Source organism: Luteibacter sp. NPDC104163 (genome assembly GCF_055584245.1).
In genome coordinates this window covers 8,888-63,183 of the sequence record NZ_JBVJMK010000002.1, presented here as the reverse complement: position 1 = coordinate 63,183, position 54,296 = coordinate 8,888, and the positions used below count along the sequence as shown (strand labels likewise).

55 protein-coding genes and 9 tRNA genes (1 of these 64 cut by a window edge) are annotated in these 54,296 nt (G+C 64.5%); 15 read left to right on the top strand and 49 right to left on the bottom strand.

Translation table 11 applies throughout. The features are described from left to right. The 3 genes from ACZ6YI_RS03395 to ACZ6YI_RS03385 form a co-directional block, all read right to left on the bottom strand. Positions 1–286, bottom strand: the beginning of a protein-coding gene (locus tag ACZ6YI_RS03395) for an AbiU2 domain-containing protein (protein WP_465777431.1). It extends 344 nt beyond the left edge of the window; the window shows 286 of its 630 coding nt (coding positions 1–286); it begins with the start codon at positions 284–286; its stop codon lies off the left edge, out of view. Positions 287–491: 205 nt separating this feature from the next. Continuing rightward, positions 492–1,418, bottom strand: coding sequence for an RES family NAD+ phosphorylase (locus tag ACZ6YI_RS03390; protein WP_465777430.1), 927 nt, complete (start codon positions 1,416–1,418; stop codon positions 492–494). 2 nt (positions 1,419–1,420) lie between these two features. Then, positions 1,421–1,813: an ankyrin repeat domain-containing protein gene (locus ACZ6YI_RS03385; protein WP_465777429.1), complete on the bottom strand. Its 393-nt coding sequence runs from the start codon at positions 1,811–1,813 to the stop codon at positions 1,421–1,423. A 298-nt stretch (positions 1,814–2,111) separates the two neighbouring features. On the opposite strand from ACZ6YI_RS03385, the gene ACZ6YI_RS03380 reads away from it, so the two are divergent. Next, positions 2,112–2,288 (top strand): CsbD family protein, encoded by a 177-nt coding sequence (locus ACZ6YI_RS03380; protein ID WP_465777428.1) that lies wholly within the window; start codon positions 2,112–2,114, stop codon positions 2,286–2,288. Positions 2,289–2,399: 111 nt separating this feature from the next. On the opposite strand, the gene ACZ6YI_RS03375 is transcribed toward ACZ6YI_RS03380, so the two are convergent. Further along, on the bottom strand, positions 2,400–2,591 hold the full coding sequence (locus ACZ6YI_RS03375; protein WP_465777427.1) for a hypothetical protein: 192 nt from the start codon (positions 2,589–2,591) through the stop codon (positions 2,400–2,402). Between the two features lie 191 nt (positions 2,592–2,782). On the opposite strand from ACZ6YI_RS03375, the gene ACZ6YI_RS03370 reads away from it, so the two are divergent. Further along, a complete protein-coding gene (locus ACZ6YI_RS03370; RefSeq protein WP_465777426.1) occupies positions 2,783–2,971 on the top strand; it encodes a DUF3606 domain-containing protein in 189 nt (62 codons plus the stop codon). Between the two features lie 80 nt (positions 2,972–3,051). On the opposite strand, the gene ACZ6YI_RS03365 is transcribed toward ACZ6YI_RS03370, so the two are convergent. From ACZ6YI_RS03365 to ACZ6YI_RS03345, 5 genes are all read right to left on the bottom strand, one after another. Then, positions 3,052–3,228 carry a hypothetical protein gene (locus ACZ6YI_RS03365; RefSeq protein ID WP_465777425.1) on the bottom strand — a complete coding sequence of 59 codons (177 nt, stop codon included), beginning with the start codon at positions 3,226–3,228 and terminating at the stop codon, positions 3,052–3,054. Positions 3,229–3,354: 126 nt separating this feature from the next. Further along, a complete protein-coding gene (locus ACZ6YI_RS03360; RefSeq protein ID WP_465777424.1) occupies positions 3,355–4,263 on the bottom strand; it encodes a plasmid partitioning protein RepB C-terminal domain-containing protein in 909 nt (302 codons plus the stop codon). Next, complete coding sequence (locus tag ACZ6YI_RS03355; protein ID WP_465777423.1) at positions 4,260–5,156, bottom strand: plasmid partitioning protein RepB C-terminal domain-containing protein; 897 nt, start codon at positions 5,154–5,156, stop codon at positions 4,260–4,262. Before ACZ6YI_RS03355 ends, ACZ6YI_RS03360 begins: the two co-directional genes overlap by 4 nt. Next, entirely contained in the window at positions 5,153–6,706 is a 1,554-nt protein-coding gene (locus ACZ6YI_RS03350) for a recombinase family protein (protein WP_465777422.1), read from the bottom strand. The genes ACZ6YI_RS03355 and ACZ6YI_RS03350 overlap by 4 nt, the downstream gene beginning before the upstream one ends. Before the next feature lie 205 nt (positions 6,707–6,911). Beyond that, positions 6,912–7,106, bottom strand: a complete 195-nt coding sequence (locus ACZ6YI_RS03345) for a hypothetical protein (RefSeq protein ID WP_465777421.1) — start codon at positions 7,104–7,106, stop codon at positions 6,912–6,914. 555 nt (positions 7,107–7,661) lie between these two features. Here ACZ6YI_RS03345 and ACZ6YI_RS03340 point away from each other — a divergent pair. Then, positions 7,662–9,179, top strand: coding sequence for a site-specific integrase (locus ACZ6YI_RS03340; RefSeq protein WP_465777420.1), 1,518 nt, complete (start codon positions 7,662–7,664; stop codon positions 9,177–9,179). 25 nt (positions 9,180–9,204) lie between these two features. Here ACZ6YI_RS03340 and ACZ6YI_RS03335 read toward each other — a convergent pair whose 3' ends face one another. Both ACZ6YI_RS03335 and ACZ6YI_RS03330 read right to left on the bottom strand, forming a co-directional pair. Then, complete coding sequence (locus ACZ6YI_RS03335) at positions 9,205–9,951, bottom strand: hypothetical protein (protein ID WP_465777419.1); 747 nt, start codon at positions 9,949–9,951, stop codon at positions 9,205–9,207. 45 nt (positions 9,952–9,996) lie between these two features. Beyond that, the gene (locus ACZ6YI_RS03330; protein WP_465777418.1) at positions 9,997–10,311 is read right to left on the bottom strand and encodes a helix-turn-helix domain-containing protein; all 315 of its coding nucleotides are present in this window, start codon (positions 10,309–10,311) and stop codon (positions 9,997–9,999) included. Between the two features lie 167 nt (positions 10,312–10,478). Between ACZ6YI_RS03330 and ACZ6YI_RS03325 the strand changes: the two genes are divergently transcribed. Further along, positions 10,479–10,820, top strand: a complete 342-nt coding sequence (locus ACZ6YI_RS03325) for a hypothetical protein (protein WP_465777417.1) — start codon at positions 10,479–10,481, stop codon at positions 10,818–10,820. Positions 10,821–10,845: 25 nt separating this feature from the next. Continuing rightward, entirely contained in the window at positions 10,846–11,799 is a 954-nt protein-coding gene (locus ACZ6YI_RS03320; protein ID WP_465777416.1) for a hypothetical protein, read from the top strand. A 5-nt stretch (positions 11,800–11,804) separates the two neighbouring features. Here ACZ6YI_RS03320 and ACZ6YI_RS03315 read toward each other — a convergent pair whose 3' ends face one another. The 4 genes from ACZ6YI_RS03315 to ACZ6YI_RS03300 all read right to left on the bottom strand — a co-directional run bounded on the left by ACZ6YI_RS03315 (position 11,805) and on the right by ACZ6YI_RS03300 (position 16,170). After that, positions 11,805–13,439, bottom strand: coding sequence for a MobA/MobL family protein (locus tag ACZ6YI_RS03315; protein ID WP_465777415.1), 1,635 nt, complete (start codon positions 13,437–13,439; stop codon positions 11,805–11,807). A gap of 479 nt (positions 13,440–13,918) precedes the next feature. After that, entirely contained in the window at positions 13,919–14,515 is a 597-nt protein-coding gene (locus ACZ6YI_RS03310) for a hypothetical protein (protein WP_465777414.1), read from the bottom strand. A gap of 52 nt (positions 14,516–14,567) precedes the next feature. Next, positions 14,568–15,995, bottom strand: coding sequence for a DUF6538 domain-containing protein (locus tag ACZ6YI_RS03305; protein ID WP_465777413.1), 1,428 nt, complete (start codon positions 15,993–15,995; stop codon positions 14,568–14,570). A gap of 85 nt (positions 15,996–16,080) precedes the next feature. Then, positions 16,081–16,170: transfer RNA gene (locus ACZ6YI_RS03300), tRNA-Ser, on the bottom strand. Between the two features lie 145 nt (positions 16,171–16,315). Here ACZ6YI_RS03300 and ACZ6YI_RS03295 point away from each other — a divergent pair. Next, entirely contained in the window at positions 16,316–17,023 is a 708-nt protein-coding gene (locus tag ACZ6YI_RS03295; protein ID WP_465777412.1) for a PP2C family protein-serine/threonine phosphatase, read from the top strand. An 82-nt stretch (positions 17,024–17,105) separates the two neighbouring features. Here the strand turns inward: ACZ6YI_RS03295 and dnaQ are convergent, their stop codons facing one another. From dnaQ to ACZ6YI_RS03280, 3 genes are read right to left on the bottom strand one after another with little or no spacing between them, the layout of a single operon-like run. Continuing rightward, positions 17,106–17,831, bottom strand: a complete 726-nt coding sequence (gene dnaQ, locus ACZ6YI_RS03290; protein WP_465777411.1) for a DNA polymerase III subunit epsilon — start codon at positions 17,829–17,831, stop codon at positions 17,106–17,108. Further along, on the bottom strand, positions 17,828–18,283 hold the full coding sequence (gene rnhA, locus ACZ6YI_RS03285) for a ribonuclease HI (protein ID WP_440328854.1): 456 nt from the start codon (positions 18,281–18,283) through the stop codon (positions 17,828–17,830). Before rnhA ends, dnaQ begins: the two co-directional genes overlap by 4 nt. Positions 18,284–18,291: 8 nt before the next feature. Continuing rightward, the gene (locus tag ACZ6YI_RS03280; protein ID WP_465777410.1) at positions 18,292–18,984 is read right to left on the bottom strand and encodes a methyltransferase domain-containing protein; all 693 of its coding nucleotides are present in this window, start codon (positions 18,982–18,984) and stop codon (positions 18,292–18,294) included. Positions 18,985–19,152: 168 nt separating this feature from the next. Between ACZ6YI_RS03280 and gloB the strand changes: the two genes are divergently transcribed. Together gloB and ACZ6YI_RS03270 are read left to right on the top strand one after the other, a co-directional pair. Next, a complete protein-coding gene (gloB, locus tag ACZ6YI_RS03275) occupies positions 19,153–19,920 on the top strand; it encodes a hydroxyacylglutathione hydrolase (RefSeq protein ID WP_465777409.1) in 768 nt (255 codons plus the stop codon). Beyond that, a complete protein-coding gene (locus ACZ6YI_RS03270) occupies positions 19,917–21,179 on the top strand; it encodes a transglycosylase SLT domain-containing protein (RefSeq protein ID WP_465777408.1) in 1,263 nt (420 codons plus the stop codon). The genes gloB and ACZ6YI_RS03270 overlap by 4 nt, the downstream gene beginning before the upstream one ends. Before the next feature lie 39 nt (positions 21,180–21,218). On the opposite strand, the gene fabV is transcribed toward ACZ6YI_RS03270, so the two are convergent. The 10 genes from fabV to soxR all read right to left on the bottom strand — a co-directional run bounded on the left by fabV (position 21,219) and on the right by soxR (position 32,011). Continuing rightward, entirely contained in the window at positions 21,219–22,448 is a 1,230-nt protein-coding gene (gene fabV / locus ACZ6YI_RS03265; RefSeq protein ID WP_465777407.1) for an enoyl-ACP reductase FabV, read from the bottom strand. Between the two features lie 126 nt (positions 22,449–22,574). Next, positions 22,575–24,485: a SurA N-terminal domain-containing protein gene (locus ACZ6YI_RS03260; RefSeq protein ID WP_465777406.1), complete on the bottom strand. Its 1,911-nt coding sequence runs from the start codon at positions 24,483–24,485 to the stop codon at positions 22,575–22,577. Positions 24,486–24,571: 86 nt separating this feature from the next. Then, a tRNA-Asp gene (locus tag ACZ6YI_RS03255) sits at positions 24,572–24,648 on the bottom strand. Positions 24,649–24,657: 9 nt separating this feature from the next. Continuing rightward, positions 24,658–24,732 (bottom strand) — tRNA-Val (locus ACZ6YI_RS03250). A gap of 15 nt (positions 24,733–24,747) precedes the next feature. Then, positions 24,748–25,020 (bottom strand): HU family DNA-binding protein, encoded by a 273-nt coding sequence (locus ACZ6YI_RS03245; protein ID WP_247327622.1) that lies wholly within the window; start codon positions 25,018–25,020, stop codon positions 24,748–24,750. 333 nt (positions 25,021–25,353) lie between these two features. Continuing rightward, complete coding sequence (lon, locus tag ACZ6YI_RS03240) at positions 25,354–27,861, bottom strand: endopeptidase La (protein WP_465777405.1); 2,508 nt, start codon at positions 27,859–27,861, stop codon at positions 25,354–25,356. A gap of 171 nt (positions 27,862–28,032) precedes the next feature. After that, entirely contained in the window at positions 28,033–29,322 is a 1,290-nt protein-coding gene (gene clpX, locus ACZ6YI_RS03235; RefSeq protein WP_247427989.1) for an ATP-dependent Clp protease ATP-binding subunit ClpX, read from the bottom strand. A gap of 103 nt (positions 29,323–29,425) precedes the next feature. Continuing rightward, entirely contained in the window at positions 29,426–30,052 is a 627-nt protein-coding gene (clpP, locus tag ACZ6YI_RS03230; RefSeq protein ID WP_425492858.1) for an ATP-dependent Clp endopeptidase proteolytic subunit ClpP, read from the bottom strand. A 55-nt stretch (positions 30,053–30,107) separates the two neighbouring features. Next, entirely contained in the window at positions 30,108–31,400 is a 1,293-nt protein-coding gene (tig, locus tag ACZ6YI_RS03225; RefSeq protein ID WP_465777404.1) for a trigger factor, read from the bottom strand. A 176-nt stretch (positions 31,401–31,576) separates the two neighbouring features. After that, positions 31,577–32,011, bottom strand: coding sequence for a redox-sensitive transcriptional activator SoxR (gene soxR, locus ACZ6YI_RS03220; protein WP_465777403.1), 435 nt, complete (start codon positions 32,009–32,011; stop codon positions 31,577–31,579). 103 nt (positions 32,012–32,114) lie between these two features. On the opposite strand from soxR, the gene ACZ6YI_RS03215 reads away from it, so the two are divergent. Further along, positions 32,115–33,491, top strand: a complete 1,377-nt coding sequence (locus ACZ6YI_RS03215) for an MFS transporter (protein WP_465777402.1) — start codon at positions 32,115–32,117, stop codon at positions 33,489–33,491. Positions 33,492–33,623: 132 nt separating this feature from the next. Continuing rightward, positions 33,624–33,863, top strand: coding sequence for a hypothetical protein (locus ACZ6YI_RS03210; RefSeq protein ID WP_465777401.1), 240 nt, complete (start codon positions 33,624–33,626; stop codon positions 33,861–33,863). Positions 33,864–33,947: 84 nt separating this feature from the next. Here the strand turns inward: ACZ6YI_RS03210 and ACZ6YI_RS03205 are convergent. From ACZ6YI_RS03205 to rlmE, 9 genes are all read right to left on the bottom strand, one after another. After that, positions 33,948–34,032: transfer RNA gene (locus tag ACZ6YI_RS03205), tRNA-Leu, on the bottom strand. An 87-nt stretch (positions 34,033–34,119) separates the two neighbouring features. After that, complete coding sequence (locus ACZ6YI_RS03200; protein WP_465777400.1) at positions 34,120–35,769, bottom strand: phosphoethanolamine transferase; 1,650 nt, start codon at positions 35,767–35,769, stop codon at positions 34,120–34,122. A gap of 105 nt (positions 35,770–35,874) precedes the next feature. Beyond that, positions 35,875–35,950: transfer RNA gene (locus ACZ6YI_RS03195), tRNA-Lys, on the bottom strand. Positions 35,951–35,977: 27 nt separating this feature from the next. Continuing rightward, positions 35,978–36,054: transfer RNA gene (locus ACZ6YI_RS03190), tRNA-His, on the bottom strand. A gap of 13 nt (positions 36,055–36,067) precedes the next feature. Beyond that, positions 36,068–36,144, bottom strand: a tRNA-Arg gene (locus ACZ6YI_RS03185). Between the two features lie 24 nt (positions 36,145–36,168). Further along, a tRNA-Pro gene (locus tag ACZ6YI_RS03180) sits at positions 36,169–36,245 on the bottom strand. A gap of 139 nt (positions 36,246–36,384) precedes the next feature. Beyond that, a tRNA-Arg gene (locus ACZ6YI_RS03175) sits at positions 36,385–36,461 on the bottom strand. 219 nt (positions 36,462–36,680) lie between these two features. Then, the gene (gene ftsH / locus ACZ6YI_RS03170) at positions 36,681–38,612 is read right to left on the bottom strand and encodes an ATP-dependent zinc metalloprotease FtsH (protein ID WP_465777399.1); all 1,932 of its coding nucleotides are present in this window, start codon (positions 38,610–38,612) and stop codon (positions 36,681–36,683) included. Then, positions 38,609–39,259, bottom strand: a complete 651-nt coding sequence (gene rlmE, locus ACZ6YI_RS03165; RefSeq protein WP_440328136.1) for a 23S rRNA (uridine(2552)-2'-O)-methyltransferase RlmE — start codon at positions 39,257–39,259, stop codon at positions 38,609–38,611. The genes ftsH and rlmE overlap by 4 nt, the downstream gene beginning before the upstream one ends. An 88-nt stretch (positions 39,260–39,347) precedes the next feature. On the opposite strand from rlmE, the gene ACZ6YI_RS03160 reads away from it, so the two are divergent. The 3 genes from ACZ6YI_RS03160 to panE are packed head-to-tail and all read left to right on the top strand — an operon-like array spanning position 39,348 to position 40,973. Next, positions 39,348–39,644 (top strand): YhbY family RNA-binding protein, encoded by a 297-nt coding sequence (locus ACZ6YI_RS03160; RefSeq protein WP_440328137.1) that lies wholly within the window; start codon positions 39,348–39,350, stop codon positions 39,642–39,644. A 6-nt stretch (positions 39,645–39,650) separates the two neighbouring features. After that, complete coding sequence (locus tag ACZ6YI_RS03155; RefSeq protein WP_465777398.1) at positions 39,651–40,031, top strand: Mth938-like domain-containing protein; 381 nt, start codon at positions 39,651–39,653, stop codon at positions 40,029–40,031. A 6-nt stretch (positions 40,032–40,037) separates the two neighbouring features. Beyond that, positions 40,038–40,973, top strand: coding sequence for a 2-dehydropantoate 2-reductase (panE, locus tag ACZ6YI_RS03150; RefSeq protein ID WP_465777397.1), 936 nt, complete (start codon positions 40,038–40,040; stop codon positions 40,971–40,973). A gap of 15 nt (positions 40,974–40,988) precedes the next feature. Here the strand turns inward: panE and ACZ6YI_RS03145 are convergent, their stop codons facing one another. From ACZ6YI_RS03145 to surE, 4 genes are read right to left on the bottom strand one after another with little or no spacing between them, the layout of a single operon-like run. Beyond that, a complete protein-coding gene (locus tag ACZ6YI_RS03145) occupies positions 40,989–42,032 on the bottom strand; it encodes a peptidoglycan DD-metalloendopeptidase family protein (RefSeq protein WP_465777396.1) in 1,044 nt (347 codons plus the stop codon). After that, positions 42,029–42,637: a YqaA family protein gene (locus ACZ6YI_RS03140; protein WP_440326244.1), complete on the bottom strand. Its 609-nt coding sequence runs from the start codon at positions 42,635–42,637 to the stop codon at positions 42,029–42,031. The genes ACZ6YI_RS03145 and ACZ6YI_RS03140 overlap by 4 nt, the downstream gene beginning before the upstream one ends. Positions 42,638–42,666: 29 nt before the next feature. Continuing rightward, complete coding sequence (locus tag ACZ6YI_RS03135) at positions 42,667–43,302, bottom strand: protein-L-isoaspartate(D-aspartate) O-methyltransferase (RefSeq protein WP_465777395.1); 636 nt, start codon at positions 43,300–43,302, stop codon at positions 42,667–42,669. A 49-nt stretch (positions 43,303–43,351) separates the two neighbouring features. Further along, entirely contained in the window at positions 43,352–44,134 is a 783-nt protein-coding gene (gene surE, locus ACZ6YI_RS03130; protein ID WP_440326243.1) for a 5'/3'-nucleotidase SurE, read from the bottom strand. A 116-nt stretch (positions 44,135–44,250) separates the two neighbouring features. Between surE and ACZ6YI_RS03125 the strand changes: the two genes are divergently transcribed. Beyond that, positions 44,251–44,793, top strand: coding sequence for a Smr/MutS family protein (locus tag ACZ6YI_RS03125; RefSeq protein WP_465777394.1), 543 nt, complete (start codon positions 44,251–44,253; stop codon positions 44,791–44,793). Positions 44,794–44,881: 88 nt separating this feature from the next. On the opposite strand, the gene truD is transcribed toward ACZ6YI_RS03125, so the two are convergent. The 8 genes from truD to ACZ6YI_RS03085 all read right to left on the bottom strand — a co-directional run bounded on the left by truD (position 44,882) and on the right by ACZ6YI_RS03085 (position 52,316). After that, the gene (gene truD, locus ACZ6YI_RS03120; RefSeq protein WP_465777393.1) at positions 44,882–45,898 is read right to left on the bottom strand and encodes a tRNA pseudouridine(13) synthase TruD; all 1,017 of its coding nucleotides are present in this window, start codon (positions 45,896–45,898) and stop codon (positions 44,882–44,884) included. A gap of 12 nt (positions 45,899–45,910) precedes the next feature. Next, positions 45,911–47,338 (bottom strand): magnesium transporter, encoded by a 1,428-nt coding sequence (gene mgtE / locus ACZ6YI_RS03115; protein ID WP_465777392.1) that lies wholly within the window; start codon positions 47,336–47,338, stop codon positions 45,911–45,913. Then, positions 47,335–47,811, bottom strand: a complete 477-nt coding sequence (gene ispF / locus ACZ6YI_RS03110) for a 2-C-methyl-D-erythritol 2,4-cyclodiphosphate synthase (RefSeq protein ID WP_465777391.1) — start codon at positions 47,809–47,811, stop codon at positions 47,335–47,337. The genes mgtE and ispF overlap by 4 nt, the downstream gene beginning before the upstream one ends. Next, a complete protein-coding gene (gene ispD / locus ACZ6YI_RS03105) occupies positions 47,808–48,497 on the bottom strand; it encodes a 2-C-methyl-D-erythritol 4-phosphate cytidylyltransferase (RefSeq protein ID WP_465777390.1) in 690 nt (229 codons plus the stop codon). The genes ispF and ispD overlap by 4 nt, the downstream gene beginning before the upstream one ends. Next, positions 48,497–48,841 carry a cell division protein FtsB gene (gene ftsB / locus ACZ6YI_RS03100; RefSeq protein WP_465777389.1) on the bottom strand — a complete coding sequence of 115 codons (345 nt, stop codon included), beginning with the start codon at positions 48,839–48,841 and terminating at the stop codon, positions 48,497–48,499. Before ftsB ends, ispD begins: the two co-directional genes overlap by 1 nt. 10 nt (positions 48,842–48,851) lie before the next feature. Then, the gene (gene eno / locus ACZ6YI_RS03095) at positions 48,852–50,150 is read right to left on the bottom strand and encodes a phosphopyruvate hydratase (protein WP_465777388.1); all 1,299 of its coding nucleotides are present in this window, start codon (positions 50,148–50,150) and stop codon (positions 48,852–48,854) included. A gap of 10 nt (positions 50,151–50,160) precedes the next feature. Further along, positions 50,161–50,553: a hypothetical protein gene (locus ACZ6YI_RS03090; protein ID WP_440328392.1), complete on the bottom strand. Its 393-nt coding sequence runs from the start codon at positions 50,551–50,553 to the stop codon at positions 50,161–50,163. 83 nt (positions 50,554–50,636) lie between these two features. Next, entirely contained in the window at positions 50,637–52,316 is a 1,680-nt protein-coding gene (locus tag ACZ6YI_RS03085) for a CTP synthase (RefSeq protein WP_465777387.1), read from the bottom strand. Positions 52,317–52,400: 84 nt separating this feature from the next. Here ACZ6YI_RS03085 and ACZ6YI_RS03080 point away from each other — a divergent pair, with 84 nt between their 5' ends. Continuing rightward, the gene (locus tag ACZ6YI_RS03080) at positions 52,401–54,200 is read left to right on the top strand and encodes a M24 family metallopeptidase (RefSeq protein ID WP_465777386.1); all 1,800 of its coding nucleotides are present in this window, start codon (positions 52,401–52,403) and stop codon (positions 54,198–54,200) included. Positions 54,201–54,296 lie beyond the last annotated feature (96 nt).

Genomic DNA, 54,296 nt, shown 5'->3' with positions numbered 1-54,296 from the left:
GAGAGTGGATGGTGAGGTTCCTGTTGCTTCCGCTTTTGGCCGGGTCCGTCATCCGGGCAATCCCGAGCAGGACCCCATCCCATAGCTGGTCCTGGACAATCTGGAAAAACAGCCCTGCTGCACGGTTCAGGAGATGGACCGTGTCTTCGTTCGTGCCAAAGAGTTGCCGGTACTGGAGCCACACCACTTGCAGTTCAACCAGCTTGTTGTCGAGGACTGCCATAACCTCGCCAAGGTCCTCGCCCATGACTTCGGCAAACCTGTCCGGCCCGTCTGCGTGCTGCATGTTCAACTCCTCGCGGTTTGGGTACGTGTACTGAAGGACTGTCGGCCGTGCAGGCCCGGCACCACCAGAGGCATCCGGAAATCAGGCAGCGGTATAGGGCGCCGTTTCGGGAATACTCTGCGTAACGGACACCAGAGAGGGGAAGCGCAGCTCTACGCGAACCAGTGAAGACGGCGGGCGTTATCAAGAGGCCCCGAGGAAGGGATTATCCGTCAGACGCCGGCTTTCGCCTGCCAAGCATGTCGAGGAGCGCATTCGGGTCGTCCGGATTTCCAGAAGCTGCCTCGAACTCTTCCTTGCTCATGTTGTAAACACCCATGTGCCAGAAACGCTCCTCTGCTTTCCATACGAAATTGCCATCGTCATCGAGCCGCTCTGCTGACTGTGTAAAAACATGGTCGAAAAAGCCGAACTGCCGCTTCTTTCCGATTTCAACAACAAGGCAACACACGTTGTGGAAGGACTCGTCTGAGGCGTCAGCGTCGACCGCAACATTGAATCCTCCCAGGTCCTGCACGCTCGGAAAAACAATACCCTTTGCGTGGTTCCGGGCACGAATCGTGGCACCAAGGGCTCGGCTGAACATGTATCCGTTGCTTGACGCGTCAGGGTCGGCCAGAACGGTGGAGAAAAACCGGTCGATGTATATCTGTCGCTGCGCCTCATGGACAGGCATGTTGTTGAGGCCCCGCGCGATGGTCAGGTCCGGGTCTGCGCCAACGAAATGCATGTACCCGCTCTTTTCGACATTGGCATATTCCCCGATGACAGCAAGGAAAATTGGGGCTTCGTTCAATATCCGGAATCCAGCGAGCTGTACACGCTGGCCGACCTCTGGACGGACCTCCGCCAATGCCGTCTCTTTTCGGTTTGAAATGTAAAAACACGGGACGCCTTGGTCGTTCAGTCGCCCGCGCTTGGCATACGCCACAGGCGGATAGTCGAGCTCACCGACGTTTTTGTATGGGTCGGTTTCGATGATGCGGGCACGCCAGAAGATGCTACCCCGACCCAATTCAATCGACAGCACCGCGTAGTACTGAAATAACGGCTCGATGACGTGACAGAACTCGGCCTCGGTCGAAGATTCGCGCGCGCGGTTAAAGATACGGTCGCAGTCGTCCAAGTTCATGGTCAATGTCCCGATGTCGTGCCAGCATTGTGAGAGCTACCCAGATGGTCGGCAATGGATGTGCGGCGCAGGCGCTCGACAACCACCGCCGCCAGTTCCTGCCACATCCAGCCCTCCCACTTCGACGTGTCGGACACGGGCGCCAGCAGCCTGACCACCCTGACATGCCGGTGCTTGGCCGCACGCCACAGGGCCTCACTGTTCCGGGCGTTGGGGTCACTGACGGGCAAAAGCAGTTCGACACAGCGCCAGTGGCCTCGGTGAGCCGCGTGTAGGAGCGCAGTGGAGTGATGCGCGGCCGGGTCGACCTCCGGATGGTCGATGAGGGAAGCCACGGTCAGGTGGTCGCCGTCCCAGGCTGCATCCGCCAGGGCTCGTTGCAATTGGTGGTTCATGGTGTGGGCCTCCCTGCCCTTCGATGCTCGGCAAAGTGCCTGGCGATATCCCTGTCTATCGCAACCGGCCACGCCGTCAAGGGCCCGTATCGCGTTTCGTGGCAAGGTCTGGCGACGCTAATTTAGCGACGCAAAATCCCTGAAACGCGGTCCGGCTATCAAGCCGCCCCCGGTCCACTACCGGGCGCCTGACAATGGTTACCGGAACCATTGGGTGAAGCAGGCCTCCACACCCGCTGCACGACCTCCCCCACGGCCGCCGCGCACAGTCCGCGCACCAACCACCGAGGGCTGCACCATGGACAAGAACCGCACCGAAGGCACCAAGCACGAAGTCAAGGGCGCCGTGAAGGAAGTCGCCGGCAAGGTCACCGGCAATTCCGCCAAGGAAGCCGCCGGCAACATCGAAAAGAACGCCGGCAAGGTCCAGAAGGAAGTCGGCAAGGCCGCCGACGACGCCCGCAAGGGCAAGTAAGGTTACCCCCGCCACCGAAGGCACGGGCGCCTCCGGGCGCCCTTTCTTTTTTATCAAGGGGGAAGATGGGAGGTAACGGCTGTTTGCGCCGGAACTCAAAGCGCCACTGGGTTAGCCAAGACCGGCAACGATGCCATCGGCGATAACCCGGATGCTGGCCCATGCCTTCTGCTGCGTGGCATGGCCCTCGGGGTCCACACCGGTGGCAACCTCGCGGCCGGCCGCGTCGACCACCTCGAACCTGCCCCGAAAGCGGCCGTCAGTGGCGGCCTCAATGGTGAAACTGCAGGAATGTGCGGGCATCATACAATTGTACACACACGCTTGGTCACGGGCGTGAAGGACATAGCCGCTGGCCGCCGCGCAAACACCCGACGCTGTGGCGCGCCCGGTGCGTGGTTCACCTCAATCACGGCCTCATTGAGCCATTTTCCATGCTGTCTTGATGGGACGGCCGGCAGATTTCCGCTCATCCAGAAGACCGGACGAGCCCTGTGACGAACCACCTCAACCGCATGACCCGCATCAATCCGGAGGACCCGTATGATCTCGCCCTATGGGCGCTGGTCCTCGACGTCTCCCCTGCCACCGTGCAGGCCGCCGTCCACCAGGTCGGCACCGATGCGGTCGCAGTCCAGGCCTTGCTTACCGGCCGACCGCCGGATCCAGGCGACGGCGACTAGGCCCAATCGCTCCAGGACTTCCTACTGCGGGAGACGCCCTGCGGGAGACGCCAGCGTCCTTGCGGGCGCCTGGTGTTTGGTCAGCGGTCCAGACCCTTGTCAGGGTCCTGCCGGCCCACCTGGTCCGGGTCGCCCTCTTCCGGGCCGCCACCCGAGCCCGGGGGGACCTGACCGGGGTCGCGGTCGGGCTGATTGGGCTGGCCACCACCACGCTGGCCGGGGTCCTTGCCCGGGTCCACAACACCTGTCTCGCTCATTCTGGCTTCATCGCTCATGGTCGTTCTCCGCCGGTTGGGACTCCATGGGACGCCGACCGTCGTGATGCGGGCGGGAGGTCAGGGTTAGCAGGGGGTGAGCACCACCATCAGTCGGGGACCGACAGCCTACGGTTTTGCCACGTCCTCAATCTCGGCGACCTTTTGGAACTCCTGGAGGTATTCCGGGCGGTTTCTCGCCAGCCACTTGACCACGGCGGTCGACCCCAGGAGCTGGCTCAGATGTCCCCGAAGCAGCGTGAGGTCGACCACATCCCGGCCATACGTGTCCGACACCGTGCTGGTCTTCATCTGGAGTGCCGACAGTTCGCGCTCGACCCGGGCAAGGGAGGCCGCCGTCTCGTTTCGGCGCCGTCCCCGCTCGGCCTTCGGGGCGAGCTGCTCTTCGGGTGTCGCGGCAAGGAGGGCCCGGGCGAAGGGCACCGTGAAGTTTTGGCTGGCCTGCATGAGCTCAACGGCCTCAATCTGGCGGACAGGCTTGAGGAGTTTGAGGACGCCGACGGTCGCCGCCGGACAATGGGCGTCAGCCAGAAGGTCGGCGGCCTCCTCGCAAATTCCGTCCAGCAAACGGGCACGCTTGCGGATGGTTCCGGGCGTGCGGGCAAGGGCCACCGCCAGCCGCTCGATGGGCACGCCCGATTCAATGGCCCGCAGCACCATCTTGTGGTCCTGGACGGCGGAGATGCGGTTGACCAGGGTGTTGAAGGTGTAGGTGTCGTCCGCTGCCGTCAGCAGACACTCGACCCGCGTGGCCCCGAGCTCCCGGAGGGCCTCGATTCGCACGTGGCCATCGACAAGGTAATAGCGTCCGGCCGTCTCTGTCATGCGCTTGATGACCGGCAATTCCACCAGTCCCTCCTCACGGATGGAGGTGAGAATCTCCTGCCACTTGGCCGTGTTTTTCAGGGTCTTTGGCAGAATCTTCAACGCCTGGATGCGGTCAATGTCGACCTCGATGGTGGCCGGCGCAAACGAGGTCTTGAGGGCGCCGGCGCGGTCGTCTGGCCGGGCGCTCATGACAGCTTCCCCATCCGCTCGGCCAGCATCTTCGGCATGGTGTCGACCTTCTCGGCCTTGATGAGGGCGCGGAACTCAGGCACCGCGAGGAGCTCATTGAGGGCCCGGACACAGTAGGTGATGCGCTCGTAGACGTACTCCGCTTTCTTGGCGATGAGCCGCTGGCGTTCGGCCTCCTTCTCCAGAAGGCGCCGGAGGGACGCCGCCGAGGCCTTCTTGCGCTCGCCCTTGGGCAGGGAGTGGTAGCCCCGATTGAGCTGGCGGGAGTGCTGGCTGCGGGCTTCCAGAAGCCGGCGCAGGCGGCCTAGCCGCTTGCCCCGGATGCCCTGGTCGTACGCATCGTTGAGCAGCGTCTGGATTTCCGGTGTGGTGGCCTTGGCAATGCTGATGGCCATCGACAGGCTGACAACACCGGTCTGCACACCGACCAGCAAGCGCTCCTCCCCCTTGTCGAGGAGGGTGCCGACCATGTTGACCCAGGAGCCGCTCGTCCCGATGAGCTCACCGATTTCATTGTCGGTGTGCCCCCGGTCACGAAGGCGCCCGACCTCCCTCATGATTTCAATCGGTGCTGGCGAGCGCCGGGCGATGTTCTCCACAAGGCTCATCACAAGACAGTCTTCCTCGTCGGCATCGATGAAGAAGGCCGGCACATGGGTGTGACCGAGTGCACTCAGAGCCTCGATGCGCCCCTGCCCGCAGACCAGGCCGTAGCGCGTCTCCCCACCGCTCTGGCGTGGGGCCACGGTGACCGGGCGGCGCAGGCCGGTTGTGCGGATGCTCTCCGTGATGGAACGGTGCTGGACGCGGTCGCGGGTGCGGGGATTGAGGATGTCGATGCTGGCGATGGGGATGGAGTGGACATTGGCATCGTTCCGGTAGTTGGGTTTCATGCAGCCTCCGGGTAACGGGCGCGCGCGGCCAGGCGGCCGAGGGCATCGAGTGAGTCCTGCCGGTATCCATCGATGAGGGGAGAGTTCTCAAAGCCCAGATGCCGTGGCCACATGCCAAGGTCCAGGCGGGGAATGAGGTAGTAGTCGTGGACGGCTGCATGCGACGGGTCAAGCCGGCAGGCCAGCGTCAGGTCGGGCCGGAGCACCGCATCGAAATGCACTCGCCAGCGCAAGGACCCGTCGGGGTGTTCGGTGCAGCGGGCAAGCACAACAGACAGGGTCCATTCGTGGTTGATGCAAAGAAGGTCCGTGCCCGTGTGCCGCTCGACCCGGCCGTGGGCTTTCAGGGCCGAGACCACGCTGTCGATGACCTCGGGCCGCCAGGCGCGGAGTTGGCGGTTGATGTCGAGGTAATCGAAGTTGCGCCCGGGGTCGTAGTCGATGAGGCGGTAGGCCCGGACCAGACCACCGAAACGGTGCTGGTAGGCGGTGCTCGATGGCATTCCTTCCTGCTCATCGATGATGAAGCCCGACAACTCCCCGGTTTTTTCCAGAAGTGTCCGTAAGAGGTCGAGCATCCGGGCGTCGGACAGCTTTTCTGACCGCTGGGCAATGCGCCGGCGCACCTCGAGGAACACGTCCCGGGAGACGATGGCTTCAAAGGCCCCGTCGCATCTCACCCATTTTTCGGGTGGGTTCGGATGCGAGGGTTGCTTGAGCTTGCCGGAGCGCTTGGCGTAGATGTTCGACCCGATGTATTTCTCGTTGGTCAGCACCTGGTGGACACTGGCACGGCTCCAGGGCCGCTGCTGGTCGGTCAGCACGCCTTGTTCGTTGAGGCGCTGGGCGATGGCTGACTCGTTGAGGTCTTCGTCGACGAAAGCCCTGTAGATGTCCCGGACGATGTCGAGCTCGGACTCCGGCCCCGGCACCAGAATCACCCGGTCGGTCTGGATGCTTTTGCGCTCACCGGCCTCCAGGATGCCCTTTGGCCGGCGCTCCCCATCAATCAGGGCACGTCTCAGACCAAATCCGGCAGGCCCCGCCTGGCGAAAGCCCATGGCGGCCAGGCGGCACTGGCCGGCAAAGACCTTGGCGGACAGTTCCCGGCTGTATTCAGCCGCCATGCTGCGCTTGACGCCCTTGACGATGGTGGCAAGCGGGCTGCCATCGTTGTCGAAAGGTTCGGCCACATAGACGACCCGAACGCCCGCCTGGATGCAGCGGTATTCATAGTGGGCGGCCTCGTCAGCGTTTTGGAAACGGCCCCAGCGGGAGACGTCAAAGACCAGCACCGCCTCAAAGGGGGCAAGGCCGCTTTCGATGTCGATGAGCAGTTGCTGGAGGGCTGCCCTGCCCCCGATGTCGAGCCCGCTCTTGCCCTCGTCCCGGTAGGTCCGGGTGATGGACATGCCGTGGGCGGCCGCATAGGCATGGATGGCCTCGGACTGGTTTTCCGTGCTGTAGCGCTGGTGGTCCGTGGACATGCGCACGTACTCCGCAACCGGGGTTGCGGTCTCAGCACTGCCAGGAGCTGTGCGGCGTGACATGACTTGCGGCCAAGGACCCGGTTTGGCCGGGACAGGTCAATGACTGTATGCCGGTTGCTCGCGCGTAGGAAGCCTGTATCAATTCTGATACAGGCGCACGCAAAGGTCCTCACCAAGCGTGGGATAACCAAGAGATACCCGGAAACTGGGCCCCGCCTAGAGAGGGGCTTAATTAGCCTCTCCAAACTGGGATATCCAAGACGGTTCACTCCACAATTTTTGCCGTGCCGAGTGGCTGGCCTTCAAGTTCATACATCGTCCATTGGCTTCTTGAGAGTTCGGCGAAGTCCATGTCTTCGAGCTTGGCCGCCAGTTTCGTCAGGATGCGTGCCAGCTCGCCCCCCGCAGGGCCGGCGTGGAATGCGTTGCCCTTCAATTCAATGTCCAGAATCAGTTTCATGGTTCCCCCTTGCTTGTGGTGCCGACATGGTGGCGGCCGGGGGGCGGCCTGTCTGTCAGCGGAGGCCTACAAAATCCCTGAGCGACATTCTGTCGACCCCAGACTGGAGCGGCGCCAAAGGGGCCGAATCGGGTAAGAGTGGAGGGGAAGCCGCCCGCCCTTGCAAGGCTAATTTAGCTTTAGGAATAAGGGCTTAGCGTCTTTTGTATTCACTACAACCCTACTAATACACACCACAGGGAAGACGGGCGCGGGGCCATCAATCCAAAAAATCGAGACGATTCGGGAGCTTGAGTCAGGCAACCCCTGGATTTCATTGTCGAATTCGGTACCACGTTTCAGATCGATACCCACTCAGCCTTCGCCGCCGGAGTTGCAAAACCCCTTAAAAAAGCTATTGCCGAAAATGCCTGGAGGGTCACATTTGCCAAACTTGACAGGTGTTTGATCACCGTTTGACTGGAGGAAACGCGCAGACCTGCGCCCCCGTTTCTCCCAATCGAAGGATGTCCAGTGTTTTCCAGTCTTCAGAACCTCGCTGCCACGGCGTCCGCCATGGCCCGGCACTTCATCGTCCAGCTCCCCGGTGGCTACACCATTGCCGCCACATCGAGAGAGGACCAGCAACTGGCCCTCGACACCATCGATGAATTCCTGACCCGCCAGGAAGCCCGGGGTGTCGCCCTGCCCTCGTCCCTCACCTGCGCCCCCGTCATGGTCAGCCCGGCCGCATCCGTCACCGCCCAATCTTGGCCCCAGCTGCCGCCCATGGTCGATGTCACCCCGACCCCGGCGCCTGAGGAACGGCCCCTGTATGCCGAGGGGCAACCGACACCCTCAGCTCCACCTCCACGGCCACCCGCCCCGGAGGCACCACACCGGGACGTGTTCGGGAATGCGCCGCTGGGGGTCTACCAGCAGATTGAACCCCGGACCCTGTCGATGGCCGCGTTTTACTACCTCGAAGACATCGAGGCGCGGGTGTCGAAGGCAACAATGAAGGAGAGCCGGTTCATCCTCCGTCTGCTGCAAGACTTCGTCGGCGACCGGATGGTCCATACGTTCGACACCGACGACATGCGCACCTTCGTCAATGGCCTCAAAAGCTGGCCAAGCCATGCGGGAAAGAACAAGCGTCTGTCGGGCCTCTCCCCAAAGGGCATCGTCAAATTCGCCCGGGAAAAGAACCTGAAAGTCATCGCGACGACGACGTGCCAGAAGCACATCGACCACGCCCGGGCTTTTTTTCGCTGGTGCAAAAACAAGTCGTACCTGGTCGCTGACCTCCTCGCCGGTGCACGGCGCAATGCGGTGACCGCCACCGAATCCATCCGGAAAAAGGCCTTTGATGACGCCGACCTTCTGTCCATCTTCGACCGCGCACGGCTCGAAGGCTACTGGGAGCCGCACAAGTTCTGGGTGCCGCTCATCGGGTTGTTCATGGGCATGCGGGTCAATGAAATCTGCCAGCTGCACATCGATGATGTGACCACCGACCTCATTCCCACCATCCTCATCAGTGATGAGCGACCCGGCCAGCGCATCAAGACAAAAAGTGGCCGGCGCCTGGTGCCCATCCACCCCGAACTCATCAAGCTCGGGTTTCTCGACTACGTCCGGGATGTCCGGCAGATGGGTGCCCAGCACCTGTTTCCGGGGTTGAAGTGGGGCGAGAACGGGCCCGGTGAAAAGGTCGCCCAATGGTTCAACCGAACGGTGCTCAAAGCCTGCGGCATCATCACCAAACAGAAAACCCTCCACAGCCTGCGCCACACGTTCTGCACGGCTGCCGAACGAAAAAGGGTGGCCATCCACCGTATTGCCCGCATCGTCGGCCATGCGCCAAGCGGTGACGTGACCCTGGAGCACTACATCAATGAAGCGGAAGTCCCCGAGTGCCTCAAAGACATCAAGCGGGTGTCATACCCGAAGCTTGACCTGCCCCGGTATCAGTCCGACCAGTTCCGGGCGTACCTGATGCATGTCACCTCACCGGGTTATGAGGCAGGCAAACGGCCGTCCAAACGGACGCCAGAAACGGTCGATGAGGATGTGATGTCGATGCTGTGTTGAGCAGGATTCTGCGAGAAACGGTGGGTCAGGTTCTTTTCTGACCTTCCCGCTCGGTCACCATGGCAATGGCGTCGGCCAGCAGCCCGCGTTGATAGTCTTCCTTCTTGCGAATCCAGCGCACGAACAGACTCATTGCCAGAAGGCCCAGCAAGGACAGTGGCACGGACAACAGGACTTGGCGGCTGGCAGGACAACCCCCGATGAGGTGGAGGTCGCTGAGGGCCTTGACCGAGGTCAGCACGACGGCAATGGTGGCAAGGCTCACCTCCCCCTTGCCGAAGAAAAAGGTGTGGACACCCCGGTCGGAAAATAGGCGCTGTTCGAAGTAGCGGGCCACACTTTGCAAGACGGGCAGCGGGTAGACCGCGATGCCCCTGACCTGCTGTTCATGCAAGGCATACCCTGAGCGCAGGTGGTGGGCCTCGTTTTTCCGTAACCATTGCCTGTTGCGGAGGAGAATCGTGCCCACGGCCACCAGGGTTCCCACGCACAGGAAAAGCGCAACAATCGAGACGATGGCCGTCACCCAGTAAAGGATGGGGTCCGCTTCCTCGGTGGGGGACCGGCCAATCCAGAGGTCGACCCCGAACAGGATGGCGACAGACACGAAGACGGGTGGAAGACACCACCGGTAGACCGTGACAATGACCTTGCCCACGTCGAAGGAATTGCGGCCGGACCGGTAGCGCTCAGCGTTCGACAAAAGCTCGATGACGGCGCTGGCCTGTTCGAGGCTGATGTCCCCGGCGGGCGCCAGGCTTCCCTTGTCCATGTTGCTTCCCTGCGGTGTGATTTTGACCTTGTGGCCGGCGGGAGTTTACCGCTTCCGTGCGGCCCGCTTGCGCCCATCGGTTTCCCTCGGCTTGGCAAAGGCCGGGTCGACCATCCGAGCCTCGAATTCCTCGGCAAAGGCGGGCAGGGTCGTGCGGCACAGCAGGCACCAGTCCCTTATCTGCGTCCAATCCAGCCGTCGGATACCCCGCTCCGCCTCGCTGGCATAGGTCTGTGTCTTGCCCAGGGCGGCCACGAGAGCCATCTGGCTGATACCCGCGCGCATGCGAACGTCCCGCAGCAACTCGGCATAGATGCGGTTTTCGACCCGGTAGAGGCTCTTGTCGGTTTTTTCGCTCACGCCCATGCCCCGGTGTAGGGCCCTGAACGCTATAGCCGTGTTGCGTTTAGTTGATTTTCATTTATACGGATATCGTTTATGTCCTAATGCGCCTGCCCGGCCCTTACCGGGCCGCCGGGGTCAACGGGCGGCACCCGTCCCGGCGTCATTCAAACAGGGGCCATTGCATGAAGCGATTTTTGATTTCGACCGCTTTTCTCCTCTTCGCCGGATGTGCCGCGCAGGGCACCCACACGGACACCACCGCACTCGACCAGCTCAAGCCAGGCCGCTCGACAGTCGCAGATGCGGAACAACTGCTGGGCAAACCGCAGTCGGTGACCAAACGGCTCGATGGCGGCACGACGCTTGGCTATTCGTTTTCCAATGTCCAGACCGACCCGAAATCCATGGTTCCGGTTGTTGGCAGCTTCCTCGGGAAAGGCACGACGACCTCGGGCGGATACACCGCCGTCAACTTCGACCAGCGCGGCCTCTTCACCAACTACTCGAGCTTCCAGCGGAACTGAGTCCGTCCAACAAGGAGCGTTTCTGATGACTGTCTTTTGGCTTGTGCTTGCCGCCGCCCTCATGTTCTACGGCCGGTTCGGGACCGACCGCATCGCCAACCACAACTGGGCAGAGGTGGCTTTCCGTGCCTCCCAAATCGCCATGCTCGGGTGTCTCGGCCTCGCGTTTTTCAGTCTCTTCGACCCGCCCGCCCGCTCATCGCCGCCCATGCCCGGACCGGGCGATGATTTCTGGCCGACCATCGGCGGGCTGGTCGCGGCCGTAGTCGTCGTTTGGGTTGTGGGCATGGGTGTCATCCGCCTGTTTCGGCATCGCCGGTTGTCCCGGGATGAACTGGTGACCCCTGAGCTGACCCTGACCCTCGACCGGGCGGCGGGACGGGTCGTGGTCACCCCACGCGGGAACGTCGTTGCCCACCCGGTTGCCGTGGGCCGCATGGTGGTCGACGTGTCCCATTACGAAGACGACGGGCAGCAGCGGGCCCGGCTGTCTATCCGTCAGTGGCCGGCGGCAGGCTCGTTGTCCCCCGCAACCGCGCAGCGGGGCATGCACGAGGTAGTCCGGCTCGATGTCTGGAAAGACACGGCACGGGATGTCGTGGGCTGGCTGCGGTTGCACCCGGGCGTCGAGCTCGATGCCAACCGTGTGAACCGGGACTGGCAGGCCACCACGGACGCGTTGGTCCGGTATTGCCGGGAGCAGAGGCTGGCGTCCGGCAAGCCTGCGGTGGAGGTCTGGGAAGCAACGGACGGACCGGCTCTGTCCTATCTCGTCATTGAGGCGGACGGGCGGATGTATGGCGGCGTCGGTGAGCACCCGTTGATTGAGCGCCTGGACCCACCGTTGGTGTCCAAGGGCGGCAACAAGGTCTCCGCCTTCATTGGCGACCACCGTCCCATGTTTGCCCTGAGTGCCGACCAGGTGGCGACTGTCCAGCGGATGCACGCCAAGGGATTGCTTCTCGTGTCTCCCAGCTGACGTGTTCAAGGCGACCGGGGGCGGAGGGCAGCCGCAACCGGCGGTGGGGCCGGGGCATCCATGGGCTCGTCCGACCGCAAGCCGGCGGCCTCGACAATCCCGGCCGGCAACCGCTCGATGAGGGTGGGAAGCATGTCCGGGACAAGTCCGACCAAGGTGCGGGCCCGGTCAGTCAGCAACGGTTCGACCTCGGACACTTTCCGCTCGGCCCGTCCCAGGGCCACCCGGGCCTCCCCGGCCCGATTGCCATGGGTCGCGGCTTCCGATTTCAGGGTCTGGACCAAACCATCGGCTTTCTTTGCCCGCCGGGTCAAACCCGTTCTCTCCCCGGTTCCGAGATCCAGCCCCGTCCAGCCGGCGACCCTGATTTGGACCCGGTGCTGGTTCTCCCACTGGCGCAATGAGGCCCGGGCCTTGGCCCGCGCCTGGCGCATCTCGTCGGCGCGGTGGAGGGCGTCTTGCTGTGCGCTCTGGGCGCGCTCAAGCTGCTGGCGGAACCGGGTCTGTTGCTGTGTCGCGGTTTCAAAGGCAATCGACAGGGATTCGATGATGTCGGCCAGCAGCATGGCCTTTTCCAAATCGGCCCGCTCCTCGTCCGTTTTCGGGGCCCTGCCCGTGTTCCGGATGAGATTCGAGAGGGACAGGGCCTTGTCGAGGACCACCGTCCGGCCACCAATGAGCTTCCGAGCGCTTGCGGGTGCCTCTCCCTGCCCCAGCCTGACCCGGACACCGCCCGTGCCCTTCCCAGAATCCGGCAAGGCCCTTGTGGCGCCATTGGCAGGTCCGGGAGCCGGGACCGACGGCGTGGGCCCAATGATGGCCCGGCCGGCAATGTCGTCGGCCACGAGTTGCTTGAGCAAGGCCAGGGGCTCGTGCGCCCTGATGGCGTCGCCAATATCGGTCCGGATGCCCTTCCGCTCCATTGCGCTGACTGCCCGGCCGGCCGTGGGCTGGGGAGCCCGGTCGACACCCATGCGGACATAGCTCCGGTGGTCGAACGTGCCTTCGAGACCGTCAGCCTGGATGAACGCATTGCAGGTGGCGGCCCACTCCCGGTTGAGATCCTCGACAAAGGCGGCGGCCGGCCCTTTCAGGCTCAAGTGCCTCAATTTGTCACCGAACCCGTGGCCGCCCTCCTCACCGCCTTCCCCGATGTCAGCGAGGCGCCGCGTGGGGAAATACAAATGCGCGTGATAGCCAATGTCCATGTCTGCCTTCTCGGCGCCGAGGACGTCCACGGCGGCATCGCGATGCAGGCCAAGAGAGACGGGGGTGTGGAGCTGCTTGCAGATGTACCGCGCCATCTGCTCTGCCAATTCACCGGCACGCTCATCGGAGAGGCCCTTCGGAATCGGAATCCGGTAGTCCCGGGCAACCTGCGCATCTTTCCTTTTTTCGGCTTTCTCGACGCGGTTCCACAGCTGGGCGGGGTCCGTGGCCCATGCGGGCGCATTCGGCGGGGCAATCGTCAGGGCGCGAACAATTTCTTCCCCGATGGCGCGCTTGCGGTAGTCATGCCACTCACCGGTTCTCTCATCGAACAGGCGGAGGCCAAGACGGTACGCGGCACCCGCGACCGCTGAATGGTCCTTGCGGTTGTGGGAGGAAAGTTCGGGGCGGGCATGTGCGGTAAATGTCATTAAGGGTCCTCCGTGACCAATAAGCCCATCCAAGGGGGGGGGAAGAAGTGGGCCGGAGTGAGCCGGCCACCCTGGCATCAAAGCACAGGTCCGCCCGATGTCAAGCTTCCTTTACATATATAACCGAAACGATAATGGACAAAAGGCCGCAGGAATAATCCCACGGCCTTTGCTTTTGCTCTTTTGGAGGTGACCCGTACATCGGGGCGCTTTAGGCTTTTAAAGGCCTTTGCCTTAGCTTGAAGGCTCTGAGCGCAACATTGGAACAATGTTAATACGCGCTTTGGCTTGACTGAAGTCTCTTGACGGTCCCGAATTATTCGTTACAAGAAATCACGTGCCCTCTGAAATAGGATTAGAACCATGTCGCACAACAAAGCAAACCTTCGGTCCGCTTCAGCCTACTTCTCTTGGCTCATCTGGGGACAAGGTCTCATCATAATTGGTTATGTCGTGTGGCTTGCCACTCATAACAACCGTTAGGTCACAAAACTCTGAAAGGCGAACCATAGCCATATTAGTCCGTAAACCATTAGCCCAACCCATTTGTAAATTCTGACCTTCTGCGAGTCAGAGGACATCAAATTCAGGTAAACAAGCCACAAAACCACTGCTACTGCGAAAGACAAGGCGAACCACCTGAGAACTTTGTGGTCGTAGTGTTTGATTATGTAACAGATATAGCTGACTACTAGGAAGAAAACAGAAGCAGAAAACCATGCAACTTCCGGTCTTGAAAACTCGTTTTCCACTTTCTTCTCATCGCTGAATATGGCACCTCCAGCAGCCATTCCCGCAACACATGGAAGCGCAAAGGTCATATAATCGAGGAACTCATCTCCGCCCACAAGCGCATATCCAACACCTGTTCCCAAGAATATGGTGGCGATGGTGCTCAGATAACCTATAACCGTGGAGCGGAGAAGGAACTGCCCCAGTCCAGCCAGTTCCTTTCGAGCAGCTTTTCTTGCGGCTTTCTCCTTGTCCCGAAGGTTGGTCATTGACTGATAAAACCCCAAAACAGCCAAACCACCTAACACTACGTCAACTAGCGCGATAACGACCCCGTAAGACATACCGTTCCTTCATTTCGTCAACACGAACCATCCAGCGCCAATATCAAGGATTTCAAGGCAAATCCCACCACCTCATTTTCGCCACCTCCCCAAGCAACTCCTCCATCCTCGGCCGTCGGCTGTAAGTCCCGTGGTGTTCGTCCCCCAGCTCGTGCCCCACATAGGCCGCCCGGTGTTCCGATGACACCCCCGCCGTTTGCAACCCCTGCACGACCGATTTTCTCAGGCTGTGGAACCCGAACTTGCCCTTCTCCGGCAACTTGAGGTTTGCGTGAACGTGCCGGGTGAATGCCTTGCTCAACCAGTTTCCAGCGCCGTTGACGCCATCGACCTTGCCCCTGGGAAACAACCTCGTCTCCCCCGATGCTTTTAGCATCGCGACGCGGTCGAGCAGCCCCATGGAAATCAGTGCAGGGTGGACCGGAATAGTCCTCAACGATGCATCATTCTTGACGCTTTGCCCGGCCCCTTCGTTGGTAATGCGGATGCACGCGATGCCCTCCTCTTCCACGAAATCCGACAGCGCCAGTTGGCCGACCTCGGCGACACGGGCGCCGGTGTACAACCCAATCCATGCACCCCACCTTGCTGCCTCACTCAAACCCTCCAAGGCCTCCGGTGAGAACAGGATGCGGATTTGGTCGATGCTAAAGGCTTTGAACCCGAGCACCCGCCGCGCCCTTTTTTCCCGTGTTCTGTAGAGAATTTGGCCGGAGGCCGGGTTGTCGTCTTTTGCAAAAGCCGGGTAGTACCCGCGCGCCTTGGCCCAGTCGAAAAAGCCCCGAAGGTAACCCGCCTTGTTGGCGATGGTCGGTGTCTGGAGACCGGAGGCGCGCAACGCCTCAATCCACTGCCCGACATCAATCCTGCCAGCCTCGTGCAGCGGATTCTTTTCCCCATAGTGCCGGGCAAACCCTTCGACCGCCGCCGCCTTGATGGTGTGCGTTTTTCTGAGCGTGTTCGGTTTGATGTCGGCCAACCACTGGGCCACGACCTTGCCAATCGGCAGGGTGGGAATCTTTGACGTGGGGGCTGGAGCCGGGGACGGCACCACGGCCTGGGCCGCGCGCGATGCTGCATCCCGGATGGCCTGCTGGATGGCGGGCTCATTGGCCATGATGCCAATGCGCTCAACCGCACTCATGGCCAAGTCGTGGTCGGCCTGCCCGTTTGCTTCAATCTCCACCCGCCCGTCGGGGTGATGGATGAGGCGGTAATCGGTTGCGGTGGTGGTCCCGAGGATGTCCTGGATGGACGGCGCTCCCTTGCCTGACACGTGCATTCCCCTTGCTCGTCGGATGAGGCGAGCATACGCCTCCGCCAAATCCAGTGCGAGACGTTGAGCGGTCAACATGTCCTTGGTGCGAAGTGACCGTTTGAAGAACCGGCAACCAAACAGGGCTTGCAGGTCGGCGGGCACCCGCTGGCGAAAATGCCATGTCCCACTGGGTGCACGTTGGAGGTAATTCGGTAGGCGCATCGGGTCCTCGTGTGACCCGGTTTGTGACCCAACGGTTTTTCTCCGCCCACAAAAAAGCCCGCTTTTAGCGGGCCTTTTCGTAAAGTGGCGGAGAGGGTGGGATTCGAACCCACGGTACGCTTGCACGTACGCCTGATTTCGAGTCAGGTACATTCGACCACTCTGCCACCTCTCCGCAGGGTCGACGGCGGGCTGTGGGGCCTGCCGAGTCGGCAATGATAATGGGTCCTCAGCGCCGTGACAACAGGCTTTTGATGGGGCATGCTCGCGGGGCATAGGGACCGCTTCCGGCGGCCCTCCTCCAGCAGTCCAAGGCCCCCATGATCGAGTTCGGACACGGCACGCATACTGGCCTCCGCCGCCTGCGCAACGAAGACACCTACTACGCCGATGCGAGCCTGGGCCTGTTCCTCGTAGTCGATGGCATGGGTGGCCACCAGCACGGCGAGGTGGCCTCGGCCATGGCCCGCGACGGCGTCGTGGCGCAGGTGACTGCCGGGCAATCCCTGGTCGATGCGATCCAGCGGGTGAACGAGGCACTGATCGCTCGCTCGGGCGGATTGAAGGATGCGCGGCCGATGGGCACCACGATTGCCGCGATCCGCGTATCCGGACGGGCCTACGAGGCGGCATGGGTCGGCGATAGCCGCATCTATCGCTGGGCCGATGGGGAGATGCAGCGGCTTTCGCATGACCATTCGATCGTCGAGGCCCTGGTTGAGGCCGGCGAGCTGACCGAGACCCAGGCACGCAACCATCCCCAGCGGAGTGTCCTCACCCAGGCGCTCGGGATCACGGCGCCCGACCAGCTACACATCGGCCTGGCGCGTGGAGAACTTCCTTCGGGCGCGCGGCTGCTGCTCTGTACGGACGGCCTGACGGATGAAGTGGCGGATGAGCGCATTGCCGCGATCGTCGCGCGTACGGATATCGCGGCGCAGGAATGCGTGGATCACCTTGTGCTCGAAGCGCTCGCAGGCACCGGGCGGGACAATATCACCGCGATCCTGGTGCGCGCCGGGGGCTGATCGCGCGCAAGCGCGCTCCCACAAGGGCGCGATGCGATAGCCCCGCCTGTGGGAGCGCGCTTGCGCGCGATACCAGCGGACCTCAGTGGACCGTTTCTTCCGACTCGAGCGAGCGCCAGATGCTCTGCCCGCCAACGGCCTTGTCCAGCGCATCAAGCCGCTTCGCATGCAGTGCGAGCTCATCATCCGATGCGCGCAGCACGACGGGGCGGCGGCTGATCACGATATCGCCGAGCACGTCCGTCGCGGCGCTGGCGGCGCCGGCGTCGAAGACGAAATCAAGGCCGACCTGGCCCGAAGTCATCGCGATATAGACGTCCGCCAGCAGCTGGGCGTCGAGCAGGCCGCCGTGCAGGTCACGATGCGTGTTGTCGATGCCGAGGCGCTTGCACAGCGCATCGAGGCTGTTTCGCTGGCCGGGATACATCGTCCGCGCCATCGCCAGCGTATCGAGCACGGTGGCGTGATCCGTCACGGTGCCGTACTGCGGACCCAGGCGGGCCAGTTCGGCATTGATGAAGCCCACGTCGAACGCCGCGTTATGGATGATCAGCTCCGCGCCCTTGATGTAGGCGAGGAACTCTTCGACCTTGTCGCGGAAGAACGGCTTATCAAGCAGGAACGCGTCCTCGATGCCGGTGACCGCGCGGGCGCCCTCGTCGATCGCACGCTCCGGGTTGAGGTACGTATGGAAATGGTTGCCGCTCGGGCGGCGGCCGATCAGCTCCACCGCGCCGATTTCGATCAGGCGATGGCCAAGATGCGCTTCGAGGCCGGTGGTTTCGGTATCGAGGACGATCTGCCTCATGCCACCCTCCCCTTTTCCTTGAACAGGATGGCCTGGTCACGCGCGGCCACATCGACCCGCTCGTTTTCCTCGTGGCCGTTATGCCCCTTTACCCACTCCCACGTGACCGTGTGCGGCTGGGTCGCGGCATCGAGGCGAACCCACAGGTCCTGGTTCTTCACCGGCTTCTTGTCGGCGGTCATCCAGCCGTTGCGGCGCCACTTGGGCACCCACTCCTGCAGGCCCTGCATGACGTACTTCGAATCGGTCATGAGGTGCACCTTGCACGGCCGGTTCAGCGCCTCGAGCGCGGAAATCGCCCCCATCAACTCCATGCGGTTGTTCGTCGTGTCGGCTTCGCCGCCGGAGAGCATTTTCTCAATGCCCTTCGCACGCAGGAGGGCCGCCCAGCCGCCGGGTCCGGGGTTACCCAGGCAGGCGCCGTCGGTAAAGGCTTCAACAAGATCGGTCATGGAACTCTTCAGCTGATGTGTTCACGGGCGTGGCGCCGTGCGCCGGAGGCGAAGGTGCCAGGCACGGGCGCGGGCACCACGGCGGCGCGGGGCCGCAAGGGTACAGCCGCCGGCCGTTTTTTGCGCGCCACAAGCAGATAGCCACCGCCGATCAGTGACCCACCTATGGCGGTGCCACCGGCGCGCGGCCAGGCACTGCCGAGTCGGCGCGGCATGGATAGCTCGAAATCGTCCCGGACGAGGCGCTGGCTCCACCACCACGGCCAGGTCAGTCGCGGCCGCACGCCGCGGCTCTGCCTGGCCACCCAGGGCGACCAGAGGCCCAGCGGATGGATCCCGGCGATGGCGATCATGCCGCCCGGCTCGAGCACGCGGATGGCTTCGTCCAGCAGGTTGTCCTGGCGAGCCGTGGTCTCGAGGGCGTGGCGAAGGAGCACCACCCCGAAAGCCTCATCCGCGAAGGGCAGCGGCTCGAGGCCGCTGGCCAGCACGTCGCCCTCCAGGCGGGCGCCGGTGACGCGTACGGTCGCCCAGTGGCCCAGCAGCGGAATCGCAGGGGTCTCGGCGTCCAGCGCGGCGGTCAGGTGGAGTCCGTGGTCGCCCGTGCACCGGTTCAAAAGCGGCGTGAGCAGGCGGTTCTCGTCCGCAAGCAGCTTGCGGACGTGCGGCGTCGCATAGATGTCGGAGACCGGGCCAGCCATAGGTGGTCAGTGTAGTGAGGTTGAACAGCCACCGCACGGGTTAACGAGTCGCTAACGAGTGGGAAATACCCGGCTGATATAGTCCGGCCGCCCCTGCCCCGCCACCCTGGCTGGCAGGCGGCCAAACCACGGGTGTTCGCGCCCTATCGACGTCACGGAGTCCGCCCGATGCATTGGGTTCCCGTCGCGGCCTTGAGCGACAACTACATCTGGCTGGTCGCCGATGACGAGGGCAATGCTTTCGTCGTGGATCCCGGTGAAGCCGCCCCCGTCGAAGCCGCGCTAAGAGCGCGTGGCTGGACGCTGCGTGCCATCCTGCTCACGCACCACCACAACGACCACATCGGTGGCGTGTTCGACCTGGTGCGCGACCACGATGTCGAGGTGTATGCGCCACTGGATACGCGCATTCATTACAAGACCCAGATCGTGGGCGAAGGCGACAGCATCCAGCTGGATTTGCCGCGCGCCACGTTCCAGGTGCTCGAGGTCCCGGGCCATACGAAGACCCACATCGCCTACGCGGGCGAAGGCTTCCTCTTCTGCGGCGACACGCTTTTCAGCGTCGGCTGCGGTCGCCTTTTCGAGGGCACCGCCGAGCAGATGCTCGCCGCGATGGACAAGTTCAGCCACCTGCCGCCGGAGACCCTGGTCTGCTGTGCGCATGAATACACCGCGGCCAATATCCGCTTCGCGCTGAGCGTCGATCCGGATAACGGCCCCCTGCGCCACCGTCGGGACGAGGTGGCGCGCCTGCGCGAGGAGGGCAAGCCCAGCGTGCCCAGCCGCCTCGCCGACGAGCTCGCCACCAACCCCTTCCTGCGCGTGGACAGCGAGGCGATCGCCCGCTGGACCGAGGCCCATGGCAAGGAACACGCCACGCGGGCGGAGCGCTTTGCTGCGCTCCGCTCGGCCAAGGACATCTTCGCCGCATGAACGCACTGGTCCGCCGGCTGTTGCCGACCCTCATCCCGCTGGCGCTGACCGCCTGCGCTGGCACGACACCCCGTCCGGTGGCACCGGTCGCGCCGCTGCCCGCACCGCCCGTGGTGGATACGATGCCGGACGTGAACATGTCGCCGAAACTGGCCCGGCCTGCGCCGCCGGCGGATTTCTGGGGCGAGATGCGCGACAGCTTCGCGATGCCCGGCTGCGAGGCGGATCCGCAGGTCATGGCGTGGGCACGCACGTATACGAAGATGCCCAACCGCTTCGAGCAGCAGGTCAATGAGGTATTGCCGCTCATCGTGTACGCGCACAAATCCGCGATGAAGCACAGCGTGGCAGGTGAATTCGCACTGCTGCCGTGGGTGGAAAGCCAGTACCGCCACGTGCCCGGCGTGAAGAATCGCCCGGCCGGCATGTGGCAGATCATGCCGCAGACCGCACGCACGCTTGGCCTGCGCGTGGACAAGAATTACGACGAACGCCTGGACATCACCAAGTCCACCGAGTCGGTCATGTCGATGATGCGCCGCTACTACGACGATCTCGGCGACTGGCGCCTGGTGGATGTCGCTTACAACGCGGGTGAGTTCGGCCTGAAGAAAACGATCGACAAGCACGGTGGGCCGTCGGGTGACGATGGCCTGCCGGATGTGCCGATGAAGGCGAATACGAAGGAACACCTGGTCAAGCTCATGGCCATGGCGTGCATCATCCGCGACCCGGCGCGCTTCAACGTCCAGCTGCCGAAGCAGGATCGTGACGATGCGTTGCAGGTGGTGAAAGTCGATAACCCGCAATCGCTGGCACAGGCTGCGAAGCAGTCGGGCCTGTCGATGAACGATCTGCGCGACTTCAATCCGGCCTACCGGACGACCAAGGGCACGATCACGAACACGCTGCTGCTGCCGAAGTCGGCCGCGGACCAGTACAAGCTGGGCCCGGTGGATCCCGTGGCGGATGTGCCGGCCGCCGGTGACGACGACGACGGCGATGCCGCGCCGGCGAAAGCGACGAAGGCCTCGAAGAAATCGAAGACGGTGGCCAAGGCCACCGCGACGAAGGGCAAGGCGAAGGCGGCACCGAAGGACGATGCAAAGCTCATCGTCTACAAGGTCAACAACGGCGAATCGCTGTGGACCATCGCCCGCCGCCACCAGGTGAGCGTCGAACAGCTCATGAAGTGGAACGACCTGGACACCGCGGCGGTGAAGCCCGGCCAGGTACTGAAGCTCACCGCCTCTCGCTGATTTGTGGGAGCGCGCAAGCGCGCTCCCACAGGTCTCTCATCAGGACTGCAGCTGGACCACGTCCCACTGCACGTCGGCGCTGGTGTCGGCATCGTAATCCACGCCCTTGGCCTCGAAGCCGAAGAGCTTGATGAACTCGTGCTTGTAACCGGCGTAGTCGGTTTCTTCCCACAGGTTGGCCGTGGTCACCTTCGGCCAGAGCGCCTTGCACTCGGCCTGCACGTCATCGCGCAGCTCCCAGTCATCCAGGCGCACGCGACCTTCCGGATCGGTCTCGGCCGGCTTGCCATCGGTGCGATAGAGACGATCGTGGAACAGGCGGTTGATCTGTTCGATGCAGCCTTCGTGAAGGCCCTTCGCCTTCATGATCTTGAAGACCATCGAGACGTACAGCGGGATCACCGGGATGGCCGAGCTGGCCTGCGTGACGACCGACTTCAGCACGCCCACGTACGAGCGAAGGTGGAGGCCGGCGTGGCGCTTGGCAAGTTCGTGCGCCGTACGCTCAAGGTGCTCCTTCGCGAGGCCCAGCGTGCCGCGGCGGTACATCGGCCAGGTGGTCTCGGTGCCGATATAGCTGTAGGCGACGGTTGTGGCGTTGTCCGCCAGTACACCGGCCTTCGCCAGGGCGTCGATCCACAGGGCCCAGTCCTCGCCACCCATGACGGTGACGGTGTCCTTCTTTTCCTGCTCGGTAGCCGGCTCGACGGTGGCCTCGACGACTTCGTTCTTGTTCGTATCGACCGAGGACGCCTTGAATACTTCGCCCACCGTCTTCAGCGCCGAGCGCACCACCGTGCCCGGCTCGCCCATCGTCGTGCCTTCCGGCAGCTTGCGCACCGGGGAAGCGAGCGAATAAACGACCAGGTCAACCTTGCCGCCCATCTCGCTCTTGATGATCTCGATGGCCTTCGCACGGGTCTCGTTGGCAAACGCGTCGCCGTTGATCGACTTCGCGAACAGGCCCGCCTCACGCGCGAGCTTGTCGAACGCGTAGGCGTTGTACCAGCCAGCCGTGCCCGTCTTCGTTTCGCTGGAGGGCTTTTCGAAGAACACGCCAAGGGTATCGGCGCCATGGCCGAAGGCAGCCGTGATGCGCGAGGCCAGGCCGTAGCCGGTGGACGAACCGATGACCAGCACTTTCTTCGGGCCATCGGCGAACGCGCCACTGGCCTTGGTGATGGCGATCTGCTCTTCGACATTCTTCGCACAGCCGACCGGGTGGGCGGTGGTGCAGATGAAGCCACGAACCTTGGGTTGAATGATCACGGGTTGTCCTTTGACGCGATAAGACCGCCATTCTAAATCGGGACGCGGTCCATGCGCTTCCGCATGTTGCGGGGCAAAAAAAACCCCGCCGGCGGCGGGGTTTTTGGAGTACGACGGCCGCGAGGCTTACAGGCGGTCGTTGGCAATGACGATCTTGGCCTTCGCCTTGAGGGCGTCGATGTACTGGACGGTGACGGCATGCGCCATCGCGTCCATCATCTGCCCGCGCAGGCCATCACGCATCGCCTTTTCCACCTTCGACGGGTCCCCGTCGGTGACCTTGTCCACGGCGACCACGGCGTAGCTGCCCGTGCCGTCGGCGACGGCCGTCCAGGACGGCTTGCCATCGACCGGGTGCGGGAGCGAGAAAGCGGCCTGCAGGATCGCGGGCGGAACGTCCTTCGCCTCGGCCAGCTTGCTGCGCACCAGGCCCGTCGCGGTCTTCACCGGCACCTTGGCCAGCGTGGCCACGTCGCCGCCCTTGCTGAGCGCGGCGACCAGTTCGTCGGCCTGCTTCTTCGCCAGCGCGTTGACGCGCTCATCCAGGATCCGCTGGCGGATCGCGTCCTTAACGGTCGCGATAGCCTGCGGGGCGGAGGCATTGTGCTTGGCGAGGTGCATGATGATCGCATCGCCCTGGCCGACCTGCACCAGCGACGAGTTGTTGCCCTGGGTCAGGACATCCTCGGCGAACGCGGCCTGCACGAACTTCGGATCCTGGGTGACGCCCTCGCCACCGTTCCGGCCGAACAGCGGGCTCGTCTTGACCTCGAGACCGAGTTCCTTGGCGGGGACGTCGAGTGAACCGGGGTTGCGCTCGGCAAGGTCGGCGAGCTGGCCGGCCTTCTCGTTGTACAGGCGCTCGCCTTCGGCCTTCGCCCAGTCGCTGGCCAGCTGGCCACGCACTTCGGCGAACGGCTTGGCGTCACCCTCGCGGGCGTCGCGCAGCCAGATGATGTGATAGCCCTCGTCCGGCGAGAGGATCGGCTCCTTGCTGACCTCGCCCTTCTTCATCGCGAACAGCGCGCTGTCGAATGCCGGGTTGGTCACGCCCTTTTCGAGCCAGCCAAGGTCGCCGCCCGTGCGCTTGGAGCCCAGGTCGTCCGAGTTCTCGGCGGCCAGCTTCGCGAAGTTTTCCGGCGTGGCTTCGGCGGCGATCTTCTTTGCCTTTTCCAGCGCGGCCTTCTGCTGATCCGGCGTCGCGTTCTTCGGCACGTTGATCAGGATGTGCGACGCCATGCGCTGCTCGGGCTGGGCGTAGCGCTGCTTGAACTTGTCGTAGTACTCGTGGAGCTGCTCGTCGGTGGGCTCGCCCACCTTCAGGTCGGCCTGCTTCACTTCGAGGTACTGTACGGAGACCTGTTCCGGCGTGGTGTAGTCGGCGAGATGGGCCTTGTAGAAGGCATCGATCTCGCTGTCGGCAACCGTCGCATCGGTGAGCGACGGGTGCGGCAGGTCGACGAAACGCAGGTCACGCTGCTGGTCGTGCAAGCGGAAGAAATTGTCGACGTCGGCGTCGCTCACGAGCGTCGTGGCCGAGATGGCCTCCGGCAGCATCTGCGTGGCGAGGCTCTGGCGAACGCGAGCTTCGTACATCGCCGGGGTCATGCCCTGCGCAGCGAGGACGGCGCGGTAGGTGCCCGGCTCGAAGCGGCCATCGACCTGGAAGGTCTGGTCGGTGCCGATCACATCGCGCACGGCGAGGTCGGAAACCGCGAGACCGAGATCGGTGTTCGCCTTCTGCAGGAGCGCCTGGTTGATCATGCCATCCAGGACCTGCTGCTTGACCTCGGGCTTCTCGAGATCGGAAGGCTTGTACGGCGAGTTGGGGTTGGCCATGAACTGCTGGCGCAGCTCGTTGATGCGCGCCTGGAAGTCCTGCTGCGAAATCTCGTGGTCGTCGACCTTCGCCACGAACGTATCGGTATGCGAGACGAAGTACGACTCGATGCCGAAGAAGGCGACGGCGAAGACGCAGATGCCAAGGACGATGGCAGCGGGCCAACCGTGGATCTTGTTACGCAGGGCTTGCAGCATGATGCAACTCGCACAGGTGGCACCGGCAAACCGTTGCCGGCGGTAGATAAAGCAAAGGCGCCACACGGGCGCCTTTGCGGGACCATTGGCGGAGTGGACGGGACTCGAACCCGCGACCTCCGGCGTGACAGGCCAGCATTCTAACCGACTGAACTACCACTCCACTTCCCGTTGGTGGGTGCTGAGGGGATCGAACCCCCGACCAGCGCCGTGTAAAGGCGACGCTCTACCGCTGAGCTAAGCACCCCCTACGGTAAGCCGTTTAGTTTACGTGATCCTTGAGCGCCTTGCCAGCGGTGAAGGCCGGAACCTTCGAAGCCGGGATCTTGATCTCTTCATTCGTGCGCGGGTTGCGGCCCGTGCGGGCGGCGCGGCTGCGCACCTTGAACGTGCCGAAGCCCACGATGGCGACGTCGCCGCCGCTCTTCAGGCCTTCCTTCACCGCCTCGATGAAAGCCTCGAGCGCGCGGCCGGCATCGGCCTTCGACAGCTCGGACTTCTCAGCAATGGCGGCGACGAGTTCGGTTTTGTTCATTACGTGACTCCCTAAAGGTAATTCGGAACGCCGGACGGCGATCCCGGACGAAAATACGTCAGGTCAACGGACCTGCCAAAGGCATGATCGGCGACCCCGCGATGCATGGCGCCCTTGCGGCGCGGGCGATGGCGGTGTGGCCTTTATACCAGCGCCCTCCCCCCGCCGCAACACGAGCAATACCAACGTTTTCAGCGCAAGTGCATCATTCGGGGAGGCTTGCGCTGACGATGAAAAACGATTATCGCGGGTGATTAATGACAGGTTAGCGAAAACAAAAAGGGCGCACCGAAGGTGCGCCCTTTTGCCGCCGTGACGGCACGTTACGTCAAATCAATGCGTGAGCGACGGGGAGTTCTTCCCCTTGCCACTCTTGCCCGATTTGCGCGTTACCTCAACGGGCTTCCCGTCTGCAGCCTTGGACGGCCCCAGGGGACGTTCCAGTGCGAGGTCCAGCACTTCATCGATCCACTTCACCGGATGGATCTCCAGCGAGCTGGTGATGTTTTCCGGCAGGTCGACGAGATCCTTCCGGTTCTCATCGGGAATGATCACGGTAGTGATGCCACCGCGATGCGCCGCAAGCAGTTTCTCTTTCAGGCCACCGATCGGCAGCACGCGACCACGCAGCGTGATCTCGCCCGTCATCGCGACCTCGGAGCGCACCGGCACCTTGGTCAAGGCGGAAACCAGCGCCGTGCACATGGCGATACCTGCGCTCGGGCCGTCCTTCGGCGTAGCACCTTCCGGCACGTGGATGTGGATATCGAGCTTCTCGTGGAAATCCGGCTCGATGCCCAGGCCAGCCGCGCGAGCGCGGACGACGCTGAGTGCCGCCTGGATCGATTCCTTCATCACATCGCCGAGCTGGCCGGTGTGCACGAGACGCCCCTTGCCCGGGACCACGGAGGCCTCGATGCTGAGGAGATCGCCGCCGACCTGCGTCCACGCCAGGCCGGTGACCAGGCCCACTTCGTTCTGCAGTTCCGCACGGCCGAAATCGAAGCGGCGCACGCCGAGGTAATGGTCGAGATTGCTCGCATCGACGAGCACCTTGCCGGGGGCGGATGCCTTCGCCTTGGCGCCCTTCGCAGGTGCCTTGGCGACCTTGGCCTTCGCATTGGCCGGCACGGTACCCAGGGCAAGCTCTTTCACGACCTTGCGGCAGATCTTGGAGATCTCGCGCTCGAGGTTACGCACGCCCGATTCCCGGGTGTAGTAGCGCACGATGTCGCGCAGCGCATCTTCGGCCACCGCCAGCTCATCCGCCTTCAAGCCATTCGCCTTCAGCTGCTTCGGCAGCAGGTACTTCTGCGCGATGTTGAGCTTCTCATCCTCGGTGTAACCCGGGATGCGGATGACTTCCATGCGGTCGAGCAGCGGGCCCGGGATGTTGAGCGAGTTTGCCGTCGCCACCCACATCACTTCCGAGAGGTCGAGATCGACTTCGAGGTAGTGGTCGTTGAACGCGTGGTTCTGCTCCGGGTCGAGTACCTCGAGCAGGGCCGACGACGGGTCGCCGCGGAAGTCCATCGACATCTTGTCGATTTCATCGAGGACGAACAGCGGGTTCTTCGTGCCGACCTTGTTGAGGTTCTGCACGATGCGGCCCGGCATGGACCCGATGTAGGTCCGGCGATGGCCACGGATCTCGGCCTCGTCGCGAACGCCACCCAGGCTCATGCGGACGAACTTGCGGTTCGTCGCCTTGGCGATCGACTGGCCGAGCGAGGTCTTGCCCACGCCGGGCGGACCGACGAGGCAGAGGATCGGGCCCTTCATGGTGTTTACGCGCTGCTGCACCGCCAGGTATTCAAGGATGCGCTCCTTGACCTTCTCCAGGCCGAAGTGATCGGCGTCGAGGGTTTCCTGTGCGAGGGCGAGATCCTTCAGGACCTTGCTGCGCTTCTTCCACGGCACGCCGACCACCCAGTCGAGGTAGTTGCGCACGACCGTGGCTTCCGCCGACATCGGCGACATCTGCTTCAGCTTGTTGAACTCCTGGCGCGCCTTCGCGAGGACTGCCTTCGGCATGCCCGCGTTGTCGATCTTCTTCTGGAGTTCTTCAATCTCGTTCGTACCTTCCTCACCCTCACCCAGTTCCTTCTGGATGGCCTTCATCTGCTCGTTGAGGTAGTACTCGCGCTGGCTCTTTTCCATCTGCGACTTCACGCGGCCGCGGATGCGCTTCTCGACCTGTTGCAGATCCATCTCGCCATCGACAAGACCGATCAGCAGCTCGAGCCGCTGGCCGACGTCCGACGTCTCCAGGACCTTCTGCTTGTCAGCCATGCGCACCGACAGGTGCGCGGCGATGGAGTCGGCGAGGCGCGAAGGATCGTCGATGCCCGACAGGGTCGCGAGGATCTCCGGCGGCAGCTTGCGGCTCTGCTTCACCAGCTGTTCGAACAGCGAGACCAGCGAACGCGAAACGACATCGAGTTCGCGATCGCTTCCGGTGTAGATCGGCTCAATGACGCGGGCTCGCCCGCGCATCATGCCGGCCTCGTCCTCGAACGACTCAATCTGCACGCGCGACTGACCCTCGACCAGCACCTTCACGGTGCCATCGGGGAGCTTCAGCAGCTGCAGCACGCCGGCGAGCGTACCGATCTGGTGCAGGTCGTCCACGGACGGATCATCGATGTCCGGGCTCTTCTGGGCCACGAGGAGGATCTGCCGTTCGCCTTCCATCGCCTGCTCGAGCGCGCGCATCGATTTGTCGCGCCCCACGAACAGCGGGATGACCATGTGCGGGTAGACGACGACATCGCGCAGGGGGAGGACCGGCAACAGGTCCAGCGCGGCTCCGCTCGTGGTTTCTCTGCGATTCTTCGCCATGTGTAAGGGTTTTCCCTCAAAGAATGTGGGGTTCGCCCCGACACTGCGCCGGAGCCACCATGGTAGTCAAGTGGAGGTTCGCGAAGGGACCATCAAGGGCTACGCCTACATACAAAAACGGCCCCGGCGCTGTAAGGCGCCGGGGCCGTTCAAGTGTTACGGCGGGACGCGTCAGGCGGCGTCGCCGCCCTCGCCCGCGATCCGCTGCTGCAGGTTGCCGCGGTAGATCAGGTACGGCTCGGCCTGGCCATCGATGACGGCGTCGTCCACTACCACCTTGCTGACGTGCTCCAGCGACGGCAGCTCGAACATGGTGTCAAGCAGCACTTGCTCCAGGATGGTGCGAAGGCCGCGTGCGCCCGTCTTCCGCTTCAGCGCGCGCTTGGCGATCGCCGAAAGGGCTTCCGGACGGAACTCGAGCTCGGCGCCTTCCATGTCGAACAGCTTGCGGAACTGCTTGGTGACGGCGTTCTTCGGCTCCGTGAGGATCTGCACCAGCGCGGCTTCGTCCAGCTCATCGAGCGTGGCGACGACCGGCAGGCGGCCCACGAACTCCGGGATGAGACCAAAACGGACCAGATCCGCCGGCTCCACCTCGGACAGCATCTTGCCGACGTTCTCGGTACGCTCCTTGGAACGCACTTCGGCGCCGAAGCCAATACCGGTGGTCTCGGAACGCTGCTGGATCACCTTCTCCAGGCCGGCGAACGCGCCGCCGCAGATGAAGAGGATGTTGCGCGTATCGACCTGCAGGAACTCCTGCTGCGGGTGCTTGCGGCCACCCTGCGGCGGAACGGAGGCCAGCGTGCCTTCGATCAGCTTCAGCAGCGCCTGCTGGACGCCCTCACCGGACACATCGCGGGTGATCGACGGGTTTTCGCTCTTGCGCGAAATCTTGTCGATCTCATCGATATAGACGATGCCGCTCTGAGCCTTTTCAACGTCGTAGTCGCACTTCTGCAGAAGCTTCTGGATGATGTTCTCGACATCCTCACCGACGTAACCGGCTTCGGTCAGGGTCGTGGCATCCGCGATCGTGAACGGCACGTTGAGCAGACGGGCCAGCGTTTCCGCCAGCAGCGTCTTGCCCGAACCGGTCGGACCGATCAGGAGGATGTTGGACTTGCCGAGTTCGACATCGTCGTTCTTCTGGCGCGATTCCATGCGCTTGTAGTGGTTGTAGACGGCAACCGACAGCGCCTTCTTGGCGCGGGTCTGGCCGACCACATACTGGTCAAGCGCTTCCATGATTTCGCGCGGCTTCGGAAGCTGGGTACGGCCGGAGGCCGCCTTTTCTTCCAGTTCCTCGCGAATGATGTCATTGCACAGCTCAACGCATTCGTCGCAGATGAACACGCTGGGGCCGGCGATCAGCTTGCGCACTTCATGCTGGCTCTTGCCGCAGAAGGAGCAGTACAGAATCTTGCCGTCGTTGGAACGGCCTTGCCGCTCGTCGCTCATGCTTTGGGCCCTACTGAGAATCCAGATGCGCTTTGAGAATAGCACAGCACCCCGCCCCGGGAAGTCGGAGCGAAGTGCCGGATTTCACAAGCGAAAATACCTATCAAGCGGATTTGACGGTGTCGACCGTACGCTTGTCGAGCACCGAATCGATCAGGCCATAAGCCTGCGCTTCCGCGCCGCTCATGAAACGATCGCGCTCGGTGTCACGGGCGATTTCCTCGACCGTCTTGCCGCTGTGGTTCGCCAGGATGGCATTGAGACGCTCACGCATCGTGAGAATTTCACGGGCGTGGATCTCGATGTCGGTGGCCTGGCCGGAAATGCCGCCAGCCCAGGGCTGGTGGATCATGATCCGGGAGTGCGGCAGCGAGTAACGTTTGCCGGCCGCACCTGCCGCCAGCAACAGGGCGCCCATGGAGGCGGCCTGGCCGATGCACATGGTGCTGACATCCGGCTTCACGAACTGCATGGTGTCGTAGATCGCCATGCCCGCGGTGACGGAGCCGCCGGGGCTGTTGATGTACAGGTTGATGTCCTTGTCCGGGTTTTCCGACTCAAGGAACAGGAGCTGCGCGACGATCACGTTGGCCATGTAGTCGTCGACCGGGCCCACCGCGAAGATCACGCGCTCCTTAAGGAGGCGCGAGTAAATATCGTACGAACGCTCGCCGCGCGAGGTCTGTTCGACGACGATGGGCACCAGGTTGAGGTTCTGGATCGGAGCCATGGACATGCGGTCTCTCCTAGGTATGGGGCCCGGTTAGTGCTGGTAAACCGGCGCCTCAGGCGCCGATCGGCCGCATTACCTCGTCGAAGCTCAGTTCCTGGTCGCTGGACTTGGCGTTATCCGCCACCCATTCGGCCACCTGGTCTTCCATCACGCGGTTCTGCAGTCCCTGCATCAGTTGGGGGTCACTGTTATACAGTTCAATGACCTTTTCCGGTTCTTCATAGGTGGAAGCGATCGCGGCGAGCATTTCGCCCATGCGCTTGCGGTCCAGGCGCAGCTCGTTCTTGCGGGCGATCTCACCCATGAGGAGGGCGGCGATGACGCGCTTCTTCGCGAACGGCAGGGCCTGGGCCACCATCTCCGGCGACGGCTGCTGGCCGCGCGGCAGGTTGCCGGCCGCCAGGCTCTGCGCCTCGGCATTGGCCATGAGGTCCGGCACGTCCAGGTCCGGGTACGCCTCGGCGAGCTTCTCGGCCACTTCCGACTTCAGGCGGGCCATGAGGGTGGCCTTGAGCTCGCGCTCGAGGTTGGCGCGGACTTCCTTGCGGAAGGTCTCGACATCGCCATCGGCCACGCCGAACAGCTGGATGAACTCAGCATCCACGGCCGGGAGGTTCGGCTCCTGGACCTTGATGATCTTGAAGGTGACCTTGGCGGTCTTGCCGGCGAGTTCCGGGTTACGGAAATCGTCCGGGAAGGCGACGTCCTGGACCAGGTCTTCATCGGCGCTACGGCCGGTCAGGGCGTCGTCCAGAGCCTTGAACAGGGTGCCCGAGCCGATCACGCTGCCAGCGCGCTCCAGGCCCTCGGCCGGGAAGCGGTAGTCGCCGGCTTCGGCGGCGTATTCGAACATCACGAAATCGCCTTCCTTCGAGGCGCGGGCGACTTCGTCGAAGCTGCGACGCTGGGTGCGCAGGGTTTCGATCATCTTGTCGATGTCGGAATCCTTCACCTCGGCCTTCGGGCGGGCGATCTCAAGCGCGGCCACGTCGACCGCCGGGAATTCCGGCATGACTTCGAAGGTGGCGGTGTAGGCGATCTCGCCGTCGACGGCGTTGCCCGTGGTGTCGACCGACGGGTTGGCGATCGGCTGGAGCTTCTCCTGGTTCACCGCTTCGCGCAGGGTGCTGCCGATGAGGTCCGAGAGAGCCTCGCCACGGACCTGCGCGCCGAAACGCTGCTTGATCACCGTGGTGGGCACCTTGCCGGGACGGAAGCCCTTGAGGCGGACCGTGCGGCCCATTTCCGCGATGCGCTCGGAGACCTGCGTCTCCAGACGCTCAGCCGGGAACTTCACCGTGAGCTTGCGCCCGAGCTTGCCGACATTCTCAACCGAAACCTGCATGACCTCTCCTGAAACCGCCGCTTATCTGCGGCGCGATGGCGGCATCCGCCGCCTTGACCAAAACTGTAGGGATTCACCGCGAGCGCCTGGCCCCACCCCGGACCAGCCGGCGCTGACGAAAACCCCGCAAATGACTGCCCATTCTACGTTTTGCCGTCATACCGCCGCAACAGGCCTCACGGCCCGGTCCAGCGTCGGGGCCCGCCCCCTTCCGCTGCCAGCGAATCACCCGGATTGGCGAGGGCGCAGGCTGACATGGAGAGGCACCCACAGCCAATGCAGTCGCCCAGCCGGTCTCGCAGGTTGGTGAGCTGGGCAATACGGTCGTCGAGGTCCTGGCGCCAGCGAGCCGAGAGGCCCGCCCAATCTTCCCGGCTGGGCGTACGGCCTTCCGGCAGGCTCGCCAGCGCCTGCCGTATGGCCTCCAGGGGAATACCTACACGCTGGGCCACGCGGATCACGGCGATCCGGCGCAGGACGTCGCTACCGTAGCGGCGCTGGTTCCCGGCGGTCCGGAGGCTGTGGATCAGCCCTTTCCTCTCGTAGAAATGGAGGGCGGACACCGCCACCCCGGCACGGCGGGCCACTTCACCCACGCTCAGCTCACGCATCGCTTGACCTCAACCATGGTTCAGGTCCGATCCTGCGGCTTCCGGGCCACGCACGCAACCATGCGACACTCCCCACCCCCAAGGATCGACCATGAACGCGGGTATGTCTGACCCCCAGCTCCTCCACGCCGCGGCCTCCCCCGCCGAAGGCATCCTCGCCCCACGCTATCGAGCGGCCACGCTCGGCATGGTCGCCCTGATCTCACTGATCGCGTTCGAAGCCCTCGCCGTCACGACGGCGATGCCCACGGTTGCACGTGAGCTCGACGGATTGCGCCTGTACGCGCTCGCCTTCGGGGGTGTCCTCGCGACCAGCGTGATCGGCATGGTGATCTCCGGGCGCTGGAGTGACCGGCGCGGCCCGGGCCCTGCCCTTTGGACAGGCCTGGGCGGCTTCGTCGCCGGCCTGGTGGTCGCTGGCTTCGCCCATACGATGCCCATGCTGCTCGTGGGCCGGCTTATCCAGGGGCTCGGCGCGGGGCTTCTTTCCCCCGCCCTTTATGTCATCGTCGGCCGCCTCTACCCCGACTACCTACGCCCCAAGGTCTTCGCCTCGTTCTCCGCGGGATGGGTAGTGCCTGCGCTGATCGGCCCGGCGGTAAGCGGCCTCATCGTCGAGCACGTCGGCTGGCGCTGGGTCTTCCTGGGCGTGCCCCTGCTCGCCATTCCGGCCGCGCTCGGCGTGCGCGGTGCGATCCGCTCGCTTGACCCGCCCGTCGCTCACGACAACGACCAGCCCGGCCGCATGGTCAACGCGGTCGGCGCCTCGCTGGGCGCCTGCGCGCTGTTCATGGCCGGGCAGGAACAGGGCTGGCGCGCCGTTGCGCTTCTCACACCCGCGCTCGGCGCGCTGATCTTCTGTGGCCGACGCCTGCTGCCACCGGGCACGCTTCGTGCCGCTCGCGGCTTGCCCGCGGTCATCGGCCTGCGCGGTCTCGCGGCATCCGCTTTCTTCGGCGCCGAGGCTTTTCTGCCGCTCGCCTTCTCGCGCCAGCACGGCCTGTCACCCACATGGTCAGGCCTCGCGATCAGCGTGGGCGCCGTGGGCTGGTTTTCAGGCTCGTGGTACCAGGGCCATCTGGCGAAGATCTCGCGGCAGGCGCTGTTGAATCGTGGAACGGCATTGATGGCGATCGGCACGGTCGTCGCCGGGCTCGCGACGTTCGCCGCCACGCCGGTGCCCGTGTCGGTGCTCGGGTGGCTTACCACCGGGCTCGGCATCGGTATGGTCTACGGCACCGTGTCGACGCTCGCGCTGTCGATGTCCGCACCGCACGAACAGGGTACGAACGCGTCGGCCTTACAACTCTGCGAATCGCTCGCGGTCGCCTCGACACTCGCCATCGGCGGCTCGTTGTTTGCGGCATTACTCAACGTATCGCAGACCATGGCGTTCGGTGCGAACTTCGCCATCACGGTGTTGCTTTCGTGGTTGGCGAATGTGGTCGCGCGCCGGACGAACGCGCCAGCACTACGTTAAGCGAGAAAAGCCCTACGCAAGCCATCGGCCAGGATCGCCTGTTCGTCGGTGGTGCACGCCACTACTTTGCATGAAGGCAAATGACGCCTGCTACGCTGAAGGGCAACGCACCTCATGGATCGGGCTACCACATTGGACCGGAACGACAACGAGCAAATCCAGTTAGCCATCTCGAAGACAGTAGCCGAGACGTTAAAGATCCTGGAGGAAAGCGCGAGAGCACGTGATGAGGGCGCGAAGTTGCGCGCGGAAACCGCGAAGATTGAGGCCGAGCATCGTCACTACCTCAAGATCACGTTCATCACGCTGCTGGTGAGCGCGCTGGGTACTTGCGCAGCGGTCATCGCAGCGGCGCTCAAGCTAACCTTCTAGGCGCCCCGCAGCCGGGCGACCGATTCGACCGCCGAATGCAACGCGCCCCGGCATCATTGCGATACCGGGGCGCCTGGAATCACATGGTGCGAAAGGAGGGACTCGAACCCTCACGGATTTCTCCGCCAGAACCTAAATCTGGTGCGTCTACCAATTCCGCCACTCTCGCATCGCGGCGCCATTCTAGGGGCAGGCAAGCCGCCGGTCCACACCGGGCCGCGTGCCGCGGCCTGCCCATCCCGCACGTTCGGCGCAATCAGCCCTGGCAGCCAGCCAGCAGGTCCAGCTCCGGCCGGTAGACCTCGGTCTTCGTCTGGAAGAAGCCCAGCAGGGTGTGGAACAGGTTGTCCTGGCTGGCCGGCTGGACACGGCGCTGGTCCACGCACTCCATCCGTAGCCCGCTGTCGCGCACCCAGCCCGGCGACAGCCACATCAGCATGGGGATGTGCTTCTGCTGGGTGGGCGCGGTCGCCCAGTCGGCGCCGTGGAGGTACACGTCCTTCTCACCGAGCGATTCGCCGTGATCGGAGAGATACATCATGGCGCTGTCGACATCGGGCTCCGCCTTCAGCGCCTCGACCACCTTGCCGAGGATGTGATCGGTATACAGGATCGTGTTGTCGTAGCTGGCCACCGTCTGCGCATAGGTGCAGGTCTGCACCTCGGCGGTATCGCAGCCGGGCTTGAAGACGTTGAATGCAGCCGGGTAGCGCTGGAAGTACGCCGGGCCATGGCTGCCCTTGATATGCAGGACGAGCAAGGCCGGTGAGCGGAGCTTCGCGAGTCGCTCAGGCAGGTCGCTGACGAGCACCTCGTCGAGGCAACCACTGGCGTCGCACAGGCCGGCAATCTTCGCATTGGTCAGGTCATCGTTCGGCACGCGCTCGCAGACGTCCTTGCAACCCTCGTCGTTATCGCGCCAGAGCACGTCCACACCCGCGTGCTGCAGCACATCCAGCGCATTCCAGCGCGCCTTGGCCACCGGCTTGTCGAATTTCTCGCGGGTCATGTTCGAGAACATGCACGGCACGGACACCGTCGTCGCCGTCCCGCAGGACCAGGCGTCGCTGAAGTAGATGGCGCCTGCGCGCTTCATCTCCGGGTTGGTGTCGCGCGCATAGCCCTGCAGCGACTGGTTCTCGGCGCGCGCGGTCTCCCCGACCACGAGCACGACGACACGCTTGCGCGCCGCCATCGCGGCATTCGGCGCAAGGGTCGCGTCCGTACCGATCGGTGCCACCACCCTCTTCTTGCGGAAGACATCGCGCTGCAGGTAGTGGAACGTGCCGCTGAGCGCGGCGTACGGGTGGTACACGTCGTACATGCCGCGGTGGTTGCGCTCGAAGTAGATGTAGTTGCGACCGACCAGCAGGGGCGGCAGGACAAGCAACAACGTAGCGGTGACGATGATGGCGGCACGCACACCAAGGCCACGCCACAACGGCATGAAGCGCACCGGGACCAGCGAAATGATCACGACGGGCAGCACGCCGAACAACGCCATCCAGCCCAGGAAGGCAGGCGTGATCAGCGCCATGGCTTCCGCACGCGTCGTCTCGAAGATGCTCTGGATGATGTCTTCGTTGAGGCGGACACTAAAGGTCTGCGTGTAGTAAGCGCTGGCGGCCGCCACAAGGATCAGCAACGCCAGCAACGGCTTGCCGATGCGCGGCCAGATGACCAGCGCGAGCGTGAGCACGAGGTTCGCCACGAGCCGGCACCAGATCGACGCGCTGAGGGCCCAGAACCCGGCGGTGCCGCGTGATACCTCGAGCGCGCTATGTACCTCGCCCCAAAGCGGACGATTGAGCACGACAAGGATATAAAGCGCCACCGCAGCGCCCAGCAGCCAGGCGGGGATGCCACGCTTCGCGCCACGCTGGGCAGAGTGTTCCTGGATAATCATTCGGCCTCGATCTGGCCCTTTGGATACGCCAGCGTGTAAGAAATGTGTAACCGGCAAGCGTACCAAAGAAAAAGGCGCTTAGATTTCTCTAAGCGCCTTTCGAATTGGTGGGCCGTGTAAGATTCGAACTTACGACCAATTGATTAAGAGTCAACTGCTCTACCAACTGAGCTAACGGCCCGGAAACGTAAATTGTAACAAACAAAAGTGGGGTGGACGATGGGATTCGAACCCACGACATCCGGAATCACAATCCGGTACTCTAACCAACTGAGCTACGCCCACCATAAACCTTAACTGGCGCGCCCGACAGGAATCGAACCTGCAACCGTCGGCTTAGAAGGCCGATGCTCTATCCGGTTGAGCTACAGGCGCAGGCACTGTACGTAGAGCACCAATTGGTCGGGGCAGAGGGATTCGAACCCCCGACATCCAGCTCCCAAAGCTGGCGCTCTACCAGACTGAGCTATACCCCGAAACCTAAAACCACACCGTTGTACTGGCGAAGCTTTCAGATGCTACGGGTCAAAGCCTAGCCCGTCAATCCGTATGAACACACCACACTTTCCACTACCACCACTGAAACCGCGAACGACATCAATGGTGTTTTAAAAATGGTGCGCCCGGAGAGATTCGAACTCCCGACCACCAAGTTCGTAGCCTGGTACTCTATCCAACTGAGCTACGGGCGCACACTTAAAACCTTAGACCCGGTGGAGATCGCTGTGAAGCGTTTCCGCCGTGCCGAGAAGCGGAATTATTCAGATATCGAGGGTGTGCGTCAACACTTTTTTGAAACTTTTTTTCTCGCAACGGTAACAGTCGGGGTAATTGGACGGCTAAATGGTTGTCGCACGGGCATTTGAGCGTCCCGTAACGAAGAAGGGCGGCCAGTGGCCGCCCTTCCCTTTTTACAGCTGCGTAGCCGGCTTGCCGACCTTATCCGGCGCCGAGCCGGAATCACCGCGCGGCGGCGGAGGCGGCGTCGAGCCAGGCTTCTGCCAGTCAGCCGGCGGGCCGGGCTCGCGACCATTCATGATGTCGTCGATCTGGCGCGCATCGATGGTCTCGTACTGCAGCAGCGCTTCGGCCATCACGTGGAGCTTGTCGATGTTGGTGGTCAGGAGCTCCTTGCTGCGCGCGTAAGCGCGATCCAGGATGGTCCGCACCACTTCGTCGATCTTGCGCGCGGTCTCGTTGGAGACGCTCTTGTGCTGCGTCACCGAGCGACCGATGAAGACCTCGTCCTCTTCCTCGCCGTACATGACCGGGCCGAGCTCGTCCGAGAGGCCCCACTTCGTCGCCATGTTGCGCGCCATCTTGGTGGCGCGCTCGATGTCGTTGGAAGCGCCGGTCGTGATCTTGTCCGCGCCGAAGATGATTTCCTCGGCAACGCGGCCGCCGTACAGCGACGCAAGCTGCGATTCGATCGCGACCTTGTTCATGCTGTAGCGGTCGCCTTCCGGCAGGTACATGGTCACGCCCAGGGCGCGGCCGCGCGGAATGATCGTCACCTTGTAGACCGGGTCGTGCTCCGGCACCAGGCGGCCGATGATGGCGTGGCCCGCCTCGTGGTAAGCGGTGAGCTTCTTCTCTTCGTCGTTCATCGCCATGGAGCGACGCTCGGCACCCATGAGGATCTTGTCGCGGGCGCGGTCCATGTGGCTCATGCGCACTTCGCGGGCATTCTCGCGCGCGGCGAACAGCGCGGCCTCGTTGACGAGGTTGGCGAGATCCGCGCCGGAGAAGCCAGGCGTACCGCGGGCGATGGTCATGGCATCGACATCGGCAGCCGTCGGCACCTTGCGCATATGGACCTTGAGGATCTGCTCACGACCCTTGACGTCCGGAAGGCCGACAACGACCTGGCGGTCGAAGCGACCCGGGCGCAGCAGCGCCGGATCCAGCACGTCCGGACGGTTGGTGGCGGCGATGACGATGATGCCCTCGGTGCCTTCGAAACCGTCCATCTCGACCAGCAACTGGTTGAGGGTCTGTTCGCGCTCGTCGTGACCGCCGCCCATGCCGGCGCCGCGGTGGCGACCGACCGCGTCGATCTCGTCGATGAAGATGATGCACGGCGCGTGCTTCTTCGCCTGCTCGAACATGTCACGGACGCGGCTGGCGCCCACGCCGACGAACATTTCGACGAAGTCCGACCCGGAGATCGAGAAGAACGGCACCTTGGCCTCGCCCGCGATCGCCTTGGCGAGCAGGGTCTTGCCGGTACCCGGGGGGCCGACCATGAGCACGCCGCGCGGGATCTTGCCGCCCAGCTTCTGGAACTTGCCCGGGTCGCGGAGGAATTCGACCAGCTCGCCGACTTCTTCCTTGGCCTCGTCGCAACCGGCCACGTCGGTGAAGTTCACCTTGACCTGGTCCTCGCCCTGCAGCTTGGCCCGCGAGCGTCCGAAGCTCATGGCGCCACGGCCGCCGGAGCCGGCCTGCATCTGGCGCATGAACCAGATGAGCACGGCCACGAAGATGATGATGGGCAGCCAGTTGAACAGGAGGCCGATCAGGGAGAAGCCGTTATCGGCAGGCTCCTGGCGAAGCTCGACGCCCTTGTCGCGCATCTGCTTGACCAGGTCGCTGGTCGACAGGCCGACCACCGGCACGACGGTGCGGTAGCTGCCGCCGTCCTTGAGCTTGCCGGTAATGGTCGGCGGGGCGGACGAGGTGATCGTGCCGCTCGCAACATTGCCGTTATCGACCTGCTGGGCGAACGCCGTGTAGGACATGTCCTGCGACGAGCCGCCGTGCGGGTTGAAGGTCTGGAATACGGTTAGGAGGACCACCGCGATGATCAGCCAGAGCAACAGGTTTTTAGCCATCTCATTCATGCGCGGTTCTCGCCAGGTTGCCGGGACGCGGACTTGAGGCCGGTCGCCAGCGCATAGACCTCTCGCGAACGCGCGCGGGAGGCCTTCGGTTTACGCATCGTCACGCGACTGAAGTCAGCGCGCAAGTTCTTTAGATACTCGTCGAAACCGGCCCCCTGGAACAACTTCACCAGGAACGACCCGCCGGGCGTCAGCCAGTCGAGGGCGAACTGCCGGGCGAGGTCGCAAAGATCCATGGCTCGGATCTGGTCCGCGAGGGCCACACCGGACATATTGGGGGCCATGTCCGAGAGGACAAGATCGACCTTCTTCCCTTCCAGCATGCCCTCGAGCTCGCGGAGCACGCTTTCTTCACGGAAATCGCCCTGCATGAAGTCGACGCCGGTGAGCCCCACCATCGGCAGGATGTCGAGGGCGATGACCTTGCCGGATTCGCCGAGGCGCTGGCGCGCCAGCTGCGACCATCCGCCCGGGGCCGCGCCCAGGTCGACGATGGTCATGCCCGGCTTGATCAGGCGGTCCTTCTCAAGCACTTCCTCCAGCTTGAAAACGGCGCGCGAACGCATGCCCTCTGCCTGGGCCCGTTTGACGTAGGGGTCGTCGAAGTGCTCCTTGAGCCAGCGGGAGCTGCTTTTACTGCGTGCCATCGGCCGGGGAATCCGCCAGATAAAGAAGAGAAGGGGGCACGCATGATACCCTTTGCCCCCTCTCCCCCGCGAATCGAACCTGAACGCAATGTCGCTCTCCCCTACGCAGCGCCGCTACCTCCGCAGCCTGGCGCACGACCTTTCCCCCGTGATCCTGCTCGGCGCCAAGGGCGCCACCGAGGCGGTGGCCAAGGAACTGGGCAACGCCCTCGACCAGCACGAGCTGGTGAAGGTGAAGCTGTCGGGCGGCGACAAGGACGAGCGCCAGGCCCAGATCGCCTTCCTCACCGGCGAGACCAAGGCCGAAACCGTCCAGGAAATCGGTCACGTCGTGGTCCTGTTCCGCCGCAACGAACAGGATCCGAAGCTCGCCCTGCCCCGGTAAGCCTCCATGGATCTCACGCTAGATCGCCCCGGCGAGTACCTTTTCGTACGCCGGGTCAGCGCGGACACCGTCACGGTGGTGGACCGCGATTTCCACGCCAGCCTCCTCCTCACCCCCGAACAGGTCGTTGAGGACTGGCCGGTGACCGACGCGAAGGCCATGAGTCTCGCCGACGTGGAGACCATCGCCGCCCTGAAGCCGGAGATCGTCGTCATCGGCACGGGTGAGCGCCAGGTCTTCCCCCCGGCCGAGGTCATGGCCGGCTTCCTCCGGCGCGGCATTGGCGTCGAAGCCATGACCAGCGGATCGGCCGCCCGGACCTACAGCCTGCTCTCCGGCGAAGGCCGCCGGGTGCTGGTCGCTTTCATCCTGCCCAAGCAAGGCTAAACGCCCATGCGCATCCTGGTCCTCGGCGCCGGCGGGACCGGCGGTTACTTCGGCGGCCGCCTCGCCCAGGCGGGGGTGGACGTCACCTTCCTGGTTCGCCCGCCACGCGCGGCCGTCCTCGAGCAGAAGGGCCTGGTTATCCGCAGCCCGTTCGGCGATGCGACGCTGAAGGTGAAGCACGTCACCGCCGCGGACATGACGGACGCCGGCCCCTTCGATATCGTCCTGTTGTCCTGCAAGGCCTACGACCTGCACTCGGCGATCGAAGATATCGATGCGGCAGTCGGCGAGCACACGGCGGTCCTGCCGATCCTCAACGGACTCGCCCACTACGCCACCCTCGATGCCCGCTTTGGCGCAGGGAAAGTGATCGGCGGCATGTGCGTGATCAGCGCGGCCAAGGGGCCGGATGGCGAAGTCATCCATTTCGGCAGCGGCGCCTCGGTGACATTCGGGGAGCGGGATGGCGAAGCCCATGGGGGCCGCTGCGATGCGCTCGCGGCAGCATTCGCGACGGCCAAGGTCGACCACGTGCACTCGGCTGACATCACCCGCGACCTGTGGGCGAAGTTCACCTTCCTCACGTCACTCGCCGGTGGCACCTGCCTCTTCCGCGCAAGCATCGGCGATATCGTCGGCACCGACGACGGCCGCCGGCTGGTCGAGCAACTCTATGACGAGTGCCTGGCCGTGGCGCGCGCATCCGGGCAGCCCGTGCCCGACCAGGCAAGGTCCATGGCATGGAAGGTCCTTACCCAGGAGGGCTCGCCGCTCACCGCATCAATGCTGCGCGACCTGGAAGGTCGCCAGAAAATCGAGGCGGACCATATCGTCGGCGACATGTTGCGCCGCGCTCACGCCCAGGGCGTCAAGGCACCGATGCTCGAAACCGCATGGACACACCTGCAGGCGTTCGAGGCCCGCAAGGCACGCGCCGGCTAACGCCAGGCTGCCGGGTTACTTCGGCGGCAGGAACTGCAGCGGGTCGACCGGGTTGCCATCGCGGCGGATCTGGAACTGCAGCTCATCGCGCGTCGCGCCCGACGAACCCATCTCCGCCACGGTCTGGCCGGCCTTCACCTTCTCGCCTTCCTTCACCAGGCGCTTCCGGTTATGCCCGTAGGCAGAAAGGAAGCTGTCGCTGTGCTTGATGATGACCAGCTCGCCATAGCCCACCAAACCATTGCCGCTGTACACGACAACGCCATCGGCGGCGGCGCGGACCGGATCGCCTGACTTGCCACCGATCTCGATACCCGGGATCGCATCGCCCGAGGCGAAGCGCTTGATCAGCGTGCCATCGGCCGGCCAGCGCCAGGTAATACCGCCAGCGTTGCGGGTCGCGCCACTGGCAATGATCGGCGTCGACGCGGGCGGATTCTCTACCGGCGGCGGCACGGCGGCTGGCGGCGCGCTGGGTGGCGCCGGTGGCGGGACGACGGATTCGGCAGGTTTGCCCGCGACGACCACCGGTGTATTGGTCGTGGTGGCCGGCGCGGGTGCCGCCTCAGCTTCGGTCACACCCTGGAACCCGGCCTGGGGCGAGGGAGCCGGTTGCGATGCGGGCGGCGGCGCCGAGGGATGTGCGGCTGGCGGAACGGCGGCGACCACGGGCGCCGCGTGCGAGGGCGGCGGCGCAACGGCGACCGGTTTGCCCTGGTCCGGCGGCGAAAGGCGAAGTTCCTGCCCCGGCCAGATCGTGTAGGACGAATCGACGTTGTTCCAGCGCGCGAGGTCGCGGAAATCGACCTTGTTGCGGAACGCGATGCTGTAGAGCGTATCGCCCTTGTTCACCCGATAGACGCCACCCGGCGGCGGGGGCGGAGCGACATCGTGCGGGCTGGCGGCGCTGTACCCGGCCGGACGCGTGACGACCACCGAGTGGCGGCGCGCCGGATCGAGGTCGCTGCAGCCGGCGGCCAGGAGCACACCGCCCGCCACCGCGGCATAAGCCAACGGGCGCAGCAGGCGGACCACGGATGTCCTATTTGGGTCGCTCATCGCAGCAGGAACCACCAGGCAGCCAGGAGGATGATCGCTACGATAACAGCCCAGCCGATCCACTCGATGTGTTTACGCAGCATCTGCTCCGCCCGTTCACCGAAGATACGGACGAGCAAGGCCAGCAGCCACACCCGCTTGCCGCGGCCGATGAGCATGCACAGCAGGAACGGGAGGATGGGCACGCCGACGATGCCGGAGGCCCAGGTGACGAACTTCATCGGCACGACGGGCTGCAGCGCGGCCATTGCCAGCACGATGTAGAGGCCCAGCGAATGGGACTGCATGTCTTTCTGCAGGTTGGCCACGCCCACCTGGATCGGCGCCAGCAGGTGCATCGATTCGAGCAGCGGCTTCAGCGCTTCGTAGGCGAAATGCCCGAGCGCATAACCCACGAGCGAACCGAGCAGTGAGAACAGCAGGCTCCAGTTCGCGTAGCGGAAGGCCTTCTTCGGCTCGGCCAGCATCATCGGCGCGAGCATCACCTCGGGCATGATCGGGAAGATAAAGGCTTCGGCAAAGGAGAGCCCGGCCAGGTAACGCACGGCATGGCGGTGGCGCGCCCAGGTGATGGCACGCTCGTAAAGTGATCCGAACAGCCGCATTCAGCGGACTCCCTTGCGTGGAAGGCGCATCAGCCGATGCCGCCGAGAAGCGGGACGAAACTGACCGCGCCGAGTTCTTCGCGAATGACCTCGCCACCCTCGTCCTTGCGCAGGCGCACGAGCACCTGCTGGCTCGGGCTGCCGACGGGCGCGACGAGGACGCCGCCCGGCTTGAGCTGGTCGAGCAATTGGGCGGGGATGCGGTCGCCGGCGGCCGTGAGGATGATGCCGTCGAACGGTGCGTCCGACGGCCAGCCCAGCTTGCCGTCGTCGTGGCGCGAGCGCAGGTTTTCGATACCGAGCTGGCGGAAGCGCCGGCGCGCCTGGCGCAGCAGCTCCTCGATGCGCTCCACGGTATAGACGGTGGGCACCACGCCGGCCAGCACCGCCGCCTGGTAACCCGAGCCGGTGCCGATTTCGAGCACGCGTTCCGGAATCCCGTGCTCGATCAGCGCCTCGGTCATGCGGGCGACGATCCACGGCTGCGAAATGGTCTGGCCGTGGCCGATCGGAAGCGCGGTGTTTTCGTAAGCGCGCGAGTGCAGCGCCTGGTCGATGAAATGATGGCGCGGCAACTGGCGAATCACTTCCAGCACGCGCTCGTCACGGATGCCCTCTTCCGCCAGCTTCGCGGCAAGGCGGTCGCGGGCGCGTTGCGAAGTCATGCCTTCACCGCGCAAGGCGGACGGCGGCAGGGCGTGCAGGTTCACCACGTCAGGCCGCCTCCTCGTCTTCCATCCCGGCGGAGAGCGCCAGCATCCAGCTGCTCACCTTCTCCAGTGCCTGGAAGCGCGTAAGGTCGGTGTGGATCGGTGAAACCGACACGTAACCGCGGCTCACCGCGTTGAAATCGGTACCCGGGCCCTCGTCATCCACCTTGCCCGGCGGGCCGATCCACCACATGGTGCGGCCGCGCGGGTCTTCCGTGCGGATGGCGGGCGCGGAGCGATGCCGCTTGCCGAGGCGGGTCACCTCGAAACCGCGGATCTCGTCCCACGGCAGGTCCGGCACGTTCACGTTCAGGATCGTATCGGCCGGAAGCGGATCGACGACGAGACGGCGCACCAGCATGAGCACGGCGTTCGCGGCTGACTCGAAATGCTGGCCGGAGCCTTCCTTCGTGACCAGCGAAACGGCGATCGCGGGCAGGCCGAGAAAGCGTCCTTCCATCGCGGCTGACACCGTCCCGGAATAGATGACGTCATCGCCCAGGTTCGCGCAGTTGTTGATCCCGGATACGACGATATCGATGTCGTGATCGAGCAAACCGGAAAGCGCGAGGTGCACGCAATCGGTCGGTGTGCCGGCGACGCGGTAACGGCCGTCGTCGAGCCGGTGGACGCGAATGGGCGCGTCGAGCGTGAGCGAGTTGCTCGCGCCGGAGCGGTCGCGGTCGGGCGCCACCACGGTCACTGTGCCGAACCCGGCAAGACGCTCGGCCAGCACCCGGATGCCAGGAGCCTCCACGCCGTCGTCGTTGCTAACCAGAACTTGCATGCTGATCCAGATCGAAAAACGGGGCTGGCGGCCCCATATCCAACCTGGGCCGCACGACTCCCCAAGTCTACCGGAGCGAGGCGCGGGATTCACCGGAACAGGCTAGGATGGACTTCATGAAACGACGCAGTCCCTCGGTACATGACGACGACAGCCGCCTGTTCCGGGAGGCGATCGGCGACGTGCGGCCCGTCGTGGCGGCGGAAGTGGAGCCTGAACGACCTCGCCCTGCCCCGATTCCGTTCATGCGCGATGCGGACGAAGCGGCGGTGCCGGCCGATTCGATGCTGTTCGATTACGACCCCGCCGATCTCGAAGTGGGTGAAGAATTATCGTATCTGCGCGACGGCTATCCGCCGAAATTGCTGAAGCAGCTGAAGCGCGGGCAGTTCAGCATCCAGGCCGACGTGGACCTGCACCAGATGAACGCCGCGGCGGCCCAGTTGACCATCGCCGAGTTCCTGGCCGATTGCCACCGCGATGGCGTGCGTTGCGTAAGGATCATCCACGGCAAGGGCCTGCGCTCGAAAGCCGCCGGCCCCGTGTTGAAGGGGCTCACGGACAAATTGCTACGGCGGCGTGACGATGTCGTCGCCTTTGCATCGGCCAGGCCGGCGCAGGGCGGCACGGGTGCCGTCGTCGTCCTGCTCAAGGCCTGAAGATCTTTCTGTGGGAGCGCGCTTGCGCGCGATAGCCCCTCGCGGCAAGCACCCCATCGCGCGCAAGCGCGCTCCCACAGGGGCTTGTTCAGCTGGTGAGGGCCAGCTCGCGGATCACGGTGGTCGCGTAGGCACCGGCGGGTAGTGCGAAGCTCACCTCCAGCGCACCGTCGTCTAGCCAGCGCCAGCCGAAGTCAGCGGGCTTGAGACGAAGCGCGCGGCGCTCCTGGTCCATCCGCGCGCCAGCGAGGCCTTCCGCCAGGTCGGCATCGCGCGCGGCAACCGCGTTTTCCAGCACGGCGACGTCGCCCGACGCCGGGGTTTCGCCCCTGCCCCACAGCGGCCCGGTCGGATGGATATCGAAACGGGCGAGACGCTCCGCAAGCACGTCGGTGAACGGCTCAGGCCCAAACCACGAACGCGAGCCATCGAGGCCCCAGATCTCGCCGTCCATCGCCGCATCCCACGTACCCGTGGCAACGCGCTCCGCAAGCGCGCCGTTGAAGATATGCGAGCGCGCCGACGACAGCAGGATGGAACGCTTGTCGCGATCCACGCGGCGCCCCTTGAACATCGCCCGCGCCTGCTCAACGTTATTCCCGCCCAGGCCGAAGCGCTGCTCACCAAAGTAGTTGGGCACACCACGGGCGGCGATCGCCGCCAGGCGGATCTCGGCGGCGGCACGATCACCGTCGATCTCACGCAGCACCAGAACGAAGCGGTTACCACGCAGGGCACCACGCTTGATCTTGCGCGAATGACGGCCGAGCGCGGTCAGCTTCACGTCCGCATGTGGGAAAGTGCTCCAGTCCGGATCGGCCTTGCCCGGCAACTGCACGGTGAAAACCTGGCGAGTTACGGCGTGGCGGTCCTTCATACCGGCGTAGCCCACGTTCATCGGCGACGTACCGGCGAACTTCGCCACCTCACGCGCCACCCAGTCGGTATTCGCCCCGCGCTTCTCCACAAGGACAAAGGCATGCTCGCCCGCCCCATCCGGCTCATAGCCCAGGATCTCCTCGACGAAGAAATCCTCGGGCTGGCTGCGCAGGAGGGCGCGCAGCGGGGGCGCGCCAAACGCGAAGGGAAGTTCTTGCTCAGTCATCAGGTGGTGCCTTTACATCAGGAACAGCGTGGCCAGGCCAAGGAAAATGAAGAAGCCGCCGCTGTCGGTCATGGCGGTGATCAGCACGCTGGAGCCCAGCGCCGGGTCGCGGCCGAGCCTGACCATGAGCATCGGGATACCGACGCCCATGAAGGCGGCGAGCAGCAGGTTCAGCGTCATCGCCGCGGTCATGACCAGCCCGAGCGAGGCGCTGTCGTACAGGAGCCAGGCGACGATACCGATCACGCCGCCCCAGAGAATGCCGTTGATCAGGGCGACGCCCAGCTCCTTGCGCCACAGGCGGCCCGCCTGTGCCACGTTCACCTGTTCCAGCGCCATGGCGCGGACGATCATGGTGATGGTCTGGTTGCCCGAATTGCCGCCGATGCCGGCCACGATGGGCATCAACGCGGCAAGCGCCACCAGCTTCTCAATGGAATGCTCGAAAAGCCCGATAACTCGCGATGCGATGAACGCCGTCACCAGGTTCGTCGCCAGCCAGGCCCAGCGGTTGCGCACCGATTTCCACACCGAGGCAAAGATGTCTTCTTCCTCGCGCAGGCCGCCGCGCGACAGCGCTTCGGCTTCGCCTTCCTCACGAATGAAATCGATCATCGCGTCGACGGCGATGCGGCCGATCAGGCGCGTGTGCGCGTCGACCACCGGCGCGGTGACGAGGTCATAGCGCTCGAACGCCTGGGCCACGTCATACGCGTCGTCTTCCGGACGGAAGGTGTTCACGTCGGGTGCCATGATCTCGTGGACCATCTTGTCCGGCGAATTCACCAGCAGCCAGTGCAGCGGCAGCACGCCGGTCAGCACATGCTCCGCGTTCACGACGAACAGTTTGTCGGTCTGCGCCGGCAGTTCCTCGAAACGGCGAAGGTAACGCAGCACCACCTCGAGGCTGATGTCCTCGCGGATGGTGACCATGTCGAAATCCATCAGCGCGCCGACCTGGTCGTCCTCGTAGGACATGGCGGCCTGCACGCGCTCGCGCTCCTGCGCGTCGAGGCTTGCCATGAGTTCAGGCAGCACCTCCGTCGGCAGGTCATCGACGAGGTCGGCGAGCTCGTCCGCATCCAGCGGCTCGACGGCCGCGAGGATCTCGCGGTCGTCCATGTCGGCGATCAGCGATTCGCGAACGGAATCGGAGACCTCGAGAAGGATTTCACCATCGCGGTCGCTGCGGACACGCTGCCATACGGCAAGGCGATCCTCGAGCGGCAGCGATTCCAGCACATCGGCGAGGTCCGCCGGGTGCAGACCGTCCAGCGTGGCCTGCAGCTCGACGTCGATGCGCTCCAGCGTGACGGCATCGCCCGCGGGCGTCACCTCGTCGAGTGCTTCCACCGCCTCGCGCCGGCGCAGCAGGTCGTTGATCGTCTCCAGGCGATCCTGCAGGCGTGGCGCCGGAATGCGGGCCTCGAGCTCCGTCACGCGGGCTGTACCAGCACGCTGGCCAGCGCGGCGATGCCTTCGCGGCGGCCGGTGAAGCCGAGGGTTTCGGTGGTCGTGGCCTTGATGCTGATGCGGTCGACGTCCACGCCGAGATCGGCGGCGATGTTGGCGCGCATGGCGTCGGCGTGCGGCAGCACTTTCGGCGCTTCGCAAATCACGGTGACATCGGCATTGCCAAGTACGTAGCCACGGGCGAGCACCAGCTCGCGCACGGCGCGCACGAAGGTGCGGCTATCGGCGCCCCGCCACTTTTCGTCCGAGGGCGGGAAATGCTTGCCGATGTCGCCCAGCGCGAGCGAGCCCAGCAACGCATCGCACAACGCATGCAGCACGACGTCGCCATCGGAATGCGCCAGCACGCCCTGCTTATGCGCCACGCGCACGCCGCCGAGCATCACGTGGTCGCCTTCGCCGAAGGCATGCACGTCGAATCCCTGTCCGATGCGAATCATCTTGTCCTCCCGAGCAGGAACTCCGCGAGCGCGAAATCCGCCGCGGTCGTGACCTTGATATTGTCTTCAGAGCCCTCGACGAGCAGCGGCTTGCCGCCTGCGCGCTCGATGGCCATGGCCTCATCGCTGACGACGATACCGGCGTCGGCGGCAAGGCGGAGTGCATGCGCCAACGCGGCGCGGCGGAACATCTGCGGGGTAAAGGCCCGCCAGCGGCCGTCGCGCGGCTCGGTCGCCGCGCTGTGGCCGTCCGCATCGGCACGCTTCAGCGTGTCGCGCAACGGGGCGCCCAGCAGGCCACCCTCACCTTGCCCTGCCAGTGTGACAAGCCGGGTAATGTCGTCGGCACGGACACAGGGGCGCGCGGCATCGTGCACGAGCACGAAGGCATCAGGCCCCTCCGAAGCCGGCAACGCATCGATGCCGGCCAGCACGGAATAGCTCCGCTCGCTCCCGCCCACGGCGGTCAGCAGCGGCTTGCCGCGGACCTGGTCGATCGTGGCGAAATGGGTATCGTCCGCCGCGATCACGACGAGCAGCCCCGCGATAAGCGGGTGCGCCGCAAGCCGCTCCAGCGTGTGGTCGAGCAGCGGCCGCCCGGCGAGCGACTGGTATTGCTTGGGCCGGTCGCCGCCGGCCCGGACGCCCTTGCCGGCGGCCGGAATCACGCACCACAGCGCGTCCATTACTGGTCGCCAGCGCTGACGGGCGGCGGAGGCGGAGGCGCGCTGGTCGCGGCCCCCGGCTCCACCACCTGGTAGAACGTCTCACCCGGCTTGATCAGGCCCAGTTCCTGGCGCGCACGCGCTTCGGTGGCCTGCTCACCGTGCTTCAGGTCTTCCACGTCCGCGCCCAGCGCTTCGTTGCGCTTCTGCAACGTGGCGTTCTCCTCGGTCTGTTTCTTGACCGACGCGCGCAGCGAATCGACCTCGGCCATCCCCCCACCGCCGACCCACAGCTTCAGCTGCAGGGCGATGAGGATGACGACAAGGATCAGGCCGACCCAGCGCAGGAGTGCCGCGTTGCTCACGGTACCCCTGTCAGCCCGGGAGCTTGGTCAGGTTCGGGAACGCGTTGCGGCCGGCGTACTTCGCCTGCGCGCCCAGCGCTTCCTCGATACGCAGCAGCTGGTTGTACTTGGCCACGCGATCGGTGCGGCACAGCGAACCGGTCTTGATCTGGGTCGCGGTGGTCGCCACGGCGATATCCGAGATCGTGGTGTCCTCGGTCTCGCCCGAACGGTGCGAAACGATGGCCGCATACTTCGCGCGGTCGGCCATGGCGATGGCTTCCAGCGTCTCGGTCAGCGTGCCGATCTGGTTGACCTTGATCAGGATGGCGTTGGCGATCTTCTTGTCGATGCCTTCCTGGAAGATCTTCGGGTTGGTGACGAAGAGATCGTCGCCGACCAGCTGGATCGCGCCGTCGACCACCTTGGTGAGGTGCGCCCAGCCGTCCCAGTCGCCTTCGGCCATGCCGTCTTCGATCGTCACGATCGGGTACTGCTTCGCCCACGAAGCCAGGGTGTCGACCCACTGTTCCGGGGTGAACACCTTGCCCTCGCCTTCCAGATCGTACTTGCCGTTCTTGAAGAACTCCGAGCTGGCCACGTCGAGGCCGAGCAGGATCTCGCTACCGACCTTGAAGCCGGCCTTGTCCACGGCCTCGAGGATCGTGTCGAGCGCTTCGACGTTCGACTTGAGGTTCGGCGCGAAGCCACCTTCGTCGCCCACCGAAGTGTTCAGGCCGCGGCCCTTCAGCACCGACTTCAGCGCGTGGAAGATCTCGGCGCCGTAACGCAGCGCTTCGGCGAAGTTCGGCGCGCCCACCGGCAGCACCATGAATTCCTGCACGTCGACGTTGTTGTCGGCATGCGCGCCGCCGTTGATGATGTTCATCATCGGCACCGGCAGCGAGCCGCCGCCGTTGACCATGAGGTACTGCCACAGGGCCTGCTTTTTCGAGGCTGCGGCGGCGTGCGCGGCGGCCATGGAGACGCCGAGCAGCGCGTTCGCGCCAAGCTTGCCCTTGTTGTCGGTGCCGTCGAGGGCGATGAGCTTGTCATCCAGGCCCTTCTGGTCGAGCGCGTCGAAGCCGGCCAGCGCCTTGGCGATGGTGGTGTTGACGTTACCCACGGCGTTCTTCACGCCCTTGCCGCCGTAACGCGACTTGTCGCCATCGCGCAGTTCGACGGCTTCGCGCGTACCGGTGGAGGCACCGCTGGGCACGGCCGCGCGGCCGAACGAGCCATCCGCCAGGGTGACTTCGGCTTCGAGCGTGGGGTTACCGCGGGAATCGAGGATTTCGCGGGCGTGGATCTTGGTGATCGAGGTGGTCATGCGCTTCCCGTTACGAGTTGGAATGACGGAGCACGGTACCCAGCAGCATCATGGCGCCGGTACCAAGCAGGATGAAAACGTTGAGGCCAAGGCCGATCGCGGCGAACGTGCGCCGGCGGTCCTGGCGGCGCAGCGCCACCAGGGCCAGCACTGTGCCGACCAGTGCCGCGAGCAGGAAAAAGATGAGGACGATGCCGATCAGGCCGAACAGCGGAAGGTGGTCAGCCGTATCGCCGCCACTCGCGATGAGCAGGGCCGATAGCGTGATGCCACCAAGGACAGCGAGACCGGAAACGAGCGCGATGATGAAGGACGCGATGCCGAGACCCGACTGCGGCAGCTTCGGCGCCGCCGCATGCTGGGCATGGGCGCTCCCGATGGGGATCCCGCTGTCTTCGACCATCGACGCCCTTCTCCTGGGGAGGCCCCTGGCCCCCTCGCTGAAAGCCCGGCGCTCAAGCGCGCCGGGCAGTGCCCATCATAGCGTCAAGCCGCCGATTCTTCGGAGCGCGCCGCCAGCTTTTCGCCATCGCGCACGGCCTTGTACTCGCGCGCCGCGCGCACAAAGCCGATGAACAGCGGGTGGCCCTCGCGCGGGGTCGAGGTGAACTCGGGGTGCGCCTGGCAACCGAGGTACCACGGATGCACGTTGCGCGGCAGCTCGACGACTTCCACCAGCAGGTCGTCCATCGACTTGCCCGAGATGACCAGGCCGAGATCCTCGAACGACTGGCGGTAGCGGTTGTTGAACTCGTAGCGATGGCGGTGGCGCTCGCGCACCACGTCTTCGCCATACAGCTCGCGCGCCAGCGTACCGGCCTTCAGGCGGCACTCCTGGGCGCCCAGGCGCATGGTGCCACCCAGGTCGGACCGCTCGCTGCGCTGCTCGGTCTCACCCGTGGCCGTCGTCCACTCGGTGATCAGGCCGATGACGGGATCCGGCGTGTTGCGGTCGTTTTCGCTGGAATCCGCCTGGGTCAGCCCCGCCGTGTTACGGGCGAACTCGACCACCGCGGCATGCATGCCGTAGCAGATGCCGAAATACGGGATGCCCGTTTCGCGAGCGAACTGCGCGGCGAGGATCTTGCCCTCGAAGCCACGCTTGCCGAAGCCGCCCGGCACGAGGATGGCGTCGGCATGGCCGAGTACGGTGCGGGCGCCGCGGGCCTCGACGTCTTCCGAATCGATCCAGTCGAGCGTGACGCGGGTCGACTGCTTGATGCCGCCGTGACGCAGGGCTTCACCCAGCGACTTGTAGGCATCCTTGTGCTCGACGTACTTACCGACGATAGCCACGGTGACCTCGTCGCGCGGGTGCTCGACGGCCTCGACCGTGCGCACCCAGCTGGAGAGATCGGCCGGACCGGCATCGAGGCCGAGGCGCTTGATCACCAGCTCGTCGAGGCCCTGGTCGTGCAGCCACATCGGTAGCTTGTAGATCACATCGACATCGACCGTGCTGATGACCGCGTTCTTCGGCACGTTGGTGAACAGGGCGATCTTGTGGCGCTCGGCGTCAGGCAGCGGCTCTTCGGTGCGGCAGAGCAGCACGTCGGCCTGGATACCGATCGAACGCAGCTCCTTCACCGAGTGCTGGGTCGGCTTGGTCTTGATCTCGCCGGCGGCCTTGATATAGGGCACCAGGGTCAGATGCACGAACATGCACTTTTCCGCGCCGTGCTCGATGCGCAACTGGCGGATGGCTTCCAGGAAGGGCAGCGACTCGATGTCGCCCACGGTGCCACCCACCTCGACCAGCGCCACGTCGAAACCGCGGGTAGCCTCGTGGATGGCGTGCTTGATCTCATCGGTGATGTGCGGGATGACCTGCACGGTGGCGCCAAGGTAATCGCCGCGGCGCTCCTTGCGGATCACGGCCTCGTAGATCTTGCCGGCGGTAATCGAATTCTTGCCGGTGAGGCGCGTACGCACGAAGCGCTCGTAGTGGCCCAGGTCCAGGTCGGTCTCGGCGCCGTCGTCGGTGACGTACACCTCGCCGTGCTGGAAGGGGCTCATGGTGCCCGGATCCACGTTGATATACGGATCGAGCTTCATCATGGTCACGGAGAGACCACGCGCCTCGAGAATGGAGGCAAGCGACGCCGCTGCGATGCCTTTCCCAAGGGAAGACACCACACCGCCGGTGACGAAAATCAGGGGAGTCATGCGAGCAGCCAGTGCTGGAAATTTGTATTTTACCCGAGTGCACGGCCGCTCGCGAGGGGTTGGCTGAACGCTTAACATGGGGGGATGAGCACATCCCCGATCCCCGCCCGTCTCGAAGCCCTGCGCGCCGCCATGGCCCGCGCCGGTGTCGCCGCCGTCGTCGTGCCCACGGCCGACCCGCACCTTTCCGAATACCTGCCCCCGCGCTGGCAGGCCCGGGAGTGGTTCTCCGGGTTTACCGGCTCCGCCGCCACCCTGGTGGTCACGGCCAAGGGCGGCGGCCTCTGGACCGATTCGCGGTATTTCTTCCAGGCTGAGACCGAACTGGCAGGTAGCGGCCTGCCGCTGATGAAGCTCAACGTGGCCCACACGCCCGAGCACGTCGCCTGGCTGGCGGCCGAACTCGGCGAGGGCGCTACCGTCGCCGTGGCCGGCGACAGTATCTCCGTGGCGGGCGCCGAAGGCCTCGCCCAGCGCCTGGGCGCCAGCGGCGCGCAGTTGCGCACCGACCTGGACCTTCCCGCCGCGGCCTGGGCCGATCGCCCCGCCCGGCCGGCCGCACCGGTCTTTGCCCACGAAGGAACGTATGCGCCGATCAGCCGGGCCGACAAGCTCCAACACGTACGTACCGCCATGCGCCGCGCCGGCGCGACGCACCACCTGGTCTCCAGCCTGGACGATATCGCCTGGCTGACCAACCTGCGCGGTGCCGATGTCGACTACAACCCGGTGTTCCTGGCCCATCTGCTTATCGAAGATGGGCGCGCCACGCTGTTCATCGACGCGGGCAAGCTCCCGGCCCCGGTGAAGGCCGCCCTGGCGGCGGACGGTGTCGCGACGGCCGATTACGGCACCGCGGCAGCCGCGCTGGCGGCCCTGCCGGACGAAGCCACCCTCCTGTTCGATCCGGGCAAGGTCGTGGTCGCCGTGCTCGAGGGCGTACCGGCCAGCGTGAAGCAGATCCGGGGCGCCGCGCCCTCCACCGCCGCCAAGGCACGCAAGACCCCTGAAGAGCTGGAGCACATCCGCCACGCGATGCGTCGCGACGGTGCGGCGCTGGCCCGCGCCTTCCGCCGGATCGAGGCCGGCGTCGCCGCCGGGCAGCCGCTGACCGAACTGGATGTGGACACCATCGTCCGCGAGGCCCGTTCGGTCCAGGATGGCTTCGTCGGCGAGAGCTTCTCGACCATCGCCGGTTACCAGGCCAACGGTGCCCTGCCGCACTACCGGGCCACCGAGGCCGGGTTCAGCGCGCTCGCGGCGAAGGGACTGCTGCTGGTCGATTCCGGCGGCCAGTACCTGGGCGGCACCACCGATATCACCCGCGTCCTGGCCCTGGGCCCGGTCACCGATGAGCAGAAGCGCGATTCCACCCTGGTCCTGAAGGGCATGATCGCCCTCTCCCGCGCCCGCTTCCCGAAGGGCGCGAGCGGCCCGCAGCTCGACGCCCTCGCCCGCGCGCCGCTGTGGGCGGCCGGCATGGATTTTGGCCATGGCACCGGCCACGGCGTCGGTTACTTCCTCAACGTGCATGAAGGCCCGCACGGCATCCGCCCTCCGGTAACCGGTGGCGCGCTGGTCCCGCTGGAGCCGGGCATGATCACGTCGATCGAACCCGGCCTGTACAAGCCGGGCCGCTATGGCATCCGCCACGAGAACCTGGCCGTGGTGAGCCAGGCCGACGAGACGGAATTCGGCGAGTTCTACGCGTTCGAGACGCTGACCCTGTGCCCCTTCGACCGCCGCGGCCTCGAACCACGGCTGCTCGAGCCCTCGGAGCGGGCCTGGCTGGACGACTACCACGCCACGGTACGGGCCGCCCTGTCTCCCCTGCTGGATGGCGAAGACCGCGCCTGGCTCGAATGGCACTGCGCGCCCCTATAACGCACTTGTGGGAGCGGGGGTGGGGGCGGGGGGGGGGGGGGGCCCCCCCCAACCGCCCCCCCCCCCCCCCCCAACACCCGGGCGAACAGGGTGATT

Coding starts and splice junctions, on each gene's coding strand:
- ACZ6YI_RS03390 (WP_465777430.1), bottom strand. CDS start 1,418: ATGAACTTGGACGACTGCGACCGTATCTTTAACCGCGCGCGCGAATCT.
- ACZ6YI_RS03385 (WP_465777429.1), bottom strand. CDS start 1,813: ATGAACCACCAATTGCAACGAGCCCTGGCGGATGCAGCCTGGGACGGC.
- ACZ6YI_RS03380 (WP_465777428.1), top strand. CDS start 2,112: ATGGACAAGAACCGCACCGAAGGCACCAAGCACGAAGTCAAGGGCGCC.
- ACZ6YI_RS03375 (WP_465777427.1), bottom strand. CDS start 2,591: ATGCCCGCACATTCCTGCAGTTTCACCATTGAGGCCGCCACTGACGGC.
- ACZ6YI_RS03365 (WP_465777425.1), bottom strand. CDS start 3,228: ATGAGCGAGACAGGTGTTGTGGACCCGGGCAAGGACCCCGGCCAGCGT.
- ACZ6YI_RS03360 (WP_465777424.1), bottom strand. CDS start 4,263: ATGAGCGCCCGGCCAGACGACCGCGCCGGCGCCCTCAAGACCTCGTTT.
- ACZ6YI_RS03355 (WP_465777423.1), bottom strand. CDS start 5,156: ATGAAACCCAACTACCGGAACGATGCCAATGTCCACTCCATCCCCATC.
- ACZ6YI_RS03350 (WP_465777422.1), bottom strand. CDS start 6,706: ATGTCACGCCGCACAGCTCCTGGCAGTGCTGAGACCGCAACCCCGGTT.
- ACZ6YI_RS03345 (WP_465777421.1), bottom strand. CDS start 7,106: ATGAAACTGATTCTGGACATTGAATTGAAGGGCAACGCATTCCACGCC.
- ACZ6YI_RS03340 (WP_465777420.1), top strand. CDS start 7,662: ATGGCCCGGCACTTCATCGTCCAGCTCCCCGGTGGCTACACCATTGCC.
- ACZ6YI_RS03335 (WP_465777419.1), bottom strand. CDS start 9,951: ATGGACAAGGGAAGCCTGGCGCCCGCCGGGGACATCAGCCTCGAACAG.
- ACZ6YI_RS03325 (WP_465777417.1), top strand. CDS start 10,479: ATGAAGCGATTTTTGATTTCGACCGCTTTTCTCCTCTTCGCCGGATGT.
- ACZ6YI_RS03320 (WP_465777416.1), top strand. CDS start 10,846: ATGACTGTCTTTTGGCTTGTGCTTGCCGCCGCCCTCATGTTCTACGGC.
- ACZ6YI_RS03315 (WP_465777415.1), bottom strand. CDS start 13,439: ATGACATTTACCGCACATGCCCGCCCCGAACTTTCCTCCCACAACCGC.
- ACZ6YI_RS03310 (WP_465777414.1), bottom strand. CDS start 14,515: ATGTCTTACGGGGTCGTTATCGCGCTAGTTGACGTAGTGTTAGGTGGT.
- ACZ6YI_RS03305 (WP_465777413.1), bottom strand. CDS start 15,995: ATGCGCCTACCGAATTACCTCCAACGTGCACCCAGTGGGACATGGCAT.
- ACZ6YI_RS03295 (WP_465777412.1), top strand. CDS start 16,316: ATGATCGAGTTCGGACACGGCACGCATACTGGCCTCCGCCGCCTGCGC.
- dnaQ (WP_465777411.1), bottom strand. CDS start 17,831: ATGAGGCAGATCGTCCTCGATACCGAAACCACCGGCCTCGAAGCGCAT.
- rnhA (WP_440328854.1), bottom strand. CDS start 18,283: ATGACCGATCTTGTTGAAGCCTTTACCGACGGCGCCTGCCTGGGTAAC.
- ACZ6YI_RS03280 (WP_465777410.1), bottom strand. CDS start 18,984: ATGGCTGGCCCGGTCTCCGACATCTATGCGACGCCGCACGTCCGCAAG.
- gloB (WP_465777409.1), top strand. CDS start 19,153: ATGCATTGGGTTCCCGTCGCGGCCTTGAGCGACAACTACATCTGGCTG.
- ACZ6YI_RS03270 (WP_465777408.1), top strand. CDS start 19,917: ATGAACGCACTGGTCCGCCGGCTGTTGCCGACCCTCATCCCGCTGGCG.
- ACZ6YI_RS03260 (WP_465777406.1), bottom strand. CDS start 24,485: ATGCTGCAAGCCCTGCGTAACAAGATCCACGGTTGGCCCGCTGCCATC.
- ACZ6YI_RS03245 (WP_247327622.1), bottom strand. CDS start 25,020: ATGAACAAAACCGAACTCGTCGCCGCCATTGCTGAGAAGTCCGAGCTG.
- lon (WP_465777405.1), bottom strand. CDS start 27,861: ATGGCGAAGAATCGCAGAGAAACCACGAGCGGAGCCGCGCTGGACCTG.
- clpX (WP_247427989.1), bottom strand. CDS start 29,322: ATGAGCGACGAGCGGCAAGGCCGTTCCAACGACGGCAAGATTCTGTAC.
- clpP (WP_425492858.1), bottom strand. CDS start 30,052: ATGGCTCCGATCCAGAACCTCAACCTGGTGCCCATCGTCGTCGAACAG.
- tig (WP_465777404.1), bottom strand. CDS start 31,400: ATGCAGGTTTCGGTTGAGAATGTCGGCAAGCTCGGGCGCAAGCTCACG.
- soxR (WP_465777403.1), bottom strand. CDS start 32,011: ATGCGTGAGCTGAGCGTGGGTGAAGTGGCCCGCCGTGCCGGGGTGGCG.
- ACZ6YI_RS03215 (WP_465777402.1), top strand. CDS start 32,115: ATGTCTGACCCCCAGCTCCTCCACGCCGCGGCCTCCCCCGCCGAAGGC.
- ACZ6YI_RS03200 (WP_465777400.1), bottom strand. CDS start 35,769: ATGATTATCCAGGAACACTCTGCCCAGCGTGGCGCGAAGCGTGGCATC.
- ftsH (WP_465777399.1), bottom strand. CDS start 38,612: ATGAATGAGATGGCTAAAAACCTGTTGCTCTGGCTGATCATCGCGGTG.
- rlmE (WP_440328136.1), bottom strand. CDS start 39,259: ATGGCACGCAGTAAAAGCAGCTCCCGCTGGCTCAAGGAGCACTTCGAC.
- ACZ6YI_RS03160 (WP_440328137.1), top strand. CDS start 39,348: ATGTCGCTCTCCCCTACGCAGCGCCGCTACCTCCGCAGCCTGGCGCAC.
- ACZ6YI_RS03155 (WP_465777398.1), top strand. CDS start 39,651: ATGGATCTCACGCTAGATCGCCCCGGCGAGTACCTTTTCGTACGCCGG.
- panE (WP_465777397.1), top strand. CDS start 40,038: ATGCGCATCCTGGTCCTCGGCGCCGGCGGGACCGGCGGTTACTTCGGC.
- ACZ6YI_RS03145 (WP_465777396.1), bottom strand. CDS start 42,032: ATGAGCGACCCAAATAGGACATCCGTGGTCCGCCTGCTGCGCCCGTTG.
- ACZ6YI_RS03140 (WP_440326244.1), bottom strand. CDS start 42,637: ATGCGGCTGTTCGGATCACTTTACGAGCGTGCCATCACCTGGGCGCGC.
- ACZ6YI_RS03135 (WP_465777395.1), bottom strand. CDS start 43,302: ATGACTTCGCAACGCGCCCGCGACCGCCTTGCCGCGAAGCTGGCGGAA.
- surE (WP_440326243.1), bottom strand. CDS start 44,134: ATGCAAGTTCTGGTTAGCAACGACGACGGCGTGGAGGCTCCTGGCATC.
- ACZ6YI_RS03125 (WP_465777394.1), top strand. CDS start 44,251: ATGAAACGACGCAGTCCCTCGGTACATGACGACGACAGCCGCCTGTTC.
- truD (WP_465777393.1), bottom strand. CDS start 45,898: ATGACTGAGCAAGAACTTCCCTTCGCGTTTGGCGCGCCCCCGCTGCGC.
- ispF (WP_465777391.1), bottom strand. CDS start 47,811: ATGATTCGCATCGGACAGGGATTCGACGTGCATGCCTTCGGCGAAGGC.
- ispD (WP_465777390.1), bottom strand. CDS start 48,497: ATGGACGCGCTGTGGTGCGTGATTCCGGCCGCCGGCAAGGGCGTCCGG.
- eno (WP_465777388.1), bottom strand. CDS start 50,150: ATGACCACCTCGATCACCAAGATCCACGCCCGCGAAATCCTCGATTCC.
- ACZ6YI_RS03090 (WP_440328392.1), bottom strand. CDS start 50,553: ATGGTCGAAGACAGCGGGATCCCCATCGGGAGCGCCCATGCCCAGCAT.
- ACZ6YI_RS03085 (WP_465777387.1), bottom strand. CDS start 52,316: ATGACTCCCCTGATTTTCGTCACCGGCGGTGTGGTGTCTTCCCTTGGG.
- ACZ6YI_RS03080 (WP_465777386.1), top strand. CDS start 52,401: ATGAGCACATCCCCGATCCCCGCCCGTCTCGAAGCCCTGCGCGCCGCC.